This window comes from Massilimicrobiota sp. mt181, from assembly GCF_055420065.1.
Genome location: NZ_JBVAYN010000017.1, coordinates 1 through 48,035, shown reverse-complemented (window position 1 = coordinate 48,035; position 48,035 = coordinate 1). Strand labels below are relative to the sequence as shown.

46 protein-coding genes, 1 other RNA gene and 1 other annotated feature are annotated in these 48,035 nt (G+C 29.3%); of the genes, 35 read left to right on the top strand and 12 right to left on the bottom strand.

The window, feature by feature from the left end; all coding sequences use genetic code 11:
- Positions 1 to 124: 124 nt before the first annotated feature.
- A complete protein-coding gene (locus ACZYT4_RS10180; RefSeq protein WP_463785323.1) occupies positions 125 to 817 on the top strand; it encodes an alpha/beta hydrolase in 693 nt (230 codons plus the stop codon).
- Between the two features lie 75 nt (positions 818 to 892).
- Complete coding sequence (locus tag ACZYT4_RS10175; RefSeq protein ID WP_463785321.1) at positions 893 to 2,215, top strand: replication-associated recombination protein A; 1,323 nt, start codon at positions 893 to 895, stop codon at positions 2,213 to 2,215.
- Positions 2,216 to 2,249: 34 nt separating this feature from the next.
- Here the strand turns inward: ACZYT4_RS10175 and ACZYT4_RS10170 are convergent, their stop codons facing one another.
- The 8 genes from ACZYT4_RS10170 to rpmH all read right to left on the bottom strand — a co-directional run bounded on the left by ACZYT4_RS10170 (position 2,250) and on the right by rpmH (position 9,456).
- Positions 2,250 to 3,590: an MATE family efflux transporter gene (locus tag ACZYT4_RS10170; protein ID WP_463785319.1), complete on the bottom strand. Its 1,341-nt coding sequence runs from the start codon at positions 3,588 to 3,590 to the stop codon at positions 2,250 to 2,252.
- A gap of 324 nt (positions 3,591 to 3,914) precedes the next feature.
- Positions 3,915 to 5,249, bottom strand: coding sequence for a tRNA uridine-5-carboxymethylaminomethyl(34) synthesis GTPase MnmE (gene mnmE, locus ACZYT4_RS10165; protein WP_463785324.1), 1,335 nt, complete (start codon positions 5,247 to 5,249; stop codon positions 3,915 to 3,917).
- 95 nt (positions 5,250 to 5,344) lie between these two features.
- Complete coding sequence (locus tag ACZYT4_RS10160; protein WP_463785317.1) at positions 5,345 to 5,581, bottom strand: hypothetical protein; 237 nt, start codon at positions 5,579 to 5,581, stop codon at positions 5,345 to 5,347.
- Positions 5,574 to 7,319 (bottom strand): ABC transporter ATP-binding protein, encoded by a 1,746-nt coding sequence (locus tag ACZYT4_RS10155; protein ID WP_463785315.1) that lies wholly within the window; start codon positions 7,317 to 7,319, stop codon positions 5,574 to 5,576. The genes ACZYT4_RS10160 and ACZYT4_RS10155 overlap by 8 nt, the downstream gene beginning before the upstream one ends.
- A gap of 142 nt (positions 7,320 to 7,461) precedes the next feature.
- Complete coding sequence (locus tag ACZYT4_RS10150; RefSeq protein WP_463785312.1) at positions 7,462 to 8,064, bottom strand: Jag family protein; 603 nt, start codon at positions 8,062 to 8,064, stop codon at positions 7,462 to 7,464.
- 15 nt (positions 8,065 to 8,079) lie between these two features.
- A complete protein-coding gene (locus tag ACZYT4_RS10145) occupies positions 8,080 to 8,943 on the bottom strand; it encodes a YidC/Oxa1 family membrane protein insertase (RefSeq protein ID WP_463785310.1) in 864 nt (287 codons plus the stop codon).
- Between the two features lie 2 nt (positions 8,944 to 8,945).
- The gene (gene rnpA / locus ACZYT4_RS10140; RefSeq protein ID WP_463785307.1) at positions 8,946 to 9,281 is read right to left on the bottom strand and encodes a ribonuclease P protein component; all 336 of its coding nucleotides are present in this window, start codon (positions 9,279 to 9,281) and stop codon (positions 8,946 to 8,948) included.
- Between the two features lie 40 nt (positions 9,282 to 9,321).
- Positions 9,322 to 9,456, bottom strand: a complete 135-nt coding sequence (gene rpmH, locus ACZYT4_RS10135) for a 50S ribosomal protein L34 (protein ID WP_003535525.1) — start codon at positions 9,454 to 9,456, stop codon at positions 9,322 to 9,324.
- Between the two features lie 510 nt (positions 9,457 to 9,966).
- Between rpmH and dnaA the strand changes: the two genes are divergently transcribed.
- The 11 genes from dnaA to gyrA all read left to right on the top strand — a co-directional run bounded on the left by dnaA (position 9,967) and on the right by gyrA (position 25,782).
- Positions 9,967 to 11,310, top strand: coding sequence for a chromosomal replication initiator protein DnaA (gene dnaA / locus ACZYT4_RS10130; protein ID WP_463785304.1), 1,344 nt, complete (start codon positions 9,967 to 9,969; stop codon positions 11,308 to 11,310).
- Between the two features lie 150 nt (positions 11,311 to 11,460).
- Positions 11,461 to 12,564 (top strand): DNA polymerase III subunit beta, encoded by a 1,104-nt coding sequence (gene dnaN, locus ACZYT4_RS10125; RefSeq protein WP_463785302.1) that lies wholly within the window; start codon positions 11,461 to 11,463, stop codon positions 12,562 to 12,564.
- A gap of 51 nt (positions 12,565 to 12,615) precedes the next feature.
- Positions 12,616 to 13,287, top strand: coding sequence for a response regulator transcription factor (locus ACZYT4_RS10120; RefSeq protein WP_463785300.1), 672 nt, complete (start codon positions 12,616 to 12,618; stop codon positions 13,285 to 13,287).
- 3 nt (positions 13,288 to 13,290) lie between these two features.
- The gene (locus tag ACZYT4_RS10115; RefSeq protein WP_463785297.1) at positions 13,291 to 14,187 is read left to right on the top strand and encodes a sensor histidine kinase; all 897 of its coding nucleotides are present in this window, start codon (positions 13,291 to 13,293) and stop codon (positions 14,185 to 14,187) included.
- Between the two features lie 157 nt (positions 14,188 to 14,344).
- A complete protein-coding gene (locus ACZYT4_RS10110; protein WP_463785294.1) occupies positions 14,345 to 16,720 on the top strand; it encodes an ABC transporter permease in 2,376 nt (791 codons plus the stop codon).
- 107 nt (positions 16,721 to 16,827) lie between these two features.
- Positions 16,828 to 17,511, top strand: a complete 684-nt coding sequence (locus ACZYT4_RS10105; RefSeq protein ID WP_463785292.1) for an ABC transporter ATP-binding protein — start codon at positions 16,828 to 16,830, stop codon at positions 17,509 to 17,511.
- A complete protein-coding gene (locus ACZYT4_RS10100) occupies positions 17,508 to 19,907 on the top strand; it encodes an ABC transporter permease (RefSeq protein ID WP_463785289.1) in 2,400 nt (799 codons plus the stop codon). Before ACZYT4_RS10105 ends, ACZYT4_RS10100 begins: the two co-directional genes overlap by 4 nt.
- A gap of 173 nt (positions 19,908 to 20,080) precedes the next feature.
- A complete protein-coding gene (gene yaaA / locus ACZYT4_RS10095) occupies positions 20,081 to 20,299 on the top strand; it encodes a S4 domain-containing protein YaaA (RefSeq protein ID WP_463785287.1) in 219 nt (72 codons plus the stop codon).
- The gene (gene recF, locus ACZYT4_RS10090; protein ID WP_463785284.1) at positions 20,286 to 21,398 is read left to right on the top strand and encodes a DNA replication/repair protein RecF; all 1,113 of its coding nucleotides are present in this window, start codon (positions 20,286 to 20,288) and stop codon (positions 21,396 to 21,398) included. Before yaaA ends, recF begins: the two co-directional genes overlap by 14 nt.
- Complete coding sequence (gene gyrB, locus ACZYT4_RS10085; RefSeq protein WP_463785283.1) at positions 21,382 to 23,307, top strand: DNA topoisomerase (ATP-hydrolyzing) subunit B; 1,926 nt, start codon at positions 21,382 to 21,384, stop codon at positions 23,305 to 23,307. The genes recF and gyrB overlap by 17 nt, the downstream gene beginning before the upstream one ends.
- Positions 23,308 to 23,322: 15 nt before the next feature.
- Positions 23,323 to 25,782 (top strand): DNA gyrase subunit A, encoded by a 2,460-nt coding sequence (gyrA, locus tag ACZYT4_RS10080; RefSeq protein WP_463785281.1) that lies wholly within the window; start codon positions 23,323 to 23,325, stop codon positions 25,780 to 25,782.
- 54 nt (positions 25,783 to 25,836) lie between these two features.
- Here gyrA and ACZYT4_RS10075 read toward each other — a convergent pair whose 3' ends face one another.
- On the bottom strand, positions 25,837 to 26,187 hold the full coding sequence (locus tag ACZYT4_RS10075) for a DUF6054 family protein (protein ID WP_463785279.1): 351 nt from the start codon (positions 26,185 to 26,187) through the stop codon (positions 25,837 to 25,839).
- Between the two features lie 147 nt (positions 26,188 to 26,334).
- On the opposite strand from ACZYT4_RS10075, the gene ACZYT4_RS10070 reads away from it, so the two are divergent.
- From ACZYT4_RS10070 to serS, 5 genes are all read left to right on the top strand, one after another.
- Positions 26,335 to 26,946 carry a DUF4230 domain-containing protein gene (locus ACZYT4_RS10070; protein ID WP_463785276.1) on the top strand — a complete coding sequence of 204 codons (612 nt, stop codon included), beginning with the start codon at positions 26,335 to 26,337 and terminating at the stop codon, positions 26,944 to 26,946.
- Between the two features lie 80 nt (positions 26,947 to 27,026).
- Positions 27,027 to 28,370 (top strand): dicarboxylate/amino acid:cation symporter, encoded by a 1,344-nt coding sequence (locus ACZYT4_RS10065; protein WP_463785273.1) that lies wholly within the window; start codon positions 27,027 to 27,029, stop codon positions 28,368 to 28,370.
- Positions 28,371 to 28,604: 234 nt separating this feature from the next.
- Positions 28,605 to 28,751 carry a hypothetical protein gene (locus tag ACZYT4_RS10060; RefSeq protein WP_463785271.1) on the top strand — a complete coding sequence of 49 codons (147 nt, stop codon included), beginning with the start codon at positions 28,605 to 28,607 and terminating at the stop codon, positions 28,749 to 28,751.
- Positions 28,752 to 28,916: 165 nt separating this feature from the next.
- Entirely contained in the window at positions 28,917 to 29,420 is a 504-nt protein-coding gene (locus ACZYT4_RS10055) for a GNAT family N-acetyltransferase (RefSeq protein ID WP_463785269.1), read from the top strand.
- A 37-nt stretch (positions 29,421 to 29,457) separates the two neighbouring features.
- Positions 29,458 to 29,647, top strand: a binding site (T-box leader).
- A 40-nt stretch (positions 29,648 to 29,687) separates the two neighbouring features.
- The gene (serS, locus tag ACZYT4_RS10050) at positions 29,688 to 30,965 is read left to right on the top strand and encodes a serine--tRNA ligase (protein ID WP_463785268.1); all 1,278 of its coding nucleotides are present in this window, start codon (positions 29,688 to 29,690) and stop codon (positions 30,963 to 30,965) included.
- Between the two features lie 10 nt (positions 30,966 to 30,975).
- Here the strand turns inward: serS and ACZYT4_RS10045 are convergent, their stop codons facing one another.
- Positions 30,976 to 31,632, bottom strand: coding sequence for a YczE/YyaS/YitT family protein (locus ACZYT4_RS10045; protein ID WP_463785266.1), 657 nt, complete (start codon positions 31,630 to 31,632; stop codon positions 30,976 to 30,978).
- The gene (locus ACZYT4_RS10040) at positions 31,625 to 32,047 is read right to left on the bottom strand and encodes a MarR family winged helix-turn-helix transcriptional regulator (RefSeq protein WP_463785264.1); all 423 of its coding nucleotides are present in this window, start codon (positions 32,045 to 32,047) and stop codon (positions 31,625 to 31,627) included. Before ACZYT4_RS10040 ends, ACZYT4_RS10045 begins: the two co-directional genes overlap by 8 nt.
- A 197-nt stretch (positions 32,048 to 32,244) precedes the next feature.
- Here ACZYT4_RS10040 and ffs point away from each other — a divergent pair.
- From ffs to ACZYT4_RS09965, 15 genes are all read left to right on the top strand, one after another.
- Positions 32,245 to 32,332, top strand: an RNA gene (ffs, locus tag ACZYT4_RS10035) — signal recognition particle sRNA small type.
- A gap of 15 nt (positions 32,333 to 32,347) precedes the next feature.
- Positions 32,348 to 32,791 (top strand): nucleoside deaminase, encoded by a 444-nt coding sequence (locus ACZYT4_RS10030; protein WP_463785261.1) that lies wholly within the window; start codon positions 32,348 to 32,350, stop codon positions 32,789 to 32,791.
- A gap of 97 nt (positions 32,792 to 32,888) precedes the next feature.
- Positions 32,889 to 33,581 (top strand): Bax inhibitor-1 family protein, encoded by a 693-nt coding sequence (locus ACZYT4_RS10025; protein WP_463785259.1) that lies wholly within the window; start codon positions 32,889 to 32,891, stop codon positions 33,579 to 33,581.
- 57 nt (positions 33,582 to 33,638) lie between these two features.
- Positions 33,639 to 35,411 (top strand): DNA polymerase III subunit gamma/tau, encoded by a 1,773-nt coding sequence (gene dnaX, locus ACZYT4_RS10020; protein ID WP_463785255.1) that lies wholly within the window; start codon positions 33,639 to 33,641, stop codon positions 35,409 to 35,411.
- A 2-nt stretch (positions 35,412 to 35,413) separates the two neighbouring features.
- Complete coding sequence (locus tag ACZYT4_RS10015) at positions 35,414 to 35,719, top strand: YbaB/EbfC family nucleoid-associated protein (protein ID WP_463785253.1); 306 nt, start codon at positions 35,414 to 35,416, stop codon at positions 35,717 to 35,719.
- Positions 35,719 to 36,312, top strand: coding sequence for a recombination mediator RecR (recR, locus tag ACZYT4_RS10010; protein WP_463785250.1), 594 nt, complete (start codon positions 35,719 to 35,721; stop codon positions 36,310 to 36,312). Before ACZYT4_RS10015 ends, recR begins: the two co-directional genes overlap by 1 nt.
- 32 nt (positions 36,313 to 36,344) lie before the next feature.
- Positions 36,345 to 36,524 carry a pro-sigmaK processing inhibitor BofA family protein gene (locus ACZYT4_RS10005; protein ID WP_463785248.1) on the top strand — a complete coding sequence of 60 codons (180 nt, stop codon included), beginning with the start codon at positions 36,345 to 36,347 and terminating at the stop codon, positions 36,522 to 36,524.
- A gap of 71 nt (positions 36,525 to 36,595) precedes the next feature.
- The gene (tmk, locus tag ACZYT4_RS10000) at positions 36,596 to 37,219 is read left to right on the top strand and encodes a dTMP kinase (protein ID WP_463785246.1); all 624 of its coding nucleotides are present in this window, start codon (positions 36,596 to 36,598) and stop codon (positions 37,217 to 37,219) included.
- Positions 37,216 to 38,169 carry a hypothetical protein gene (locus tag ACZYT4_RS09995; RefSeq protein WP_463785242.1) on the top strand — a complete coding sequence of 318 codons (954 nt, stop codon included), beginning with the start codon at positions 37,216 to 37,218 and terminating at the stop codon, positions 38,167 to 38,169. The genes tmk and ACZYT4_RS09995 overlap by 4 nt, the downstream gene beginning before the upstream one ends.
- Before the next feature lie 13 nt (positions 38,170 to 38,182).
- Complete coding sequence (locus ACZYT4_RS09990) at positions 38,183 to 39,013, top strand: PSP1 domain-containing protein (RefSeq protein ID WP_463785239.1); 831 nt, start codon at positions 38,183 to 38,185, stop codon at positions 39,011 to 39,013.
- The gene (locus ACZYT4_RS09985) at positions 38,994 to 39,728 is read left to right on the top strand and encodes a tRNA1(Val) (adenine(37)-N6)-methyltransferase (protein WP_463785237.1); all 735 of its coding nucleotides are present in this window, start codon (positions 38,994 to 38,996) and stop codon (positions 39,726 to 39,728) included. Before ACZYT4_RS09990 ends, ACZYT4_RS09985 begins: the two co-directional genes overlap by 20 nt.
- Complete coding sequence (gene rsmI / locus ACZYT4_RS09980; protein ID WP_463785234.1) at positions 39,721 to 40,572, top strand: 16S rRNA (cytidine(1402)-2'-O)-methyltransferase; 852 nt, start codon at positions 39,721 to 39,723, stop codon at positions 40,570 to 40,572. The genes ACZYT4_RS09985 and rsmI overlap by 8 nt, the downstream gene beginning before the upstream one ends.
- A gap of 63 nt (positions 40,573 to 40,635) precedes the next feature.
- Entirely contained in the window at positions 40,636 to 41,559 is a 924-nt protein-coding gene (pfkB, locus tag ACZYT4_RS09975) for a 1-phosphofructokinase (RefSeq protein WP_463785231.1), read from the top strand.
- A complete protein-coding gene (locus tag ACZYT4_RS09970) occupies positions 41,549 to 43,363 on the top strand; it encodes a PTS fructose transporter subunit IIABC (RefSeq protein ID WP_463785229.1) in 1,815 nt (604 codons plus the stop codon). The genes pfkB and ACZYT4_RS09970 overlap by 11 nt, the downstream gene beginning before the upstream one ends.
- 53 nt (positions 43,364 to 43,416) lie before the next feature.
- Positions 43,417 to 44,373 (top strand): L-lactate dehydrogenase, encoded by a 957-nt coding sequence (locus tag ACZYT4_RS09965; protein WP_463785227.1) that lies wholly within the window; start codon positions 43,417 to 43,419, stop codon positions 44,371 to 44,373.
- 15 nt (positions 44,374 to 44,388) lie between these two features.
- Here ACZYT4_RS09965 and ACZYT4_RS09960 read toward each other — a convergent pair whose 3' ends face one another.
- Complete coding sequence (locus ACZYT4_RS09960; protein WP_463785224.1) at positions 44,389 to 45,576, bottom strand: C40 family peptidase; 1,188 nt, start codon at positions 45,574 to 45,576, stop codon at positions 44,389 to 44,391.
- Between the two features lie 193 nt (positions 45,577 to 45,769).
- Between ACZYT4_RS09960 and ACZYT4_RS09955 the strand changes: the two genes are divergently transcribed.
- Both ACZYT4_RS09955 and ACZYT4_RS09950 read left to right on the top strand, forming a co-directional pair.
- Complete coding sequence (locus ACZYT4_RS09955) at positions 45,770 to 46,786, top strand: glycoside hydrolase family 25 protein (RefSeq protein WP_463785222.1); 1,017 nt, start codon at positions 45,770 to 45,772, stop codon at positions 46,784 to 46,786.
- A gap of 91 nt (positions 46,787 to 46,877) precedes the next feature.
- On the top strand, positions 46,878 to 47,759 hold the full coding sequence (locus ACZYT4_RS09950) for a YitT family protein (protein ID WP_463785220.1): 882 nt from the start codon (positions 46,878 to 46,880) through the stop codon (positions 47,757 to 47,759).
- Positions 47,760 to 48,035: the final 276 nt, after the last annotated feature.

Sequence of the window (48,035 nt, the reverse complement as noted above, 5' to 3'; positions counted from 1 at the left end):
ATAAAAACAATGATATCATTTTGATACATTGTTTTTTTTGTAGATATAATGTATAAGCTTGCACTCTATTGAATTGAAAGTATAATGAATATCATAGCTGAATAAATAATGTGAGGTGAAGAAAATGACTAAAGAATGGACAATTCATAACAAAATAATTCAAATTCATTATCAGCAATCTCATGACAAAAATCTTCCTGTTGTTATATTAAATACATATGGAAATGAAGGACAGGATGTTTTTCATCAATGTTGCTTACTTCATAGTCAACCATTTATCTTGGTTTCTATTTCTCATTTAGATTGGAATAATGATTTAACACCCTGGTATGCAGAAGGATTAAATCATCAAGACAATCATTTTTTAGGACACGCTAATGATTACATCGAAGAATTAACTCATATAATCATTCCTCAAGCTTGTGACTATATCAAAAATGAGCTTCACCATAATATCCTGGATTATACTATTGCCGGTTATTCTTTAGCAGGACTATTTGCTATTTATACAGCCTATAAAACAGATATATTTTCAAAAGTTGTCTCAGCTTCTGGATCTGTGTGGTTTCCTCAATTTATTGATTTTGTTAAGCAAAATACAATCTCCTCACATATTCAAAAAATGTATTTTTCATTAGGAAATAAAGAAAATAAAACAAGAAATCCCCTATTAGCTTCAGTCAAAGATAAAACTATAGAATTAGAACATATCTATCATCAACAAGGTATACAAACTGTATATCATGAAAATGATGGTAATCATTTTCATGATGCGACTTTAAGAATGGCTCAGGGCATTTATTGGATTTTAAAATAAAAAGTCTATTCAATTTTAGTATGCCATATTTGAAATGATATGAATATCATAAAATAAATGAAAGAAGAGATAAAAATGGAAACAACAAATTTATTTGAAGAACAACTAGATTTACAGCAAATTCCTCTTGCCAGTCGTATGCGACCAGAAACATTAGATGAAATAGTTGGACAGCAGCATATTATTGGAAAAAATAAATTACTCTATCGTGCTATTAAAGCTGATCGACTAGGTTCTATTATCTTATATGGACCACCTGGTACTGGAAAAACGACCATAGCAAGAGTAATTGCTAATTCGACACATGCCTACTTTCATAAACTCAATGCAACGAATGCAGGTATCAAAGATATTGAAAAGATCATTAAAGATGCTCAGTATCATTATGGAGCCTATCAAAAAAAGACTATCCTTTTTATTGATGAGATTCATCGATTCAATAAAAATCAACAGGATTATCTTCTTCCCTATGTTGAAGATGGAGTTGTAACTCTCATTGGAGCAACAACAGAAAATCCTTATTTTGAAATCAACAATGCCTTACTTTCAAGATGTCGTATCTTTGAATTAAAACCACTCAATAAAAAAGACCTCATAGAAATCATGAACAGAACATTATCCAATAAGGAAAAAGGTTTGGGAAATGCTAATATGATTATGGATGATGAAGCAAAGAAATTTTTAGCTGACATGGCTAATGGAGATGCAAGAAGTGTTTTGAATGCTTTAGAATTGGCTTATCTGACAACACCGACACAAGAAGATGGCTTTTTACATATAACCCTAGAAATTGTTGAAGAATGTATCCAAAAGAAAGCCATTCGCTATGATGCAAATGGTGATAACCATTATGATGCTATTTCTGCCTTTATAGAATCCATGAAACATACAGATCCTGATGCTACACTGTACTATCTGGCAAGAATGCTGGTAGCTGGCGAAGATATCAAATACATTGCGAGAAGAATCTGTGTTTGTGCATCTGAAGATGTTGGTCTGGCCAATTCACAAGCTATTGTTGTTGCTACAAATGCTATGTTAGCAGCTGAAAGAATTGGTATGCCTGAAGCTGCAAAAATATTAGCTCATGCTGCATTATATGTCTGCTGTTCACCAAAATCAGATACAGTCTATGGCATTCTTTATGCAATGAATGACGTGAAAAAGAGTGGTTATATTCCTATTCCATCATTTTTACAGGATGCTAGCTATAAAAGTGCCAAAAAATTGGGTAGGGGCATTGGCCTTGATAATATCCATGCTTTTCCAAACCATTATTCTGGTAAAAAATGTATGCCTAAGGAACTAGAAGATATACATTATTTTCATTTATCAGGAAATGGGAATGAAAAACGTATTCAAAAATTCTTAGATTATCTTCATGAACATATAAAGTAAAAGAAGGATTTAATTAAAAAATCCTTCTTTTACTTTATACAAAAGCATATTTACGTACTTTTAAATAACAAATCAGATGAACACTTAATGTCAATATCCATGAAATTGGATAAGATATATAAAGTGTAAATAAAGTATGATTCATCTCAAAAATAGTAAATATCCAAATGACTCTAAACAAGCAGGCTCCTGTTAAAGAAACAATCATTGGCATAACAGAATAACCCATACCTCTTAAACTGCCAACAATAACATCCATGATTCCACACAAGAAATAAGAGGCACTAACAATACTTAGACGGATCATTCCTGCTTCAATAACTTGCGCATCAGTTGAATAAATTGTCAATAAGATATTTCCTAACAAATACGCTCCAAAACCTAAAACAAAGCCTATAAGACTGACAACTGCTAGACATCTTATTAAAATTTTATCTACTCTTTGGTAATTCTTAGCACCCATATTTTGGCTCGTAAAACTTAATGATGTCTGATAAATAGAATTCATAGCCGTATAAACAAAGCCTTCAATATTACTTGCTGATGTATTTCCAGCAACAATAATAGATCCAAATGAATTTACAGATGATTGAATTAAAACATTGGATATATTAAAAACCATTCCCTGTAAACCAGCAGGTAAACCAATCTTTAACATCTTGATTAATTTATCTTTATGAAAATGTAATTTTTTTCTAGATAATTTTAAAACACCATCAGCTTTGATTAAACATCTTAAAACCAAAATAGCAGAAATACACTCAGACATTGCTGTTGATATGGCAACACCTGCAACGCCTAAATGAAAGACAATTACAAAAATCAAATTAAAAATAACATTAATAATTCCTGCTAAAGTTAAATAATATAGTGGTCTTTTTGTATCACCAACAGTTCTTAATAAAGCAGCACCAAAATTATAAATCATAAAACCTGGCATACCAACAAAATAAATTCTCATATAGATTGTTGATAAATCAATAACATCAAGTGGAGTACCCATTAATTCCAATAATGGTCTTGCTAATAAATTACCTACGAAAATCATTACAATTCCACCATAGATAGCTGTACAAATAGCAGTATGTACTGTCTCAGAAGCGTTTTTTTCATCGTGAGCACCACAAAAACGTCCAAAGAGTACATTGGCTCCTACAGAAATACCAATAAATAAATTGACTAATAGATTAATTAATGAACTTGTAGAGCCTACAGCAGCTAAAGCCTCACTTCCTGTAAATCTTCCAACAACAATAATATCAGCCGCATTAAATAATAATTGCAATATTCCAGAAAGCATTAATGGAATTGAAAAAATAATAATTTGTTTTAATAATGGTCCATGACACATATCAATTTCATAACTTTTCGACATCATCTTTCCCCCTATTCCCACGATTGCCTATTATAGCACTCTTTTTACTTTTTAAAAGATGAAGTTGACATAAAAAGAAAAAAGATGAAAAATTCATCTTCTCACTTGTTTCTAAAAATCAAATATAAAATATAAAGAATGACACATTCTAAAAGACATGACAATGTCACTAATATAGCAAAATAATTAATAAGTGTTAAAATCTCTTGCCCTCTATTGAAAGCTGAAACAATCAAAAATATAACAAAACTCACGATAGCTATAGTTCTTAAATATTTAAAGAATTTATAATATCTTAATGCTAATGAATTGTACTTTTTCATCTTATTTACCTATACAAAAGCGTTTAAATAATTCATCTAATAAATCTTCTTTTGCTCTTTCCCCTAAAATTTCTTTAAGACTTTCCCAACTTTCATATAAATCTGTGACGATCAAATCGGTAGGAATCTGTTGTTTCATAGCTTCAATAGCTGATTTTAATGATTGATTGGCTTTTTCTAGTAATTGAATTTGTCTAGCATTAGCTAAAATATCATCTTGTGATGATGTAATCTCTCCTAATTCAAACATTGATTTAATCTTTTGAATCAAAGGATCAATATCATGATCTTTAGCACTAATTGATATACCTTGAATATCATTCAACACACCCTGATCTTTTTTATTTATAACAATGATTCTATTTGTGTCTTCAGATAATTCTAATAAATCTTTATCTTCCTGTGTTAATGGTTGTGATCCATCTAAAACCAAAAGAACCAAATCTGCTTTATGAATCAAAGCTTTAGATTTATGGACACCAATATTTTCAACAACATCATCTGTATCTCTAATACCAGCAGTATCTATCATATTTAAAACAATCTGATCCAAACGAATTGTTCCTTCTACAATATCTCTCGTTGTTCCAGCAATATCTGTCACAATAGCTTTATCTTCATCCAATAAAGCATTTAATAAACTTGATTTTCCAACATTTGGCTTTCCAATAATGACTGTTGAAATACCATCTTTCAATAAATGAACATTTTTAGAAGATTCTATAATATGATCCATTTTTTCTTGTAGCTTAACACTTTTTGGCAATAATGAATCTGCTGTTAATTCTTCAACATCTTCATATTCAGGATAATCAATATTGACTTCTATCTGTGTAATAATTTGAATTAAGTCTTCTTTTAAATCCTCAATAAAATGACTGATATTACCTTGAATTCCTTTCAATGCTAATTGTGAAGCATAATCATTTTTAGCACTGATCAAATCACTGATAGCTTCAGCCTGTGATAAGTCAATTCTACCATTGAGAAAAGCTCTTTTTGAGAACTCTCCATGTTCTGCCATACGTGCACCCTTCTTTAAACATAAGTTTAAAACTTTCTGTGTAATAAAGACTCCACCATGACAATTGATTTCAACCATTTCTTCTCCTGTAAATGTACGATGACCACGATATATATTGACAAGGACTTCATCTACTTTTTCATCCTGATCTTTAATAAAACCATATGTAATAGTATGACTTGCTTTATCTATAATTTTTCCAGTAAAAAATTGTTGAACAAAGGCAATACAATCTTTACCACTTAAACGAATAATTGATATAGCTGCTTCTAAACGTGAAGTCGCTATAGCAACAATAATATCATCATTCATTTGAACCATTTCCTTTCTATCTACTTTCATATAGTATAACAACATCTTTTTAAAATATCTATGTTGTTATGAAAAAAAGTAACACGACTGTGTTACTAACAATGACTTTCCAAATACATGGCAGGGTTATCCTGATATTTTTTAGCTTCCTGTTCATCTAAAAAGATAGAGTAATGAATCTGTCTTGATGAAATCTCATGATGACCACTACAATTGGCATAACCTTCAATTTGAAATGTATATTCCTGACCCTTAACTTGAATATGAAAAACTTTTCCACTCATAATATACCCTTGAACAAGAAAATATACAATTTGTCCATTTTTAAGCATTCTCTTCTTCCAATCCTTCAAATTGTAAACGATAGTATTTCGCATAAACATTATTTTTATTTAATAAGAACTGATGTGTTCCTCTTTCAACAATACCATTATTACCAATGACAATAATTTCATCAGCATTTCTAATAGTTGATAATCGATGGGCAATCGTAATACATGTACGATTTTTTGATAATACTTCTAGACTTTTTTGAATATGACGTTCACTTTCATTATCCAAAGCACTTGTAGCTTCATCCAAAATTAAAATTTTTGGATCTTTTAAGAAAATTCTGGCAATCGAAATACGTTGTTTTTGACCACCACTTAAACGTGTTCCTCTCTCACCTACATATGTATCATAACCATCAGGTAAACTCATAATAAATTCATGAATATTTGCTTTTTTTGCTGCTTCTATTATTTCTTCATCACTGGCATCTGGTTTACCATAAGCAATATTGTCTCTAATAGAACCTGTAAACAAATAAACATCCTGTTGCACAATACCAATAGATTGTCTTAATGATTTTAAAGTCAATTTTCTAATATCTTGACCATCAATTTCAATTTGTCCACTTGTTACATCATAGAAACGTAACAATAATGAACAGATTGTTGTTTTTCCACCACCAGACGGTCCTACCAAGGCAACTGATTTTCCAGCATCAATATGAATATTTAAGTTTTCTAAAACTTTTTCATCATCATATCCAAAATTGACATTTTTATAATCAATAACACCCTTGACATTCTCTAAATCATGACTATCTGGGGCATCTTCAATTTCCACTTGTGTTTCCATAACTTCATTAAATCTTTTAAATCCAGAATAACCTTTTTGAAGCATTTCTGTAAATTCAACAAGAACTTCAATAGGAGTAATAAAAATATTAATATATAAAGCATATGTAGCAAGGGCTACGGGTTGTAATGATCCATCAGCAATAAAAAATCCCCCAGCAACTAAAATTGTGACATAAAGTAATCCCTGAAAGAAATTATTACCACCTTGGAATTTTCCCATACAATGATAATTATTTTTCTTACTTGTTAAAAATCTTTCATTACTAATCGCAAATTTATGTCTTTCAATATCTTCATTTGCAAAAGATTTGACAACTCTGATACCAGCTAAAGTATCTTGTAAAGAAGCATTAACCCCAGCAATCTGACGACGATTATCCATAAATGTCTGTTGCATAGATTTATTTTGTTTTAATGAAAATAATAACATACATAATGTCACAATCATTAATAAGATTGTGAGTGGTACATGAATATACATCAATAAAACAAATGAACCAATAATTTTAAGCAATGATATAAATATATTTTCTGGTCCATGATGTGCAAATTCACATATATCAAATAAATCACTCACTAATTTACTCATCATTTCTCCAGTATTATTTTTATCATAATAAGAAAAAGATAATTGTTCAAATTTATCAAACAAATCCTTTCTCATATCTCTTTCCATTTGTGCTCCCATAATATGTCCTTGTGCAGAAACATAATATTTGCATAATGCACGAACAGCATACATCACCAACAAAAAGACAGCCAACCATAATAAACAACGCATAATGGTCTGATGATCAGAAACAAAAAGCGTTGCATTCAAATAATTCAGAATCTGAGGAAAGGCTAAATCAATCAGACTAATGATCATAGCACAAATCATATCCAAAAAGAAAACTGTTTTATATGGTTTATAATATTCTATAAATTTTCTCATTATCTTCATTTCTTTTCCCTCCAATCTAAGACTTTTCCCATTATAACATATCTTAAAAAAAAGAAAACATTTCTGCTTTCTGTCTTACCAATATCTTTTATTTTTATATAAAATCTTATGTATAATATAAAAACTCTATCAATGATAGAGTTTAGTCAACATATGAAATTGTAATAAATCTTCCTTTTCCTTCACCTTGGCTTTCAGTCTTCAAGTGTGAACTCATTTCTGCAATTGTCTGATGAATCACTTTTCTTTCATCAGCAGGTAAAGGATCTAACTTTACATCAATCTTTGTATGTAGAACTTGTTTTCCAAGTCTTTTTGCCATAGCAGAAACTTTTTTATATCTATTTTCTTTATATCCATTAATATCTAAGCTTATTTCAAATCTCTTTTTAAATTCATTTTGAACAGCATGTCTTGCGATGAAATTAAATGCTCTTAAGATAACACCATTTTTTCCGATAAGAATAGAATTATGATCTGTATTGATATTACAATAAATACGTCCATCTTGAATATAAGAAACAGTTTCTACCTGAAAATCCATATTTGTTAATGTTTTTCTCACAAAATTTTCTAAGTATTCCTGAACCATACTTTCACAATAACATTCAATGACAACTTTTTTAGAAAATAATCCTTTTTTTTCTTCAATGATTTCATATGTCAATTCATCAGGAGTAATTCCTAAATCCTGGCAAGCATGTTGAATCACATCATCTAATGTTTTTCCTTCATATGTTTTCATAGTTTTGCCCAGTCCTTATTTATCTTTTTTCTTTTCAATGTGATATAACTGAATATATACTGTTCTTGTAACAGTAATTAAACTTGTTGTAATCCAATATAGTGACATTGCTGTTGGCATTGATAATGCAAACCAAACAATCATAACAGTCATAACAATATTCATTGTTCTCATTGATTGTTGTTGTTTTGAAACCTTATAACGTGGATTTCTCTTTAACATAATATTATTAATTTCAATAGCTAAATATTGTGTTAAACCAACCAATGCCACAATAATAACATATTGCCAAGCTCCTTTTGTAATAGCTGACATTGGCGTAATTCCTAATTCTAATCCAAATAATGTTGAATCATATAAAATTTCAACTCTTTGCACAGCCTGCCAAACTGCAAGCATAATTGGTAATGTTAAGAATGTTGAAAAAGAACTTAACATGCTGATATTGTTCTTTTTATATAAAGCCTGAATCTCAGCTGATTGTCTCATTTGAGATGCTTGATCTTTTCTACCAGCATATTTTCTTTGAATTTTTTCTAATTGTGGTTGAAGTAACTGCATCTTTTGAGTTGATTCTGTTGATTTTATCATGATTGGTAAAATCAAGATATTAATAAAGATAGTCATTCCAACGACACCCCAAGCCACATTTCCCAGCATATTACTAATGAATAAAATACCTCTGGCAATAGGATATGTTAAAATAAAATCAAAAAATCCTAATTGACTTAAACTCCATGGAGTTGATTCATTAATAGCACGTGATGCAATCAGGTGACCAGTTTCATCTAGATTTCTTTCACAGCCAGCTAATAGAAACACAACAGCTATTAAAGCAAATACCTTTAAAAACTTTTTTGTACGTTGATCTAAATACATTTCTATTTTTCCATCCTTCTATTTATTTTATTATATAAAGACATGAGACTTTTCAAATTATCCTGATAACTTTGATTTAAATACTGATGTCTTATAATAATAATAAAATTCATTTTCTGATTTTTATCAAAAACTTGATGAACCATCATTCTTACTTGTCTTTTTATCTTATTTCGAACAACAGCATGACCTAATTTCTTACTAACAGAGATTCCCACTTTCAAATATTCATGATTATCATCAAAGTATATCACAAATTGCCTATTTGCAATTGATTTCTTCTTTTTAATAATAGTCTGGAAATCTTCATTCTTCTTAATTCGATATTCTTTTTTCATATTTTTTTAGAAAAAAAACCACATTAAAGTGGAATTTTTTTTAGGCAGATAAAACTTTTCTTCCTCTCTTACGGCGACGAGCAAGTACTTTTCTTCCGCCTACTGTTGCCATTCTAGCTCTAAAACCATGAGTTTTTGATCTTTTTCTCTTATTTGGTTGATATGTTCTTTTCATTAATTACACCTCCAAATGATTAAATTTTTTATACACAATAACATATGCCCCATTATTATATGGTTTTTGCTTTTATAAGTCAATGAAAATATGGAATTTTCTTTGCAGAATCGAGCATTTTGATTAAATTTAATGTTCTTAACTCAAATTTATTTGCATATGCTTTATAAAGAGAAAATGACTCTTTTCACAAGTTATGCACAAAAGAATAAAAGTTATGCACAATTGTGAATAACTCTACATTTATTCACATATATCGACATTTTTTCTGTGTATATCTTGTTCTCTTTATTGTGAATAAAAATAGGCATAAAAAGTTATTCACAATTATTCACATTGCATAACTTCTTATGCACAATCCACACATCATGAAATTTGTGCAAAACAAAAAAAAGACCGTTATATCAATATAATTTAATGTGCATAACTATGTGAATAAGTTGTGCGCATTTTTTTTCGACTTCATTTTATTCACTTTTTCCTTTATAATATGCCTTGGAGATGGTGAAAATGAATAATTTAGATATGAATTGGCAAAAAACTTTGAGCTTATTTCAAAGTAAACTTGATGATTATGGATTAGATAAAATTACTTTTGATTCTTTTTTCACAACTCTACAAATTCAAGATATTGTAGGGAGTGTTGTCACAATCACCATTGATACAAATTGGAGTTTAGAAGTTGTTGAACCTTATTTATCACAATTACAGGAAATATATAATACTGTCACAAATGGACATTATCAGCTTCAATTAATAACTGAAGAAGATTATAAGAAAAGTCATGCACAAAAAGAACATCTATTACAATTTGAAGATCATTTGAATCCTGACTTAACTTTTGATAATTTCGTTATTGGTAACAGTAATAGAATCGCTCAAAATGCATCACTGGCAGTTGCTATGAAACCAGGTATTTCTTATAGCCCATTATTTATTCATAGTAATTCTGGATTAGGGAAAACCCATTTGCTAAATGCAATTGGGAATTATGCAAAAAAGCGTGATCCTTCGATTAATGTTTTATTTACAACAAGTGAAAACTTTGTAAATGAATATATACAATCTCTGGCCAATCATTCAATGGACGAATTTAATTATAAATATCGCCAAATGGATATTCTTCTTATAGATGATATTCAGTTTATGGCAACCAAAGAATCATCAAGTGAAATCTTTTTTAATATTTTTAATACATTAATTAGTAATAAGAAACAAATTGTTATTACATCAGATAAGCCTCCGCGAGATCTCAAAGGAATGGAAAGTCGTTTAGTCAGTCGTTTTTCTTCTGGGTTAACAGTGAGTATTGATACACCTGAATTTGAAACTGCAAAAGCGATTTTAAGAAAGAAAATTGAAATTGAAAATGTTGATTACCCTATTTCTGAAGAAGTTTTGGATTTTATTGCGACACATTTCAATACTGATGTCAGAGAACTTGAAGGAAGTTTAAAAAGATTATTATTCTATAAATTAATATGTGGTAAGAAGTTAGATGTTATTGATTTAAACTTTGCTTTAGAAGCTTTCAGTGATTCTTATAGCCAACCAACACAAAAGAAGGAATTGACTGTATCAAATATAAAAAAATGTGTTGCAGATTACTATAATTTAACTGTTGCTCAAATCAATTCAAAATCAAGAACATCAAGTATTATTGTTGCAAGACATATTGCTATGTATTTAGTTAGAGAATTAATCGATGATATTTCATTTATTCAAATTGGACATGAATTTGGTGGTAGAGATCATTCAACTGTCATGAAAGCTTGCCATAAAGTTCAACAGAAATTAGAAAAAGATATGAATTATCGTCAGGCTATTAATGACATTAAAAAGAAGCTCGTGTAAAAGTTATGCACAGTTATCCACAAGTTATGCACATGAAAAATATCGAAAAACAATGAATAAAACATCACTTTTTTTAAGTTATTCATATTGTGCACAATATTATTATTATGATATTATTTAAATAATAAATATATAAAAAGGAGAAAAGTTATGAATTTTAAGATTAAAAGATTAGAATTACTCAATGCTCTCTCTAAAGTTTCTAGAGCTGTTTCTATAAAAAGTCCATTACCTGTTTTAACTGGTATTAAATTTGAGTTGAAAGAAGATGAATTAGTTTTAACTGGTAGTGATAGTGATATTACAATTCAAACAAGTATCAAAGATAATATTGAAATTCAAGAACCTGGTAGTGTTGTTTTATCTTCTAAATATATATTAGAAATTATTAAAAAGATTGATTCTGAAGATGTACATATATTTATTGTTGATGGAACACTGACAAGAATTGAGGGAGCAAATTCTCGTTTTGATTTGAATGGAACATCTTATATTGATTATCCTCGTATTGATTTAAATAAAACTGGTGTTAATTTACAGATGAAATCTACTGATTTAAAAGAAGCTATTGAACAAACTTCTTTTGCGACAAGTGAAAAAGAAACAAGACCAGTTTTAACAGGTGTTAATTTTAAAGCTAAAGATCATGTTTTAGAATGTATTGCTACAGATAGTTATCGTTTAGCAAAACGTATCTTAAATATTGATTCTGATATTTCATTTAATATTATTATTCCTAAAAAGAGTTTAATTGAAATCAGTCGTATTATTGAAAAAGATGAATTGATTGATTTATATGTATCTGATCGTAAAGTTTTATTTGTTTTTGATCATGTTTTAATTCAAACAAGATTAATTGATGGAACTTTCCCTGATACAAGTCGTTTAATTCCTGATAGTTTTGATTACTCTATGAGTATTGATAGCACAAGTTTATTAAATTCTATTGATAGAGCATCATTACTGACAAATGAGCAAACAAACATTGTCAAATTAACAATGAATCAGGATACAGTTATCTTATCTTCATTCTCTCAAGAAATTGGATCTGTTGAAGAAAACTTATCTAAAGCATTTTATAAAGGTGAACCATTAAAGATTTCATTTAGTGCCAGATATCTAACTGATGCGATTAAGAGTATTAATGGACAAAAAGTCAGAGTCTTATTTACAGGTGAAATGAAACCATTTATTATCAAAGATTTTGAAAGAGAAGATATTATTCAATTGGTTTTACCAGTGAGAACTTATTAAGCTAATCTATTCATGGTTAGCTTTTTTTGTTATAATTTGAATGGTGGTGTTATGGAAAAGATTTTACTGGTTGAAGATGATTTACAAATTGTTAAACATTTAAATTCTTATTTAAAAGACAATGGTTATCATTTAATATCTGTTGATGGTCAAAAAAAGGCTATGCAAATACTTCAACAACAATTTATAGATTTAATCTTATTAGATATTTCATTAAAAGAAGGCAATGGTTTTTCTTTATATAATGAAATCAAAACTTATTATGATATTCCTATTATCTTTTTAACTGCTCAAAGTGATGAATTCAGCATTATTACAGGTCTTGACTTAGGAGCAGATGATTATATATCTAAACCATTTCAACCTCGTATACTCTTATCACGTATTCAAAATATTTTAAGAAGATATAAAAAGAAAGATCAAATCTTTCAATATCAGAATCTCAAAGTTTATATTTCACAGGCAAAAGTCTATAAGAATCAACAGGAAATCTTTTTATCAGCTTTAGAATATAAATTATTATTAATTTTTGTTCAACATGCTCATCATTTACTAACAAGAGAATTTTTATTAGAAGAACTTTATCAGGTCACAGGTGAAGATATCAATGATAATACTCTAACAGTTTATATTAAAAGATTAAGAAATAAGATAGAAGATCAACCCCAACATCCTCAAATCATACAGACCAAAAGAGGCTTGGGTTATCAATTGGGAGATTAAATGATGTATATCATTGTATTTTTATTATGTTGTGTTATTGGTGGTTTATGTTATTACATCCACCAGCAAAATAAAAAAATTATTTCTATTTCTAAACAAATTAATGATATCTTATTTCAACATAATGATTTTTATATTCAAAAGTATAAAGAGGGGAATCTTTCTATTTTAGAGAGTGATATATGTAAATTAGTTAATAAGATTTATGAACAAAATCGTTTATTAGAAAATGAAAAACTTATTTTAAAAGAATATCTGGAAGATATATCACATCAAATGAAAACACCTTTAACTTCTTTAAATTTAATTCATGAAAGATTACAAAAAGCTGAAGGTCATGAAAAAAGACAGTTATTAAAAGAAGAAAAGAAATTATTAGATAAAATTGAATGGCTAGTCATGAGTCTATTGAAAATGGCACAATTAGATGCCCAAACAGTTACTTTCCATCAGGAAAGCATTAAACAGAAAGATTTTGTTTTGCAATTATTGAATCCATTTGAAATACAAATAGATATGAAAGATATTCAATTACAAATCAATATTCAAGAATCAGAGATATTCAAATGTGATATTTTATGGACTTTAGAAGCTTTATCTAATATTTTAAAAAATTGTATAGAACATGTTGAACAAAATGGAATCATTCATATAGAAATGAATCAAAATCCTTTATATAATGAAATCATTATTCAAGATAATGGTTGTGGTATTGATCAGGAAGATTTAATTCATCTATTTGAAAGATTTTATAAAGGAAAAAATGCAAAGCAGGATAGTGTAGGTATAGGTTTAGCTTTGAGTTCTATGATTATTGAAAAACAAAATGGAACAATTCAAGTAGAAAATACATATCCTGGCACAAAATTTACAATTCATTTTTATAAAGAAAATGTTTAAATATTTCATTATGACAAATCTGTCACTTTATTGTCACGGGTTTGTCATTTTTATTTGATACAATCAAGATAGGAAAGGAACATACTTGTAAAAGTTCATAAAATAAATTTTATATGATATTTCTTTTTCTATTGATAGGAGGGAGGTTGATTAGAAAATGAAAATCATGAATACATTAACCTTGAGATATCTCAAATATAATAAAAAAAGAGGTTTACTGACATTATTCTGTATCATCATATCTGTTACCATGATGAGTACTTTGGGTATAGCTTTTGCTTCTGGTAAAACTTATTATCAAAATTATATAGAAAAGACTATTGGAGATTATCATTATTATTTTGGTAGTAGCGATAAAGAAACATTAGAAGTATTAAAGAATGATCCTGAAATTGAAGAGTTTTATTTATCAGATGTAAAAACTTTTTATTATAATGACTCAGAAATTTTAACTTTGTTTGGAGATACATTATATTTTCAAAAAAAGAATATGAATGATTACATGATTGAAGGAAGATTACCTGTTAATAATCATGAAATTGTCATAAATCCTCAGATTCTTAAAATGAATCAGATAGCTAAAGGTATTGGAGATACCATTACATTTGATGATCAGAAAGAATACACAATTGTAGGATTGATGAATCCTTATCAAACACAAGATGATCTGGCAGAGACATATTATGCTATAACATATGTCGATTTAGATGATGGTTATAGTGTATATGTCAGAGATAAAGAAGTATCTCAAAAAATTTTTAATCATATGTATCAATTAGAAGAAAAATTAGATGATACTATTATTGCATGTAATTCATCGTATTTAGCTATTCAAAATGTATTTCAAAAAGATTCTTCAGATACAGTATTGAATATATATCATATTCTTTATATTGTAATGGGAGTTATTATATTTTCATCAGTTATTATCATTTATCAAGCCTTTCATCTTTCAACAAGTGATCGTATACAATATCTGGGTATGTTATCGAGTGTAGGAGCAACACCAAAACAAAAGAAGCGTTCGATATATTTTGAAGGCTTTGTTTTATCAATGATAGCCATACCAATAGGTATATTTATAAGTTTGGTAGGATTAAATATTATTTTTTCATATATCAATCAGATGGAGTTATTAAAAAATTTAGGATTATTTATTCGTTTACAAATTTCTCCACTTTATATGGCAATGATTATAGGATGTTCTTTATTAACAACATTTATGGCAGTATATTTACCTGCCAGAAAAATATCAAAAATATCTATTATGGATGCTTTAACAAAGAGTGATGAAGTCAAAGTCAAAAAGGATAAACTAAAATTAAAAGGAATATTTGCTAAAAAAGACTTCAAAATATCTACACAATTAGCTTTAAAGAATTATAAAAGACAAGGAAGAAAATCAAGAATTATTGTTATTTCGTTATCTTTATCTATGATTACATTTATGTCAATGTATTCATTTAGTAAACAAATTTTTGGCTTATTAAGAGATAATGATACAAATGATATTGATGTACAGATTAGTATGTATGTTGAAGATTTAGATCAATTTAAGCATATTGTAGATAATGATCCATCTGTTGAAAAATACATAGTAGAGGGATGGGAACAAATTAAAATAGAATATGATGAAAGTTATTTAGCTTTTCCTGATTCAGATTTTGTGATGAGTGAGTTATGTGATATTCAATCTATTGATAATGAGACTTTTAAGCAAATTTGTAAAGATAATCATATTCCTTTTTCGAAAAATTTGGCTCTTGTTGAAAATGGACCTATATCAATTCAAGAAGATAATGAAGAAAAAATATATAATCAGACATTAAAAAAAATGGATAAAAATTTTATCAAGAGCATGTCTATAGCGATATTTGATGGATATAAAGATATCTATCATCAAATTCCATTATTTGATAATATTCAGATGATTAAGTCACTAGATTCAGAAATAAGTCATGGCATAACTTTTATAGTATGTGAAGATGAATATGTTGAACGTTTTCCAAATGGTTTTATGTCAGCAGCTATATCAACTTCAGAACCAGATAAAATAGTGAAGAAGTTTGATTTAGAAAATATTCATGCAACAAATTCTTATAAACAAAATAGTACACGATTACAGTTAATGGATATAACAGAAATATTAGTCTATAGTTTTGTAGGTGTTATGATATTTTTCTCTTTTTTAAATGTTATTAATATGATGAGTTCTAGTGTTGAAAAAAGAAGAAAAGAATTTGCAATGTTAATGAGTGTGGGTATGAGTCCAAATGATATCAAAAAGATGTTATGGAAAGAATCGTTAGTTTATGGATTAAAAGCATTTATTTATAGTTTTCCAATCTGCATATTGATTGAGTATATGTTTTATAAAAGAATATTATTTATTGAAATTCCTTTTATACCTTCTTGGAATGTTTATATGATTGTATTTATTGTCATTATGCTAATCATGATGTCTACATTTTTGATAGGATTAAATCATTTTAAAAAACAAAATATTATAGAAACATTAAAAGATGATATGTAATTATTCATATCTTCTTTTTCAAAAAATGAGAAATATGACAGAACTGTCACTCCTTTGTCAGGGTTTTGTCATTTTGATTTGATACGATAATAACAGGAGGAATATATATGAATATACTAGAAGTTAAAGATTTAACAAAAATATATGGAAATGATGAAAATCAGGTTGTAGCCTTGGATCATGTTTCTTTCACTGTTGAAAAAGGTGAATTTATTGCTATTGTAGGTTCATCTGGATCAGGAAAGAGTACACTATTGCATTTGATTGGTGGTGTTGATAAACCAACAAGTGGTGAAGTCATTGTGAATGGACAGAATGTCTATAAAAAGAATGAAAATGAATTAGCTATATTTAGACGTAGAGAAGTAGGATTAATTTATCAATTCTATAATCTCATACCTATATTAACTGTTGAAGAAAATATGACATTACCAGTGTTACTGGATAATAAAAAAGTGAATCAGGAACGACTTGATGAATTACTACGTATATTGGATTTAAAATCAAGAGAAAAGCATCTACCAAGAGAACTTTCAGGAGGACAGCAGCAACGTGTATCAATAGGAAGAGCATTGATGAATGCACCATCTTTAGTCTTGGCAGATGAACCAACAGGAAACCTTGACTCAAAAAACAGTAAAGAAATCATAGATTTATTAAAACTGACACAAAAAAGATATAAGCAGACATTAATTATGATTACTCATGATGAAAGTATAGCGATGCAGGCAGATAGAATTATCGTGATAGAAGATGGAAAAATAAAAAAAGATGAGGTTATCAGAAAATGAAAATCATGAATACATTGACCTTAAGGTATCTGAAAGCCAATAAAAAAAGAAGTTTATTAACATTTCTATGCATTATGGTATCAGTTATCATGATGAGTTGTGTTGGCATGGCTTTTTCATCAGGAAAAGCCTACTATAAAAGTTATATAGAAAAGACGGTTGGAGATTATCATTATTATTTATTTGGAGCAGAAAAAGAAGTTGGTGAACTTATATATAATGATCCATTAGTTGATGAATATTATAAATCTGATATTTTTAATTTATCTTATCAAGATGCCAATATAAATGTTCTATCTGGTGACTATGCTTATTTTCAAAAAAGAAATCTACAAGATTATGTATTAAAAGGCAGGTTGCCAGTCAATAAATATGAGATTTTAGTAACAGAAGGATTTTTAAAACAAAATCAAATTGAGAAAAATATTGGTGATCAAATAGAATTTGATAACGGAAATATATATACTATTGTAGGTTTGATGTCTATTTATAAAACACAAGATTATTTTTTTAATACTTATCAGGCCCTCACATATATAGATGAAAATCAACCAATTATTCTTTATGTTAAAGATAAAGATGTTTCTAATCGTATTTTTGATCATACTGAGCAATTAGAAAATCAAATCAAGAAAATAAGAAATACTGATGCAGATGGCGTTGGTCTTGTTTATAATTCATCTTATTTAGCTATTCAAGATATTTTTGAAGAAAATTCAAAATCTTCGTTCTTAAATGTTTATAAAATGATTTATATATTAATAGGTGTTATTGGTATTATTTCTATTTTCATTATTTATCAGGCTTTTCATCTTTCAACAAGTGATCGTATACAATATCTTGGTATGTTATCAAGTGTAGGAGCAACACCTAAACAAAAGCAACGTTCGGTTTACTTTGAAGGATTTATTTTAACAATGATTGCTATACCATTAGGTTTAATCATCAGTTACTTAGGATTATCTATGACTTTTCTCATAGCCAATCAGATGGATCTATTAAAAAATACAGGTGTTGAAATTCATATACAAATATCAATAGTTTATATGATTGCTGTGATTGTGTTAAGTTTTTTAACAGTTGCAGTTGCATTGTACATACCAGCAAGAAGAATATCTCGCATTTCTATTATGGATGCCCTTCATAAAAATGATGAAGTCAAAGTCAAAAAATCTAAGCTTCAATTAAATTCTTTTTTGAAAAAACATTTACATATATCTTGGCAAATGGCATTAAAAAATTATAAAAGGCAAGGTAGAAAATCAAAAATTATTATTTTTTCTCTTGTGCTATCTATGTGTTTATTTATAACTGTATTTAGCTTCAGTAAAATGTTTTTAAGAACTGTGAATGATAATAGTGGGATCAGTGATTATAATATTTTGGCTTATGTTCCATTAGATAATGTAGATCAAATCAATCAAATATTAGATAGTCAAGATCATCAGAGTTATCACTTTATAAGTCATAATTCCGTTAAGGTTCACATTAATCAAGATTATCTTAACTATCAGGATGAAATGACAGACATGAGTATAGCTGTGATTGATCAAAAAAATTATGAGAAGATTTGTCAAGATAATGATATTATTCCTACAAAGAATCAAGCACTTATCTATGATACGCTAATATCTATTATGGATGATAATGGAGAAGAAGAAACATATTCAAATCTATATAAAAAGATGGATAAGAATTTTATAGAGGAAATTTATTTTGAAGAATATGATGGTGAAAATATATATCAAAGACAATTAGAAAATTTTGATTCTATTGAACTTCTTCATACAGAAGATGAATGGGGAATATCATATTCATATGAAATAACATTGCTTGTTCCTATTGAGTATTATAAGAATAACATTAGAGAGGACGCAGCCATTACTTATTATATTCAATCAGATGATGCTGATTCATTATGTGATGAATTAGAATCTGTAGGTATTGAAACAGTCAATATTGAAGAAAATTCTCAATATGCAAGACAATTAGTACAACTTGTTCAAATATTTGTTTATGGATTTGTTAGTATTATGGTTTTCTTTACATTACTCAATATTTTAAATATGATGAGTGCAAGTATTGAAAAAAGAAGAAAAGAATTTGCAATGATTTTAAGTGTAGGAATGAGTTATAAGGATATGACAAAGATGATATTCATAGAATCATTCATTTATGGTATTAAAACAGTTATATATGGTTTTCCTTTATGTTTATTGATTGAATATATTATGTATCAAGTATCACCATATGGTCATATTGATTTTTCTCCATCATGGATAGCTTATATTATTTCTTTTCTGATTATTTTCTTAGTTATGATATTGACATTTAAAGTAGGGTTAAACCGATTTAAAAAACAGAATATTATAGAGACACTTAAAGATGATATGTAGTGAAAAAGACTACATATCTTTTTTTAGCTTAAATTTAGCATTTAAGAGGTTTTTCTACAAAAAGGAGATTTATGTCTTTTTTCATAAATAGCGAATATAAGCCATAAAAACTATCATTTTTAGTGGTTTTGTGATATAATAGTTCAGGTTATGAAAGTATGGGTGATATAAATATGATTGAAATCAAGATTCATGGTGAGTTTATTACTTTGGGACAGTTATTAAAATTAGCAAATGCTGTGAGTAGTGGAGCTGAAGCAAAATTGGTTATTGCGGATGGATTGGTTCTTGTGAATGGTGAAGTTGAAACAAGACGTGGTAAAAAGCTCCATCATCAGGATATTGTTTCTTTTGATGGTCAGGATTATCTTATAAAGAATGAAGATTTATAGTATTGAATTAAAGAATTTTAGAAACTATGCTCATTGTTCTGTAGAATTTGATCCTTTTATTAATATTTTAATTGGTCAAAATGCTCAGGGAAAAACAAACTTATTGGAAGCTATTTATATTCTATCTATGTCGAAGAGTTTTAAGACAAAGATCATTGATGAATTGATTTATTTTGATGAAGATTTTGCGAAAATTCATGGAAAAATCATGAATAATCAAAAGAACCTAGATTTGGAAATTGTTTTATCAAAACTAGGAAAGAAAGCTTTTATTAATCATAATGAAATTAAGAAAACAAGTGATTATGTTGGTTATTTAAATGTTGTTTTGTTTGTTCCGGAAGATTTGATGTTAATAAAAGGAAGTCCTAAATTAAGAAGAAGATTGATTGATATGGAATTATCAAAGATATCACCTATATATATGTATGAATTTAATAAATATCAAAAACTTTTAAAAGAAAGAAATAAGTATTTAAAATTATTAAATGAAAAACATTTAAAGGCTGATGATTATTTAGAAGTTTTATCAGAACAAATGGCACAATTACAGGTTCAATTATTAAAGAAAAGAATTGAGTTTGTAGCATTATTGAATGATATTGCGATGAAAATGTATGATTATATTGCGGGGCATAAGGAAACTTTAACAATTCAATATAAGACCAATTATAAAGATATGAGTTATGAAGGTATATTGAAAGATTATCAAAAGTATTATCAAAAAGATATTGATTTGAAAAAAACAAATCATGGAATCCATAAGGATGATTTATGGATTTGTTTAAATGATCAGGATGCTTTGACTTATGCATCACAGGGACAACAAAGGTCAATAGTGTTGGCTATGAAAATAGCTTTATTGGAGTTAGTCAAAAAAGAAATTGGGGAATATCCAATTTTATTGTTAGATGATGTTTTGAGTGAGTTGGATGATGTAAGAAAAACAAAACTATTAAATTTAATTGATGGTAAAGTGCAGACATTTATTACTTCAACAAATATTGATGGTATTCATCATCAGGTAATTGATAAGGCAAAGAAAATTGTCATTGGAAATGGATGTGTGAAAGGAGAAAGCTATGGAAGAAAACAATAAAGTTCAACACAGTTATAATGAATCTGATATCCAGGTTTTAGAAGGACTTGAAGCTGTTAGAAAAAGACCAGGTATGTATATAGGATCAACTTCTTCTAGAGGTTTACACCATTTGGTTTGGGAAATTGTTGATAACTCAATCGATGAAGCATTAGCTGGTTTTTGTAATGAAATTCAGGTTATTTTAGAAGAAAATGATGTTGTGAAAGTTATTGATAATGGACGTGGTATGCCTACAGGTATTCATGCGAAAACAGGGAAAAGTACAGTCGAAACAATTTTAACTGTTTTACATGCTGGTGGTAAATTTGGAGGTGGAGGCTACAAGGTTTCTGGTGGTCTACACGGTGTTGGTGCCAGTGTTGTTAATGCATTAAGTGAATGGCTGGAAGTCTATGTACATAGAGATGGACATATTTATTATCAGCGCTTTGAAAAAGGTGGACAACCTGTTGAAGATTTGAAAATTATTGGTGATTGTGATGATACAGGAACAACTGTTATTTTTAAAGCTGATCCTTTAATTTTTGATGAAACGACGGTTTATGATTATGAGACATTAAATCAAAGAATCCGTGAATTAGCTTTCTTAAATAAAGGATTAAAATTGATTTTAGAAGATCGTCGTCAAAAACCATACAAGAAAAATGAATATCACTATGAAGGTGGTATTAAAGAATATGTTGCTTATTTGAATCGTAATAAGACACCTATTCATGAAGAAATTATTTATGTGGAAGATGAAATAGATGATATTAAGGTTGAAGTTGGTATGCAATATAATGATGGCTATCAGCCAAATATCTATTCTTTCTGTAATAATATTAATACACATGAAGGTGGGACTCATGAAGAAGGTTTCCGTCTTGCTTTAACAAGAGTGATTAATAATTATGCAAAAAATAATAATTTCTTGAAAAAAGATGAAGACTCTTTAAGTGGTGATGATTGTCGTGAAGGTTTAACGGCTATTATTTCAGTGAAACATCCTGATCCTCAATATGAAGGGCAGACAAAGACAAAGTTAGGAAATGCTGAAGTCAGAAAAATAGCAAGTAATATCATTTCAACAGCATTAGAAAAATTCTTATTAGAAAATCCAAATACTGCACAGGTGATTGTTAATAAGGCCATTGTTGCCAGTCGTGCTAGAATGGCAGCCAAACGTGCGAGAGAAATGACAAGAAGAAAAACAGCTTTAGACAGTATTGCTTTACCTGGTAAACTGGCTGATTGTTCATCTAAGGATCCTAGCGAATGTGAAGTTTTCATAGTCGAAGGGGATTCTGCCGGTGGTAGTGCAAAAATGGGAAGAGATCGTAGAACTCAGGCCATTTTGCCATTACGTGGTAAGATTTTAAATGTTGAAAAATCGAGATTAGATAGAATTTTAGGTAATGCTGAAATTCGTTCAATGATTACAGCTTTTGGAACGGGTATTGGAGAAGAATTTGATATCAGTAAATTAAGATATCATAAAATTGTTATTATGACCGATGCCGATGTTGATGGTGGACATATTCGTATTTTGATGTTGACATTCTTATATCGTTTCTTAAAACCATTGATTGAAGAAGGATATGTTTATGCAGCACAACCACCATTATATTTATTGAAACATGGAAAAGAAGAATATTATTTATATTCTGATTATGAATTGGAAAAGAAAAAAGAAGAGCTTGGTGAAAATGCCAAAATTTCTATTCAACGTTATAAAGGTTTAGGAGAAATGAATGCTGAACAGTTATGGGATACAACAATGAACCCAGAACATCGTGTTTTATGGCAAATTGATTTGGATGATGCAATGCAGGCTGATGCTATGTTTGATATGTTGATGGGTGAAAAAGTTGAACCAAGACGTGAATTTATTCAAGAAAATGCACAAATGGCAGAATTAGACTTATAGTAAAGGAGAGAAAGAATGGAAGAACGTGGAATCAAGAAAAGATCATTAACAAAAGAAATGAAACAATCCTTTATCAATTATGCCATGTCAGTTATTGTTCAAAGAGCTTTACCAGATGTTAGAGATGGATTAAAGCCTGTTCAAAGAAGAATTGTGCATGGAATGAATGAACTGGGATGTTATAGTGATAAACCATATAAGAAATCAGCGCGTATTGTTGGGGAAGTTATGGGGAAATATCATCCTCATGGTGACTCTTCAATTTATGAAGCTTTAGTCCGTATGGCTCAAGATTTCAGTTATCGTTATATGTTAGTCGATGGTCATGGGAACTTTGGATCTATTGATGGTGATGGAGCTGCGGCACAGCGTTATACTGAAGCCAGAATGTCTAAGATTTCTATGGAAATGGTTAGAGATATCAATAAAGATACAGTTAATTTTATTCCTAACTATGATGGTGAAGAATCAGAACCAGAAGTTATGCCATCACGTTTCCCTAATCTATTAGTCAATGGAACAACCGGAATTGCAGTTGGTATGGCAACAAATATTCCACCTCATAATTTAGGCGAAGTCATTGATGCGATTTTGGCTGTTTCTCATAATCCTGATATTACGATTTTAGAATTAATGGAAAATTATATTCAGGGACCTGATTTTCCTACAGGTGCTTATATCTTAGGAAAATCAGCAATTAAAAAAGCTTATGAAACAGGAAATGGCCTAATTGTGATGAGAGCTAAAACGGATATTATTGATATTCATGGTGGCAAGAAAGCCATTGTTGTCACTGAAATACCATATATGGTCAATAAGGCTCGTTTAATTGAAAAAATGGCTGAACATGTTAAAGAAAAACGTATTGAAGGGATTACAGAAATACGTGATGAATCTAACCGTGAAGGTATTCGTATTATGATTGAACTTCGTAAAGATGTTCAACCAGAAGTGATTTTAAATCAATTATTTAAATTAACTTCATTGCAGACAACATTTGGAGTGAATTCAATAGCTTTAGTTAATAATCAACCTCAAACTTTAAATTTAAAACAAATGATTACTTATTATCTTGATCATCAAGAAGAAGTTATCAGAAGAAGAACAGCTTATGATTTAAAGAAAGCTGAAGATCGTGCTCATATTTTAGATGGGTTAAAAAGAGCATTGGATCAAATTGATGCAATTATTGAACTCATTCGTTCATCAAGAACAACAGAAATTATTCAACAAAGATTGATGGATGAATTTAATATGTCTGATCGACAAGCAAAAGCAATCAGAGAAATGCAGCTTCAAAGATTAGCCGGTTTGGAAAGAGAAAAGATTGAAAATGAATTGAAACAGTTATTAGAATTTATTGCTGATTTAAAAGATATCTTAGCTAATAGAGAAAGAATATTAGAAATTATTGAAAAAGAATTATTAGAAATTAAAGCTAAGTTTGCTGATAAGAGAAGAACAGAAATTATTCAAGGAACATTTGATTTAGAAGATGAAGATTTAATTCCAGTTGAAGATGTTATTATTTCTTTAACTTCTAATGGATATGTCAAACGTATGCCTGTTGATACTTATAAAACACAAAATAGAGGTGGTAGAGGTATCAAAGGTATGGGAACAAATGAGGATGATATTGTTGATGCTCTTATCCATATGAGTACACATGATGATTTATTATTCTTTACAAACTTTGGTAAAGTTTATCGTTTAAAAGGATATAATATTCCTGAATTTGGTAGAACTGCTAAAGGATTACCTGTTGTCAATTTATTAAATCTAGATAAAGATGAAAGTGTCAAATCTATGATTTCTATTCATAAAGAAGATATTGATGAAGATAAGAATTTATATCTATTCTTTGTGACATTGAATGGTTTGGTTAAGAAAACATCTATTGAAGAATTTAAAAATATTAGACAATCTGGTAAGATTGCAATTAATTTAAAAGATGAAGATCAGTTGGTTGCTGTAAAATTAACACAAGAAAATGAAGAAATCTTAGTAGCTGCATCTAATGGAAAATTAATTAGATTTAATGAAAATGATGTCAGACCAATGGGAAGAACAGCATCTGGTGTTAAAGGTATTAATGTAGATGGTAGTCATGTTGTTGGTATGACAACAAATGGAGAAGGACAATATATTATGGCTATTAGTGAAAATGGTTATGGTAAGATGTCTCCAATTGAAGATTATCGTGAATCACATCGTGGTGGTAAAGGTGTGAAAACAATTAATACAACTGAAAAGACTGGACAATTAGTGGCTTTAAGAGCTGTTAATGGTGATGAAGATTTATTAATTATGACAAGTGAAGGTATTATGATTAGACTTCCAATGGAACAAGTCAAACTAGCTGGAAGAAATACTCAAGGTGTCAGATTAATTAAAGTTGCTGAAGGATCAACTGTTTCTAGTGTGGAAGTTGTTGATAAATCAGAAGAAGAAACTGAAGAAAGTAAAGAAGAATAGTATGTCGTAATTGACATACTATTTTTTAATAACTTTACCCATATAAAAAGATTTCTACTCTTGAGAAATCTTTTTATATTGATGAATAGCATCTTTGAATTTATCTAAAAAAGCATCTTCACCTAAAGTATTGATTTTAAAAAATAAAGCTTGGCTTCCACCTGAAGTTATGGCAGTGACTTGCATTTGATTTTGATATTCTGTTATCGTTATAGATAAGCTTAATCGATTGCTTCCTGAATAACTATATCTTTCTAAAATTAAAATACCAACATGAACATCATGAATATCATAATAATGCTCATCTTCAATAGAAGCAGAAAAACTTGATTTTATCAATTCATCTTTTAAAAATTGACAGAAAGGTTTAAAAGAACCATGAAGTTCACAAGAATATTTAGACATGATAATCCCTCCTTATATATAGATTATCATGAATTTTTGAAAAAACTGTGTATTTTATAGAATAAAATTTTATGATTCTATTATTTCAACAATATTTGACAAATATCTTGAACTTTTCTACAATATCTATAAAAGTAGGTGAAATTTATGAAAAAAATACAAATCAGTCAAACTTTAAAGAATATAATAATTATTATTGTTATTGCAGTTATTTTCTTTTTTATTGGGAAGGTGTGGCCTAGTGGTGAGGAACCAACAGAAATAACAAGTGATTTATTATCACAGCAAATTCAAAGTATCAGTGAATTAGCAAGTGTAGAATATAATTATACAAATATGGGAAAATATGAAAATCAGGCAACTTTTTATGGATGGAAAGTGCCTTTTACAACAAAAAGCTTTATTTTATCATATGATGGTAAAATAAAAGCTGGAATTGATATGAGTTTAGTAGAAGTGAATGTTCATGGTCAAAATATTGACATTACAATTCCACAAGCTAAGATTTTATCTCATGAAATTGATCAGGAAAGTATTGAAGTTTTTGATGAAACAAAAAATATATTTAATCAGATAAGTATTACGGATTATAATCAGTTTGCAATTGATCAAAAAGAGAGTATGGAAAGCAAAGCGAAGGAAAAAGGCTTGTTAGAAGAAGCTCAAAACAAAGCTCAAGAAACAATACAGACATTTGTAGAGTCATTGTATGATTCTTCAGATGATTATAAAATTCAAATAAATGTGGCAGAATCTTAAGGTTCTGTCATTTTTTGTTGAAATATGAAGATATTATAGTATAATGTTAGAAGTTTGGGTATAGAAATGGGAGGTTATATATGAATTCAAGTCAAAGTGGTAAGAAATTAGCAAAGAAAATGATTATTGCTTTAATTTGTGGTTTAATTGCTGGATTTGGATGTATTTTATTGAGAGAAAATTTATTAGCTAGTGGACAGGAATCATTATGGAATACCATTAACAATGTATTATTTCAAGATATTACTGCAGAAGGAGCTAATAGTGCAATTGGTTTATTTTATATTGTAGGGCAATTGTTTGTGAATGCATTACAATTAATTATTATTCCAATGGTGTTTGTATCTATCATTTTAGCTATTTGTGTTATCACAGATACAAAGAAGTTAGGACGAATTTCTTCTAAAACAATAGGAACATTCCTTATTACAACGGTTTGTGCTCTTATATGGGCAGGTATTATTGGTTCTATTGTTTATAAACTGGGAGCATTTAATGCTGTACATGCAGATAACTTAGTCATTCAGGAAGGAACTGTAGGTTCTAATCCATTAAATATTATTGTTTCAGTTATTCCCAATAACTTAATTAATGCATTTATGGATAATGGTAATGTTTTAGCTGTTGTTTTCTTAGCAGTAGCGATTGGGCTTGCAATGAATCAATTAAAAGATAAAACAAAGACATTAAAGAAATTATTAATTGAGTGCAGCGATATTATTTCTGTGTGTTTATCATTTGTTATTACAAAATGTGCGCCATATGCTATATTTTGCTTATTAACAAGAACATTTGCTATATATGGTATTGATTATTTATTACCAGCATTAGCTTATGTTGTAACAGTTCTTTTGGCTTTAATTATATATCTATTTATTGCTTATCCAATTTATCTTATGGTGATGGGAAAAATTAATCCAAAACCATTTATGCATAAAATTCCCAAAGTTGCTTTATTTGGTTTTTCAACATCATCAAGTGCAGCAACATTACCAATTAATAAAGAAACAACTGTGAATGAATTAGGTGTAAGTGAGGAAATAGCTTCATTTGTTTTACCATTAGGAATGACAATAAATATGGATGGTACAGCTATTATGCAAGTCATTGCAGCTATCTTTATTGCGGCAAGTTCTGGTTATGATGTGACTTTGACGTCTATGGCTATTATTGCATTTCTTGCTTTAATTGCATCAGTGGGTACACCCGCAGCACCAGGTGCTGGAGCTGTCATCTTATTTACGATTTTAACAGGTATGGGGTATACAAATGATGGTGCATTGTTGGCTTATTCATTAATCTTGGCAATCAATAGACCAATTGAGATGCTTGTAACATCATTGAATGTTGTTGGAGATTCAGCAACTTCTGTTATTGTTGCTAAAAAAGAAAATATGTTAGATGAAGATATTTATAACAGTTAAGTAAGCTCATTATAGAGCTTATTTTTAATTTTATGATATTTGCTAAAAGCAATTTATAAAATAAAATCATTATTACTAAACTTTATACAATTGTCTATTTATGAATGATATAGTGTGCATGAATAGCAATAACGGTAGGTGGTTATGCCTTGGTCGTGGGACGAAGGCACGTTATCCTTCGTTGACATAGATATCCATCAAGAGATGGAAATATGAAAGACGGAGGTGATAGACATGACATCTTATGAGATGGTCATGATGGTGTTAAGAATACTGACATTTATCATGACTTTAATAAGTTTGATTGTGAAATTGCTTCTTATCATTATCGATAAGGATAAAAAAGCAAAAAATAACTACCTCTTGCTCGGACAAAGTTGAGGTAGTTATTTTTCCTTAATTTAATCTAAGGCATAACCGTTTATCGGCTGTTCCTTTTTCAATTACATTATAGTTTATGTCATTTTGATTGTCAATATACAGATCAATTGGCTTAACATCATAAAAATGATATAATTTTTTACAAGAAATAGAGGTGTTATAAAGATGAGTTGTTTGATTAGAAAATGGAAAAGAGAAGATGCACAAGATTTACAAAAATCTATTAATGATACAAGAGTTTTAAATAATTTAACAGATCGTATACCCTATCCATATCATTTACAGGATGCCTATGATTATATAGATGCTATGTTAGCTGTTGATGAAAATGAAATATTTGCTTTTGCGATTGAATATGAAGGACATGTTGTAGGAAGTATTTCTGTTTTAAGGCAGGAAGATATTTATCGAAGAAGTGGAGAAATAGGATATTATCTAGGATATGATTACTGGGGACAAGGCATTATGAGTGAAGCTGTGAAACAGGCATGTCTATTGATTTTTGAGCATAGTGATATAGAGAGAATTTTTGCAGCACCTTTTGATTATAATCATGCTTCACAAAGAGTTTTAGAAAAATGTGGTTTTAAACGTGAAGGTATTTTACGTAAGAATGGCTTTAAAAATGGGGAGTTTCATGACATGATAATGTATTCTTTAATTAAATAATTATTGAAATTATCAAGTCTTATGCTATAATCAGTATATCAAATCGTTGCATTGGATAAGTAAATGTGAAATCATGATAGAGAGCTGATGGTTGGTGTAAATCAGTATGAGGAAACATTGAAATCTACCAATAAGAGAAGCTAATCACTTCCGGTTGAACCGTTATCTCATTAAAGTTATCAGTTTGATAAGAAATAGGGTGGCACCACGATGAATTCGTCCCTTGTGAAAGGTGCTTTTTATTTTATTGAAAAGGAGACATGAAAAATGATTGATATTGCTATACTTAGAGAAAATCCAGAATCTGTAAAAGAAAACATGAGAAAAAAATTTCAACATGATCGTTTACATTTAGTTGATGAAGCTTATGAATTAGATAAAGAATATCGTGAAGCTCTTACGAAGGCAAGCGAACTTCGTGCTATGCGTAATACATTATCTAAAGAAATTGGACAATTTATGCGTGAAGGAAAAAAAGATTTAGCTGAAGAGAATAAGAGAAAAGTTACTGAAATGGCTGATACTTTAAAAGAATTGGAAGCCAAGGAAGCTGAATTAGGCCCAAAATTAAAAGAAGTTATGATGAAAATTCCTAACTTTATTGATGATAGTGTACCTATTGGTAAAGATGATAGTGAAAATGTAGAAATTCAAAAATATGGGGATCCTTTTGTTCCTGATTATGAGATTCCATATCATGCTGATATCATTACTAAGCTAGGTGGATTAGATAAAGAAGCAAGTGGAAGAACAAGTGGTAATGGTTTCTATTATTTGATGGGAGATATTGCCAGACTTTCTTCAGCAATGTTATCTTATGCGAGAGATTTTATGATTGATAAAGGATTTACTTATTGTATTCCTCCATTTATGATCAGAAGCGATGTTGTGACTGGTGTTATGTCATTTGAAGAAATGGATGCGATGATGTATAAAATCGAAGGTGAAGATTTATATCTGATTGGTACAAGTGAGCATAGTATGATTGGTAAATTCAAAGATCAGATTGTGAAAGAAGAAGATTTACCAATTACATTAACTTCATATTCACCATGTTTTAGAAAAGAAGTAGGGGCTCATGGTATTGAAGAACGTGGTATTTATCGTGTTCATCAATTTGAAAAACAGGAAATGGTTGTTTTATGTAAACCTGAAGATGCTATGAAATGGTATGATAAAATGTGGTCATATACTGTTGAGTTATTTAGAAGTTTAGATATTCCTGTGAGAACACTAGAATGTTGTAGTGGTGATTTAGCTGACTTAAAAGTCAAATCTTGTGATGTAGAAGCATGGTCACCTAGACAGAAAAAATATTTTGAAGTTGGATCTTGTTCTACATTAGGAGATGCGCAAGCTAGACGTTTAGGTATTCGTACAAAAGGTGAAAGAGGAACATATTATGTCGCAACTCTTAACAATACAGTTCTAGCAAGTACACGTGCACTTATTGCATTTATTGAAAATAATTATAATGAGGATGGAAGTATTTCTATTCCTGAAGTATTAAGACCATATATGGGTGGAAAAGAAAAAATCGGTTAAGATCAAAATCTTAACCTTTTTTTATACTTAATTGACGAATATGCTGAATAAGTGGAAAATGACGATTAATCATTGAAACAAATTTACCTACTGTTATAGCAGAAATAATTGTACCTAAACCAACACCCTGTAAAGAATGAAAAAACACAAAAGAACAAAGACTTGCAATCACAATAAGTGTCACATCAAAATAAACTTTAATAAGCCCAAATTCTTTGTGAGTTACGTCACTGATTGCTTTGACAATACCTTCACCTGGAACCATAATAACGTCAGGAGCAACTTCGATACTGATACCTAAAGCTAAAATGATACAACCAATAATAAGACTCATAAAACGGATAATGAATGTTTCTGGTTGAAACCAGTTCATCATAAACATACCTAAATCAACAAACATACTAAAAATAATATTAGCAATGATTTGTAAAAATTGAAAAGGACGGAAATTTTTTCTAAGTATCATAATTTGTAATAGAATATAAATCATATTAAATATAAATGTTGTTGTTCCAAAACTTAAATTTGTAAAATACAAGCTAAATACGTAGGGGATACTTGAAATTTGTGATGTCCCTAAAGCACTCTTTGTAATAAATGCTATTCCAAATGAATTAATAAAAAGTCCTAATAAAAAATAAAAATATCTTAAAATCGTCTTATTCATGATATGCCTCCTGAAAATTTTGAATGATTTGATTCAATAAGTCATTAACTTCTTCTTTTTTTAAAGATTGATAAGCAATAGAATCTGCTTCATAGCATATTTGTTTGACTTTTAATGCAAGCTTATGACCAGAATCTGTTAAAAAAATTTGAATTGAACGTTTATCATGATGATGTGATTTTCGATAAATCAATCCCTGTTTTTCCATTTTTTGTAGTAAGATTGTCATTGTTGATTTATCTAAGACACATGTCTTTCCAATTTCTTTTGGGGTTTGCCCATCTTTTTCTAAAAGACATTCCAATATTTTAGGTTGACCTGGATAAAGACCAAGTTCAGATGTTTTTTGAACAATCATCTTGTTACTGTAATGAAAGCATTTCAATAATAAAAAATGTATTTCCTGATTTAACATAGATACACTCCTATATAGTTTGAATTCAAACTATATTGTAATATTATCATGTTTTTATGTCAAGTATGAGATAATCTTTAAAATCACTTGAAAATAGTCATAATCTTATGATGAGTAAACATTTTATGACGGGAAAAAGGATTTATTGGTAAATAGAAATTTTTATTGATTTGTAGAGGAAATATGCTATAATAGATTTTGCCATTACAATAGGCGGCTTCGAACCATGTCAGGACCGGAAGGTAGCAGCATTAAGAATGTCCGTTTATGTGTAGTGGCTTTTTTCTGAGGAGTGAGATTATGAGTGATGAGGAATACATGCAATTAGCTTATCAGCAGGCCTGCCAGGCAAGAGATATAGATGAAGTTCCAATTGGTGCTATCATTGTGAAAGATGGACAAATTATTGCTCAGGCTTTTAATCAAAAAGAATCAACACATGATGTCACAGCACATGCTGAGATGATTGCTATAAGAAAAGCATGTCAAAAGTTAGGGACTTGGCATTTGGATGGTTGTGTCTTATATTCAACATTGGAACCATGTTTAATGTGTAGTGGTGCTATTATTCAAAGTCGTATAGAAAAAGTTGTATTTGCAGCAAAAGGACAAAGATGGCATGGATTATCTAATTATTTAGAAAGTCATGAATTTAATCATTATCCTCAAATCATTTCAGGTGTCTTAGAAAAACAATGTTGTTTATTATTATCTCAATATTTTAAGAGTAAAAGAAATCATTAAAGAGTTTATTCTTATATCTAAGAATTCTCTTTTTTATTTGTGATTTTTCATTATTTATCCACATAAATATGATATACTTTTTTTAGAGGTGATATATATGGATCAAAGAATGTTAACTGAACAGATGGATTATCAAAAATTTCTAGGAAAAGTTGTGAAATGGGTTTTCTTTGGAGTCAGTACAACAGCTATTACATCTGTGATTATTATTCTTTCTGGTATTATCAATGTAGTGATAAATTATTATTTTCCTATTTTAATTTCATCAACGATTTTAGAAATTGTTTTTGTTTTGATTCTATATAAAAAATTAAAAGGACATGAAGATCAAATTTCTATATCTTCGGCTAAAAGATATTTCCTTATATATTCTATTATTAATGGAATTGTGTTTTCTTTCATTTTATCTGCTGTATCTTTCTATATTTCAGCACTTGCATTTGCATTAACAGCAGCATATTTTGGATTATTATATACGATTACGCAATATACGGATTCAAGCTTTTCTCATATTGGAAAAATATGTTTATCTGCATTACCTATATTAATCATTGGTTATCTTATTTTATTATTTATTAATGCGCCACTTCTTTATTATGGTATTATTTTCTTGGACTTGGCAATATTTACTGGAATTACTCTTTATGATATGAAGAATATTTCAACTATGTATCAGATGTCATCTCCTGAATCATTAGAAGGTATAGCAATGATTTGTGCAGTGGAATTGTATTTGGATTTTGTCAATATCTTTATTGATATTTTAATGCTTATTATGGATAATAATTAGATATCGAAAGATATCTTTTTTTATGTTATAATGTGACAAGGCAAGGAGTTGATGACAATGGCATATAAGACATTATATCGTGTATATCGTCCACAAAAATTTGATGATGTGGCTGGACAGGAACATATTATTACAACTTTACAACATGCAGTTGAGGAAAATAAGATTTCTCATGCATATTTATTTTGTGGTCCACGAGGAACTGGAAAGACAACAATAGCAAAACTATTAGCAAAAGCTGTCAACTGTACAGGTTCTCCTAAACCATGTGATCAATGTGAAAATTGCCAACAAATTGCTTTGGGGACACACCCTGATGTTATTGAAATTGATGCTGCAAGTAATAATGGTGTTGATGAAGTAAGAAATCTTATTGAGAAAGTTAAATATGCACCAACACAAGGAAGATATAAAGTTTATATTATTGATGAATTTCATATGATGTCACCAGGAGCATCTAATGCTTTATTAAAAACTCTAGAAGAACCCCCAGAACATGTCATTTTTATTTTTGCTACAACAGAACCACATAAAATCTTACCGACGATTATTTCAAGATGTCAAAGATTTGATTTTACAAAATTAAGTGTTAATGACATCGTGAATCGTATGAAAGATATTTTAAAAGAAGAGCATTATCAATGTGATGATGATGCTTTAGAGCTGATTGCAAAATTGGCTGATGGTGGTATGCGTGATGCCTTATCCATTTTAGAACAATGTTTAGCTTATAATGATCAACATTTAACTGTACAGGATGTCAATCAGATCTATGGTATTGTTTCTTTAGAAAATAAGATTGATTTTATTAAAATTATATTATCTAAAGATATGAAAAAAGCATTATCTTTATTAGAAGATATGAAAATGAATGGAATAGATATTAAAAGACTGACTTTGGATCTTGTAGATATTTTGAAGGATGTTGTGATTTATCGTAATACTCAGGATGAATCTATTTTATTTGTTTTATCTAAATATTATTTGGATATGATAGTTCCCTTTATTGGGTGTGATGAAGCTTTGCATTTTATTGATATATTAATGGATGCAAGTGAAAAATATGCTAAAGTTATTAATCCATCTATTTATTTTGAATTGGCTATTTTAAAGATGTGTAATCAGATTCAAAATGAAAAAGTGATTGCTGTAGAAACTGTTAAAGTGCCTTCGCAGCCAGTAATGAAAGTTGTCGAAGAAGAACCGGTTATTGAAGAAGAAATAGTCAATGATGTTATAGAAGATGAACCAATTAAAGAACCTATAATAGAAGAAGAAACTCAAGACAATGTTCCAACTTTTGAATTTGAACGAGTACAAGAGATAGAACCAGAAGTTGATAATGATGTCAAAGTAGATGAAGCTGATATTATGAACATATTGGTACAGGCCAAAAGAGATATTTTACAGAGTATCCAGGAAAGATGGCCAATTATTAAAAGATATCTTGCTAATTTGAATATGGCAAAAAGTGCTGCTATGTTATGTGATGGTACAGCTGTTGCGGCTTGTCCAGGTGGATTGATTATTTCTTTTGAATATCAACCAGCAGTGAATGCTGTTAACTATTATAAAAATTACAAACAGTTAAGTACTTTTTTAAATGAAGTTCTTGGTAGTGAATATCGCTTTATTGCGATTCAACAAGATGAATGGATCAAAATGAGAAGTCATTTCATTGAATTAAAAAGAAAAAATCAATTACCCCAACCTCACGAATTAACACTTAAGCATATTGATAGCCATGATTTGGATCATGTTGATATGACTGAAGCACAAGAATATGCAGTGAAATTATTTGGAGATATCGTTGAATTTAAGGAGGATTAAAGATGAATTTTGGAAATTTATTACAACAGGCACAACAAATGCAACGTAAAGTTAATAAAGCAAAAAAAGAATTTGGAGAAAAAGAGTTTGATTTTGAAAGTCAAAATCAGCTGATTACAGGAAAAATGAAAGGTAATCTTTCAATTACAGAATTACATATTTCTGCTTCATTAATTCAAGAAGATCAAGAAGATATGGAAGCATTATTAATTGCAACAATTAATCAGGCAATTGAAAAAGTATCTCAAGAAAGGGAAGATACATTAAACAAAGTTACAAATGGTGTTGATGTATCAGCATTCTTATAATGGAATATCCTCATAGTTTTGAAGAACTGGTTGAATGTTTTAAAATGTTACCAGGAATTGGAACAAAAGGTGCAGAGAGACTGGTTTATCATGTTTTATCAATGGACCAGGATCAGGTTCAAAGATTTTCTGATGCTTTATTAAACTTAAAACGTAATATCCATTATTGCAAGAAATGTGGCCATATCTGTGAAGGTGAATTATGTGATATATGTCAGGATCCAACCAGAGATCAAACGACGATTTGTGTTGTTGAATCACCTAAAGATGTTTTTGCTATGGAAAAATTAAAAGAATATCATGGGTTATATCACGTTTTACATGGAACGATGTCTATCATGGATGGAAAAACAATTGATGATTTAAATATTCAGTCCTTATTTGAACGTTTAAATGATCAAATTAAAGAAGTTATTATAGCAACAAATCCAACGAGAGAAGGAGAAACAACAGCATTATTTCTTGCAAAGCTTTTAGCAAAAGAAAACATTCCTGCATCAAGGATTGCTAATGGATTACCTATTGGAAGTAATTTGGATTATGCTGATGAATTGACTTTATTAAAATCTTTAGAAGGAAGAAAGAAAATATAATCACCTCATATATTATTGTGAGGTGATTTTTAATGAAGATAACACGTATTTTTACAAGATTGCTTTTAGCAACACTATCTATTTTTATTTTTAATCATTTTTATAGTTTGACACATATTCAACTATCATTAAATATCTTTAATATTGTTATCATTTCTTTATTTGATATTTTTGGCTTTATTTTATGTATTATTCTTAATATTGGCCTCTAATATAATCAAGAAATAAAACTTTATCTTTGCATTAAATTTTTATATAATAGAGAATGAAATGAGGTGTTAAAATGTCTGGTATTTTTATTACTTTTGAAGGTGGGGAAGGTAGTGGTAAGACAACAATTGCTGCCATGATTAAAGAACATTTAACAAAAGAAGGGTATCAAGTCACTTTAACAAGAGAGCCTGGCGGAGTAGAAATTGCTGAAAAAATTCGTGATATTATTCACAATGTTGATTATACAAACATGGATTGTAAAACTGAAGCATTACTTTATGCTGCAAGTCGAAGACAGCATCTTGTTGAAAAAGTGATTCCAGCTTTAGAAAGTGGGCATATTGTTATTTGTGATAGATATCTTGATAGTTCAATGGTTTATCAAGGAATAGCAAGAGGCATTGGTGTTGATGAAGTCTATCAAATGAATTTATTTGCGACTGAAAACATTTTGCCAAAACGTACTATCTTTTTTGATATCTTACCAGAGGATGGTTTGAAGAGAGTTTATGCGAATAAAGATCGAGAAGTCAATAGATTGGATTTAGAAAATATTGATTTTCATCGTAAAGTTTATAATGGCTATTTATCTTTATGTGATAAATTTCCTGATCGTATTGTGAAAATTGATGCATCATTAACTATTGATCAAGTCTTTTCACAGGTTTTGTCAAAAATTAAAGAGATATTATGAGATATAAAGATTTACTGAAACAGGAACAGCCTATTTTATATCAAATTCTCTTACAAAGCTTTAAGAATCAAAAAATACCTCATGCTTTTTTATTGGTTGGTAAAAATGCAAGACAATCTGCTCATTTTATCGCAAAGAGTTTGATTTGTGAAAATGATATTCTAGCATGTGATCAATGTAATGAATGTAGACGTATAGATGAACACAATTATGGAGATTTTATTTATTTGAATGGTCATGATGAAACCATTAAAAAGAATAATATTGAATATATTCAAGAACAATTTTCTAAATCTTCATTAGAAGGTAAAGCAAAAATTTATTTAATGGAAAATATTGAAAATTCTACAGTTGAAGCTATGAATAGTCTTCTTAAAATGTTAGAAGAACCAACTGAAGGTATTTTTGCTATTTTTACTTGTCAAAATTTAAATCGTGTTTTACCTACAATTCAGTCAAGATGTCAGATCATTCAACTTTTACCTGGGTCTCAAAAATTATTGAGAGAAGAATTAAAAAAAGCAGATATTGCTGAGGATGATGTTAATGTTCTCTCAGAATTATTTACTGATTATGATGAGTGTAAAAGTTATATTGATTCTGAGGATTTTGACAAATTAAAAAATGAAGTTTATCATTTTGTTGATGATTTATACTTTCATAGAGAAAATCTTATTATTGATGTTCAAACTCACTTATTAAAAGATTTTAAGGATAAAGACTCTATTCAATTTTTTCTGAATATGTTAGTATTGGCATTGAGAGATTTGTTTCACGTGAAACATTTTATGAATCTTACATATTCATCTTTTAAGAGTTTATATGAAAGAATTGATGATCAGGAAGAAAATATTATTAATAAAATTAATTTAATTCTTGAGACAGAATATTTATTAAGTACGAATGCTAATGTTATGCTACTCATGGATAGTATGATGTATAGAATATAGAAAGGAGAATAATATGGAGGAAAAGTTAGCTCTGATACGTTTTAATAATGTTGGAAAATCCTATTATTTTTCTACTGATTTAGAACTTTATAAAGGAGCTAGAGTCGTTGTAGAAACAATAAGAGGACTTGAACTTGGTGAATTGGTATCAGATTTAAAAGATATTTCAGAATTTAATCTTGATACTGAATTAAAAAGAATCAAAAGATCAGCTAATCGTGCAGATATAGAATTATATGCTTATAATCAGGCTAAAGCAGAAAAATCTTTAGAAATATGTAAAGAAATAGTGAAACAATACAAATTAGATATGCATCTGGTAAGTTGTGAATATACTTTAGATGCATCAAAAGTTATCTTTATGTATACATCAGAAACTAGAGTTGATTTTAGAGAATTATTAAAAGAGCTTGCAAGTGTCTTTAAATGTCGTATTGAATTAAGACAAATTGGGCCACGTGATAAATCGAAGATTGTAGGAGGATTAGGCTCTTGTGGACTACCACTGTGCTGTTCATCTTTTTTAGGTGAATTTGATGGTGTTTCAATTAATATGGCAAAAAATCAAATGCTAGCCATTAATATCGATAAAATTTCAGGAGCTTGCGGTCGCTTGCTATGTTGTTTGAAATATGAAGATGATACATATACGAAAGAAAAACAAAGATTTCCTAAGATTGGTTCTAGAGTGAAGTATGACAATAAAATTGTAAAAGTAACAGGATTGAATGTTATTAGTGATTTGGTTAAGATTGAACATGATGGAAATATTTCATTTGTTCCATTAAGCGAAATTAAGATATTACCACCAAAGGATCATAAACATGAATCAAGAAGTCGTTAATTATTTATTGGCTTATAAAAACATGAAAATTATCCAAAGAAAAGACATGTTTAACTTTTCTTTGGATACTGTTTTATTAGCACATTTTTGTACAATTAATAAGGATCTAGATGAGATTGTTGATTTTGGTACTAATAATGCAGCCATTCCTCTTTTATTAAGTCGTAGAACAGATAAGAAAATCAAAGGTATTGAAATTCAAGAAGAGGCTGTTACTCTTGCAAATAAAAATGTTGCATTAAATCACTTAGAGAATCAAATAGAAATTATTCACGCAGATATTAAAAATTATGTTGAAGATGCGAAAAAGGTTAAATTAGTGGTTTGTAATCCTCCATTTTTTAAAGTGGATGAAAGAAGTCATCTTAATGATAATGAATATCTGAAAATTGCCCGTCATGAGATTAAAATCAATTTAGAAGAGATTATTCAGTGTGCTTCCAAAATCCTTGATAACAAAGGTCGTTTTGCGATGGTACATAGACCTGATCGTTTTATTGAAATTGTTAATATGATGCAGAAGTATGATATAGAACCTAAACGTGTTCGTTTTGTTTATCCTAAAATGGGTAAAGAGTCTCATATATTTTTAATAGAAGGTATGTATAAAGGAAATAAAGGTTTAAAAATTGAGTCACCATTGTATGCACATAATGACGATGGCAGCTATAGTCAGGAAGTCAGAAAAATGTTTGGAGAAGATATTTATGAATAGACAAAAGAGTTTTGAAAATCAGTTACCAACCCTTTATATTGTTGCAACACCGATTGGAAATTTAAGTGAAATGACTTATCGAGCAGTTGAAATTTTAAAAAGTGTTGATTATATTGCTGCTGAAGATACTCGTAATACAATAAAACTACTGAATCATTTCGAAATATCAACAAAATTAGTATCGCATCATGAGCATAATCTTTCCATTGCCATTCCAAAGATCATACAGGATTTAAAAGATGGTTGTCAAATAGCTTTGGTTAGTGATGCAGGTTATCCGGCTATTAGTGATCCTGGATATGAACTTGTCAAAGAAGTTATTAAAGAAGGAATGAATGTTGTTCCAATCTCAGGTGCTAATGCTTGTCTCGATGCGTTGGTTGTTTCAGGGATTGCTCCACAACCATTTACATTTTATGGTTTCTTAGATAGAAATGATAAAAAGAAGAAGAAAGAACTTGAAAACTTAAAAAACAAGCAAGAAACTATTATATTTTATGAAGCACCACATCGTATTAAAAAGACTCTTAAATTAATGTTAGATGTTTTTGGTAATAGAAACATTGCTCTTTGTCGAGAACTCACAAAGAAGCATGAAGAAATCAATAGGGGAACCATAGCAGAAATTCTTGATGTTGTTGATGATATGAAAGGTGAAATGGTTCTTGTTGTTGAAGGTGGTCAAGAGGAAATAAGTGATGAGATAACTTTTAATCAAACTATTGAAGAACATGTGGAAGAATATATCCAAATGGGAATGACAACTAAAGACGCTATTAAGGAAGTTGCAAAAGTTAGAAAATTATCTAAAAATCAAGTATATAATGAATATCATAAAAAATGAATATAGAAATATATTCTTTTTTTATATTTTAGCGTATAATACCCTTATAAGGGAGGAAGACATATGATATATACAATAACATTTAATCCATCTATAGACTATATGGTTGAAGTTGAAGATTTTCAATTAGGAGAAGTCAATAGAACTTCTCATGAATATATACTGCCTGGAGGAAAGGGGGTTAATGTTTCTGTTGTTCTTAATAATCTAGGTATACAAAATATTGCAATGGGATTTATTGCTGGATTTACAGGACAGGAAATTAAAAGAAGAATTGAAGAAAAAAATATTAAGACAGATTTTATTGATGTTCATAATGGGTTTTCTAGAATCAATTTTAAAATGAAAAGCCGTGAAGAATCAGAAGTTAATGGTAATGGACCAGTGATTAGTGAAGATGATATTCAATTATTATTAAAAAAGTTAGATAGTTTAAAGAAAGATGATATTTTGATTCTTTCTGGAAGTATACCAAAATGTGTATCTAATGATATCTATGCTCATATCATGAAATATCTAAAGGATAAAGGTATCCATATCGTTGTAGATGCCACTGGAGATTTGCTAATGAATGTATTAGAATATAAACCATTTTTAATTAAACCTAATAATCATGAACTATCCGAAATGTTTCACGTGAAACTTTCTGAGTTAAAAGATATTGTAAAATATGCGAAAAAGCTTCAAGAAAAAGGAGCTCAAAATGTACTTATCTCAATGGCAGGAGACGGAGCAATATTTATTTGTGAAAATGGCAAAGTTTATCATTGTCAGGCACCAAAAGGAACAGTGCAAAATTCAGTAGGAGCAGGAGATTCAATGGTTGCTGGCTTTGTTGCTGGTTATGAAAAAACACATGATTATATACAGGCATTTAAAACAGGTGTCGCAACAGGAAGTGCAAGTGCATTTTCAAAAGATTTAGCTACAAAAGAAGAAGTAGAAGCACTATTAGAAAATATACAAGAGGTTGAATATGAATATTAAAGATTTATTAAAAGAAGATAGTATTATATTAGATTCTCATGCCCAGAATAAGAATGAAGTTATTTCAGAAATGGTAACAAGACATTTTGAATGTGGACATATTAAAGATAAATCCATTTATGAAAAAGCTATTCTAGAAAGAGAATCTCTCTCATCTACAGGAGTTGGAAATGCAATTGCCATTCCACATGCACAAAGTCAAACAGTAAATTATCCATCGTTAGTGGCATTGGTACATCAACAAGGTATTGACTATGATTCCTTAGATCAGAAACCAGCACATCTTTTCTTTATGATTGCTGTTCCTGAAAATGGTGGATCACAACATTTAGAAATCCTTGCCCAGCTTTGCCAAATGCTTATGAATGAAGAACTGGTTCAACAACTTATTCATTCCAAAAATCAGAAGGATTTTATAAATATATTATTTCAGAAATTTAATCAAAAAGAAGAAGTTGAAGAAAAAGAAAAGCAACTGGATATCGTTGCAGTTACCGCTTGCCCAACAGGCATAGCACATACATATATGGCAGAAAAAGCACTTATTGATAAAGCTAAAGAAATGGGAATATCCATTAAAGTAGAAACAAATGGGGCAAAGGGGATTGATCATCAATTAACTCCAAAAGATATCGAAGAGGCAAAATGTGTTATTGTAGCAGCAGATAAAAAAGTAGAAATGAAAAGATTTCATCATAAATATTTAATTCAAGCTCCTGTCATAGAAGCTATTGATCATACAGAGGAACTTTTGAATAAGGCTATGAAACAAGAAGCTCATATATATGAGGGGGAACAGAGCGAATACCAAGTCCAAAATGAAAATGGTATTAGAAAAATATATCGACATTTAATGAATGGAATATCCCAAATCATTCCTATATTAATGATATCTGGAATTCTTATGAGTCTTGTACCATACCTACAAAGTTGGGATTTTGATAGTGAGTATACAACATTGATTTATTACATTGCAACTTTTGCAATTAATATTGCTATACCAATTATGAGTGCATTTATTGCAGATAGTATTGGTGATAGACCAGCTTTTATTGTAGCTCTTGTTTCAAGTATATTTTTAATTAATATAGGTGGTAATGTTATAGAGGGGATTCTCTTAGGATTTTTTGTTGGTTATTTTATTTTAGCCTTAACACTTTTGTTTTCCCATCTACCTAAAGATTTACAGAATTTAACACCCCATCTGTTTTTACCAATTATCGGTACATTAACAGCATGTGCGTTGATTTATTTATGTGCACCATTTTTTGTTGACTATATCACACTCTTCAATCAAGAATCAACAACAGTAATCCTTATTATCATAGGAGCTATTTTAGGAACGATGATGTCTGTTGATTTTGGTGGACCAGTAAATAAAACGGCTTATACTATTGGTATTATTGGAATCTTTGTTGGAAGATATGATTGGATGTCAGCAGTTATGATTGCAGGTATGATGCCACCATTAGTGATATGGTTGACTATGTTAATAACGAAAATATTTAATAATGAAGAAAGAAAGAATAAATGGAGTTGCTTATTAAAAGGTTTATGTTTTGTGAGTGAAGAAGCTATTCCATATGTCAAAAAATATAAATCATTACTTTATTATCCATGTATCATAAGCTCGGCTATTGCAGGAGCATTAGCTATGTATTTCCAATGTGGTCAGGCATTTCCTCATGGAGGAATATGGACATTATTATTGATTAATAACCCATTGTACTTTTTAATAAGTTTAATTATTGCATTGATTATAGGAACAACTTTAATTGTTGTTGTAAGAAAGTTTCAGAAATGAAACTTTTTTTGTATAAAATAATGAAATGATAACATACTAAATATGGTGATTGGATGAAAGAAAAGAGAAAGGTAACACTGATTGGTACAGGCTTTGTTGGCATGAGTATGGCCTATTCATTAATGAATACAGGTGGTATAGATGAACTGATTTTGATTGATCAGGATGAAATGAAAGCCCAAGGAGAAGCGATGGATTTAAATGATGGATTACCTTATAGTTTTCATAAAATGAAGATTAAAGCAGGTAGTTATAAAGATTGTAAGGATTCTGATATCATTGTTATTTGTGCAGGAGCTAATCAAAAAGAAGGACAGACACGTTTAGATTTAGTTAAAATAAATACACATATTATGCAAGAAATAGCAATGAATATTAAAAAAAGTGGATTTGATGGAATTGTTATAGTTGCCAGCAATCCAGTTGATATACTTAGTTATACAGTATATAAGATATTAGGAAGTTCACCCCAAAAAGTGATTGGAACAGGAACATTATTGGATAGTGCGAGAATGCGTTATTTATTAAGTGAATATTTGAATGTATCCAGCAATAACATTTCTGCATATATGTTAGGAGAACATGGTGATTCAACTTTTATATCTTGGTTAAATACGTATGTGGGTTGTAAATCAATTATTGAATATATTGAAGAAAATGATTTAGATATGCATGATTTAAATGATATATATTTAGATGTTAGAGATGCAGCATATAAAATTATTGAAAGAAAAAGAGCAACTTATTATGGAATAGGGGTAGCGCTGAATAAACTTATTCAAACCATTTTCAATGATTCACATGAAATACTCTGTGTCAGTGCTTATCTCAATTCAAAATATAAGAAAAATGATATTTTTATGGGTGTTCCCTGTATTATTGGAAGAAATGGAATAGAAGATATTATAGAGCTTCAATTGAATGAAGTAGATGAAGCAAAGTTTGCTAAAAGTTATTCTATTTTAAGGAATATTAAAAGAGAAGTCAAAAAAGATTTAGGTCTTGTGTAATGACCTAAATCTTCTTTAGTAAAGTCTTCTATAATTATAAACATATCTTTCCCAATATCCAGATAATGGAGCTGTTTTGACACATTGATCAGCATATTGACCAACAGTACCTGAACCTTGTCCAGAAGCATGAACAAAACTTCCTCCACCAATATAAATACCTATATGAGATACGCCACTTCCATAACTAAAAGTAATAACATCTCCTGGTTGTAATTGTGAACGAGAAATAGCTTGACCACTACCAGCATAGCCAGCAGCTGTTGTACGACCTAAACTCACACCTGCTTGGTTATAAGCCCAATATACTAAACCAGAGCAGTCAAAATAATTAGGACCATTTGCACCCCACCAATAACGACATCCAAGTCTCGTTAAAGCTTTTTGAGCAATGGCATTACCAACTGATGAATCACCTGGAACATATGATCCACCACCGCCACCACCACTAGGAGCACGAGATATCAATTCTGTTAAAGCAGCATCAATTTTCTTTTGGGCAGAAGAAACTTCTTTTGCTTCCTTCTGATTACTTTTAATTTTTTCTTCTTGAGCTGTTTTTAATTCAAGATATTTTTCTTGTAAAGCTTCTTGTGATTTCTTTTGTGCCTGTAAATTTTCTCTAGCTGTTTGAAGAGATTTTTTTTGTGTATCTAAATTTTCTTTTTGAGCTGTTAAATCTTCAACCAATTCTTTTTCATATGAAGTAATATCATTGACACTACCTACACGAGAGAAGAATGTTGAGAAATCTTCAGAACCAAATAAGAAATCAAGAATCCAATTAGAGTTATATGTCGTTTGCATAGCATATAAACGTTCTCTCATCAGTTCTTCTTTTTCTTTAATATCTTCTTGTATTTGAGAAATTGATTCAAGCATATAATCAATTTCTTTATTTTTTTCATCTATTTGTGTATTTAAATTTTCAATCTTCTTTGAAACTTCTTCTAGATTATCATTTGTTTGACCTAATTCTTCTTGAGTATCTTTAATTTCATCTTTTAAATCTTGATTTTTTTCTTTTAAGTATTTGTTGAACTCCTGACAAACTTTTTTATCAGAATTTGATAAATCAGAAGAACAAAGTTTTATATACTCATCTTCTTTACCTTCAAAATCAGTCGCATGAACATCAATAGGTGAGAGGCTCATGGCAAAGACTGAACAAAATGTCAAAAGAGTTAAACCTAATTTCTTCATTCAATCACCTCTGTAAACAACATTATAACACAAAAAGAAGAGAAAAAAATACCAAATCATAGAAATATGGGGGATATGAGAGGTAAGACATGTTTTGAAAAAGTAAGCATATAATAGAAAGTCTTCAATGACTATGGCAAATGTGGAGTCATTTTCTTTAAATAGACATATTGTATTTTGAGGAGGTGAGTCAATGGTTAAAGATGGTATTGATGTTTCACAATATCAAGAAGAGATTAACTGGGAACTTGTTAAAAATCATATAGACTTTGCGATATTAAGATGCGGTTTTGGACAAGATATTCCAGGACAAGATGATCCTACTTTTAAACGTAATGCAGATGAATGTACAAGATTAGGTATACCATTTGGTGTTTATCTTTATTCATATGCTACAGATGAACGTGCAGCTTTATCAGAAGCCAGACATGTGATGAGACTTGTTAAAGATTATCAGATGGCCTATCCAGTTTATCTAGATTTAGAAGATCCACGTATTGGTAGATTAACAAATGATCAAATCGAAAGAAATGCCAGGATTTGGGCAGATGAACTTGTAAGAAACAATTATTTCCCAGGATTTTATGCTTCTTATTATTGGTGGACAACCAAATTAACTGGTCCAACATTCAAAAGATATACAAGATGGGTTGCACGTTATGCTGAAGAATTGGGTGCTGAAGGATTTGACATGTGGCAATATACAGGCCATGGCTTTGTTGAAGGAATTAATGCTCCAGTAGATAGAAACTATGCCTATAGAGATTTCCCAACAGAAATTAAAGCAGGAGGTTATAATAATTTTTCACTTGAAACAACGCCTGAAACACCACAAGACAATTATCAGATAGGAGATCATGTCACATTTGATCATGTTTTTATCTCTTCAGAAAGCAGTGTTCCACTTATTCCTTATATGAATCATGGAACAATTACAAGAATTATACCAGATGCAAGAAATCCATATTTAATTGGAAATGGTCTTGGATGGGTCAATAACGAAAGTATTACAGGAACTTTAAGATATTTGTCACATCCAACATATCGTGGTGATTCTCTTGTAGATGCATTGAATCATATAGGGGTTGATTCAACATTTGAATCAAGAAAGAATTTAGCATTAAAAAATGGTATTAATGATTATACAGGAAGTGCTAGGCAGAATCTTGAATTATTACAACTTCTTAAAGATGGTCGTTTAAAAAGTTAGAGTATTGCATTTTTGCAATACTCTTTCAATATTGTATTGTATTCATGTTTATACAATAGTATAATATATGCGGCTGAGGGGGATAATGTCTATGGTTTATGCAAAAACAAAAAATGAGAAAGAATGGAAAAAGCATATTACATCATTTATATGTGTTTTGATTGCGTCATTAATTATGTCTATTAATATCAAATCCTTTGTAAGAGCAGGGGATTTAATTCCTGGGGGATTTACAGGTTTATCATTATTAATTCAACGAGCATGTATAGTTTTTTTACATTTCAATTTACCTTATTCAATCATTAATATTTCATTAAACGCATTACCAGCTTTTATCGGTTTTAAAATGATTGGTAAGAAATTTACAAGTTACTCTGTATTAATGATTGTTTTAAATTCATTTTTAGTTGATTTAATACCAGTAACTCCTATTACATATGATCCATTACTTGTTTCTGTATTTGGTGGAATTTTAAATGGAATAGCAATTGTTATTGCTTTATATGGAAAAGCTTCAAGTGGTGGTACTGATTTTATTGCTGTTTATTTATCCAATAAATTAAAACAACCATCTTGGAATTTTGTATTTGGTATCAATGTTGTGATATTAACAGTAGGAGGATTCTTATTTGGATTTGAAGCAGCTATGTATTCTATTATTTTCCAATTTGTATCAACACAAGTCATTGAAAGATTACATCGTAGAGATCAACAGGCAACGTTATTGATTATAACTGATGAAGGTGAAATGATTGGAGAAAAACTTTTAGAATATACTCATCATGGAGCTACACAATTTGAAGGAAAAGGATGTTATTTAAAAGAAAATAAAACAATGTTATATACTGTTGTGGGAGCTGATGAAGTGAAAGATGTTGTCCATATGATCAAGAACTTAGATCCGCATGTTTTTATTAATATTATTAACTCTAATGGTGTGACAGGTAATTTTTATCAAGAACCTATTGAATAATTATTCATATGAGTGGATATACAGTTGATTATTGTATACCACTTTTTATATTGTTAATGTATGATATATCTTCATAAAAAAAGAATAACAGAAGAGTCTTTCTGTTACTCTTATTCATTATATTTAACTTTCTCTTTCACATTAATGTGTCAGTACATCAAATTTCATTTGATAAAAATTGTGTATCTTCCTGTTTCATCTGTTCAAAGATTTCCTTTGATAATTGTCTTAAAGCAAAAGGATAGACGACATTATTTTCTTTTTCTATATGCCTTC

Bases quoted from the DNA above. Each gene is read 5' to 3' on its own strand.
- ACZYT4_RS10180 (WP_463785323.1), top strand. From the start codon at position 125: ATGACTAAAGAATGGACAATTCATAACAAAATAATTCAAATTCATTAT.
- ACZYT4_RS10175 (WP_463785321.1), top strand. From the start codon at position 893: ATGGAAACAACAAATTTATTTGAAGAACAACTAGATTTACAGCAAATT.
- ACZYT4_RS10170 (WP_463785319.1), bottom strand. From the start codon at position 3,590: ATGTCGAAAAGTTATGAAATTGATATGTGTCATGGACCATTATTAAAA.
- mnmE (WP_463785324.1), bottom strand. From the start codon at position 5,249: ATGAATGATGATATTATTGTTGCTATAGCGACTTCACGTTTAGAAGCA.
- ACZYT4_RS10160 (WP_463785317.1), bottom strand. From the start codon at position 5,581: ATGCTTAAAAATGGACAAATTGTATATTTTCTTGTTCAAGGGTATATT.
- ACZYT4_RS10155 (WP_463785315.1), bottom strand. From the start codon at position 7,319: ATGAAGATAATGAGAAAATTTATAGAATATTATAAACCATATAAAACA.
- ACZYT4_RS10150 (WP_463785312.1), bottom strand. From the start codon at position 8,064: ATGAAAACATATGAAGGAAAAACATTAGATGATGTGATTCAACATGCT.
- ACZYT4_RS10145 (WP_463785310.1), bottom strand. From the start codon at position 8,943: ATGTATTTAGATCAACGTACAAAAAAGTTTTTAAAGGTATTTGCTTTA.
- rnpA (WP_463785307.1), bottom strand. From the start codon at position 9,281: ATGAAAAAAGAATATCGAATTAAGAAGAATGAAGATTTCCAGACTATT.
- rpmH (WP_003535525.1), bottom strand. From the start codon at position 9,456: ATGAAAAGAACATATCAACCAAATAAGAGAAAAAGATCAAAAACTCAT.
- dnaA (WP_463785304.1), top strand. From the start codon at position 9,967: ATGAATAATTTAGATATGAATTGGCAAAAAACTTTGAGCTTATTTCAA.
- dnaN (WP_463785302.1), top strand. From the start codon at position 11,461: ATGAATTTTAAGATTAAAAGATTAGAATTACTCAATGCTCTCTCTAAA.
- ACZYT4_RS10120 (WP_463785300.1), top strand. From the start codon at position 12,616: ATGGAAAAGATTTTACTGGTTGAAGATGATTTACAAATTGTTAAACAT.
- ACZYT4_RS10115 (WP_463785297.1), top strand. From the start codon at position 13,291: ATGTATATCATTGTATTTTTATTATGTTGTGTTATTGGTGGTTTATGT.
- ACZYT4_RS10110 (WP_463785294.1), top strand. From the start codon at position 14,345: ATGAAAATCATGAATACATTAACCTTGAGATATCTCAAATATAATAAA.
- ACZYT4_RS10105 (WP_463785292.1), top strand. From the start codon at position 16,828: ATGAATATACTAGAAGTTAAAGATTTAACAAAAATATATGGAAATGAT.
- ACZYT4_RS10100 (WP_463785289.1), top strand. From the start codon at position 17,508: ATGAAAATCATGAATACATTGACCTTAAGGTATCTGAAAGCCAATAAA.
- yaaA (WP_463785287.1), top strand. From the start codon at position 20,081: ATGATTGAAATCAAGATTCATGGTGAGTTTATTACTTTGGGACAGTTA.
- recF (WP_463785284.1), top strand. From the start codon at position 20,286: ATGAAGATTTATAGTATTGAATTAAAGAATTTTAGAAACTATGCTCAT.
- gyrB (WP_463785283.1), top strand. From the start codon at position 21,382: ATGGAAGAAAACAATAAAGTTCAACACAGTTATAATGAATCTGATATC.
- gyrA (WP_463785281.1), top strand. From the start codon at position 23,323: ATGGAAGAACGTGGAATCAAGAAAAGATCATTAACAAAAGAAATGAAA.
- ACZYT4_RS10075 (WP_463785279.1), bottom strand. From the start codon at position 26,187: ATGTCTAAATATTCTTGTGAACTTCATGGTTCTTTTAAACCTTTCTGT.
- ACZYT4_RS10070 (WP_463785276.1), top strand. From the start codon at position 26,335: ATGAAAAAAATACAAATCAGTCAAACTTTAAAGAATATAATAATTATT.
- ACZYT4_RS10065 (WP_463785273.1), top strand. From the start codon at position 27,027: ATGAATTCAAGTCAAAGTGGTAAGAAATTAGCAAAGAAAATGATTATT.
- ACZYT4_RS10060 (WP_463785271.1), top strand. From the start codon at position 28,605: ATGACATCTTATGAGATGGTCATGATGGTGTTAAGAATACTGACATTT.
- ACZYT4_RS10055 (WP_463785269.1), top strand. From the start codon at position 28,917: ATGAGTTGTTTGATTAGAAAATGGAAAAGAGAAGATGCACAAGATTTA.
- serS (WP_463785268.1), top strand. From the start codon at position 29,688: ATGATTGATATTGCTATACTTAGAGAAAATCCAGAATCTGTAAAAGAA.
- ACZYT4_RS10045 (WP_463785266.1), bottom strand. From the start codon at position 31,632: ATGAATAAGACGATTTTAAGATATTTTTATTTTTTATTAGGACTTTTT.
- ACZYT4_RS10040 (WP_463785264.1), bottom strand. From the start codon at position 32,047: ATGTTAAATCAGGAAATACATTTTTTATTATTGAAATGCTTTCATTAC.
- ACZYT4_RS10030 (WP_463785261.1), top strand. From the start codon at position 32,348: ATGAGTGATGAGGAATACATGCAATTAGCTTATCAGCAGGCCTGCCAG.
- ACZYT4_RS10025 (WP_463785259.1), top strand. From the start codon at position 32,889: ATGGATCAAAGAATGTTAACTGAACAGATGGATTATCAAAAATTTCTA.
- dnaX (WP_463785255.1), top strand. From the start codon at position 33,639: ATGGCATATAAGACATTATATCGTGTATATCGTCCACAAAAATTTGAT.
- ACZYT4_RS10015 (WP_463785253.1), top strand. From the start codon at position 35,414: ATGAATTTTGGAAATTTATTACAACAGGCACAACAAATGCAACGTAAA.
- recR (WP_463785250.1), top strand. From the start codon at position 35,719: ATGGAATATCCTCATAGTTTTGAAGAACTGGTTGAATGTTTTAAAATG.
- ACZYT4_RS10005 (WP_463785248.1), top strand. From the start codon at position 36,345: ATGAAGATAACACGTATTTTTACAAGATTGCTTTTAGCAACACTATCT.
- tmk (WP_463785246.1), top strand. From the start codon at position 36,596: ATGTCTGGTATTTTTATTACTTTTGAAGGTGGGGAAGGTAGTGGTAAG.
- ACZYT4_RS09995 (WP_463785242.1), top strand. From the start codon at position 37,216: ATGAGATATAAAGATTTACTGAAACAGGAACAGCCTATTTTATATCAA.
- ACZYT4_RS09990 (WP_463785239.1), top strand. From the start codon at position 38,183: ATGGAGGAAAAGTTAGCTCTGATACGTTTTAATAATGTTGGAAAATCC.
- ACZYT4_RS09985 (WP_463785237.1), top strand. From the start codon at position 38,994: ATGAATCAAGAAGTCGTTAATTATTTATTGGCTTATAAAAACATGAAA.
- rsmI (WP_463785234.1), top strand. From the start codon at position 39,721: ATGAATAGACAAAAGAGTTTTGAAAATCAGTTACCAACCCTTTATATT.
- pfkB (WP_463785231.1), top strand. From the start codon at position 40,636: ATGATATATACAATAACATTTAATCCATCTATAGACTATATGGTTGAA.
- ACZYT4_RS09970 (WP_463785229.1), top strand. From the start codon at position 41,549: ATGAATATTAAAGATTTATTAAAAGAAGATAGTATTATATTAGATTCT.
- ACZYT4_RS09965 (WP_463785227.1), top strand. From the start codon at position 43,417: ATGAAAGAAAAGAGAAAGGTAACACTGATTGGTACAGGCTTTGTTGGC.
- ACZYT4_RS09960 (WP_463785224.1), bottom strand. From the start codon at position 45,576: ATGAAGAAATTAGGTTTAACTCTTTTGACATTTTGTTCAGTCTTTGCC.
- ACZYT4_RS09955 (WP_463785222.1), top strand. From the start codon at position 45,770: ATGGTTAAAGATGGTATTGATGTTTCACAATATCAAGAAGAGATTAAC.
- ACZYT4_RS09950 (WP_463785220.1), top strand. From the start codon at position 46,878: ATGGTTTATGCAAAAACAAAAAATGAGAAAGAATGGAAAAAGCATATT.